The 57,671-nt window shown below is 40.7% G+C and carries 39 protein-coding genes and 3 pseudogenes (1 of these 42 running past the window's edge); 22 read left to right on the top strand and 20 right to left on the bottom strand.

Annotated elements, in window-relative coordinates; translation table 11 throughout:
• Window positions 1-2,121, top strand: partial view of an isoleucine--tRNA ligase gene (gene ileS / locus AC5JL8_RS05030; RefSeq protein WP_495878769.1) — the 3' portion only. The gene continues 744 nt to the left of window position 1, outside the view; 2,121 of the gene's 2,865 nt are visible here — the last part of the coding sequence; its start codon lies beyond the left edge, outside the window; the stop codon is at window positions 2,119-2,121.
• Window positions 2,122-2,175: 54 nt separating this feature from the next.
• Here the strand turns inward: ileS and AC5JL8_RS05025 are convergent, their stop codons facing one another.
• The gene (locus tag AC5JL8_RS05025) at window positions 2,176-3,060 is read right to left on the bottom strand and encodes a ParA family protein (RefSeq protein ID WP_495878679.1); all 885 of its coding nucleotides are present in this window, start codon (window positions 3,058-3,060) and stop codon (window positions 2,176-2,178) included.
• A 346-nt stretch (window positions 3,061-3,406) separates the two neighbouring features.
• On the opposite strand from AC5JL8_RS05025, the gene AC5JL8_RS05020 reads away from it, so the two are divergent.
• Window positions 3,407-4,771, top strand: coding sequence for a ParA family protein (locus AC5JL8_RS05020; protein ID WP_495878678.1), 1,365 nt, complete (start codon window positions 3,407-3,409; stop codon window positions 4,769-4,771).
• Window positions 4,771-5,502: a ParB N-terminal domain-containing protein gene (locus AC5JL8_RS05015; protein ID WP_495878677.1), complete on the top strand. Its 732-nt coding sequence runs from the start codon at window positions 4,771-4,773 to the stop codon at window positions 5,500-5,502. The genes AC5JL8_RS05020 and AC5JL8_RS05015 overlap by 1 nt, the downstream gene beginning before the upstream one ends.
• 166 nt (window positions 5,503-5,668) lie before the next feature.
• Here the strand turns inward: AC5JL8_RS05015 and AC5JL8_RS05010 are convergent, their stop codons facing one another.
• The 3 genes from AC5JL8_RS05010 to AC5JL8_RS05000 all read right to left on the bottom strand — a co-directional run bounded on the left by AC5JL8_RS05010 (window position 5,669) and on the right by AC5JL8_RS05000 (window position 8,681).
• The gene (locus tag AC5JL8_RS05010; protein ID WP_495878676.1) at window positions 5,669-6,616 is read right to left on the bottom strand and encodes a glycosyltransferase family 2 protein; all 948 of its coding nucleotides are present in this window, start codon (window positions 6,614-6,616) and stop codon (window positions 5,669-5,671) included.
• A 58-nt stretch (window positions 6,617-6,674) separates the two neighbouring features.
• Entirely contained in the window at window positions 6,675-7,445 is a 771-nt protein-coding gene (locus AC5JL8_RS05005; RefSeq protein WP_495878675.1) for a glycosyltransferase family 2 protein, read from the bottom strand.
• 216 nt (window positions 7,446-7,661) lie between these two features.
• Complete coding sequence (locus AC5JL8_RS05000; RefSeq protein WP_495878674.1) at window positions 7,662-8,681, bottom strand: Npun_R2821/Npun_R2822 family protein; 1,020 nt, start codon at window positions 8,679-8,681, stop codon at window positions 7,662-7,664.
• Window positions 8,682-9,148: 467 nt separating this feature from the next.
• Here AC5JL8_RS05000 and AC5JL8_RS04995 point away from each other — a divergent pair, with 467 nt between their 5' ends.
• On the top strand, window positions 9,149-10,390 hold the full coding sequence (locus AC5JL8_RS04995; protein ID WP_495878673.1) for a glycosyltransferase family 4 protein: 1,242 nt from the start codon (window positions 9,149-9,151) through the stop codon (window positions 10,388-10,390).
• Window positions 10,391-10,529: 139 nt separating this feature from the next.
• On the opposite strand, the gene AC5JL8_RS04990 is transcribed toward AC5JL8_RS04995, so the two are convergent.
• From AC5JL8_RS04990 to AC5JL8_RS04980, 3 genes are all read right to left on the bottom strand, one after another.
• A complete protein-coding gene (locus tag AC5JL8_RS04990; protein ID WP_495878672.1) occupies window positions 10,530-11,213 on the bottom strand; it encodes a PEP-CTERM sorting domain-containing protein in 684 nt (227 codons plus the stop codon).
• Between the two features lie 1,015 nt (window positions 11,214-12,228).
• The gene (locus AC5JL8_RS04985) at window positions 12,229-13,254 is read right to left on the bottom strand and encodes a hypothetical protein (protein WP_495878671.1); all 1,026 of its coding nucleotides are present in this window, start codon (window positions 13,252-13,254) and stop codon (window positions 12,229-12,231) included.
• 10 nt (window positions 13,255-13,264) lie between these two features.
• Complete coding sequence (locus tag AC5JL8_RS04980; RefSeq protein WP_495878670.1) at window positions 13,265-13,510, bottom strand: hypothetical protein; 246 nt, start codon at window positions 13,508-13,510, stop codon at window positions 13,265-13,267.
• A 486-nt stretch (window positions 13,511-13,996) separates the two neighbouring features.
• Here AC5JL8_RS04980 and AC5JL8_RS04975 point away from each other — a divergent pair, with 486 nt between their 5' ends.
• The 3 genes from AC5JL8_RS04975 to AC5JL8_RS04965 all read left to right on the top strand — a co-directional run bounded on the left by AC5JL8_RS04975 (window position 13,997) and on the right by AC5JL8_RS04965 (window position 14,823).
• Window positions 13,997-14,278 (top strand): helix-turn-helix domain-containing protein, encoded by a 282-nt coding sequence (locus tag AC5JL8_RS04975; RefSeq protein ID WP_495878669.1) that lies wholly within the window; start codon window positions 13,997-13,999, stop codon window positions 14,276-14,278.
• Complete coding sequence (locus AC5JL8_RS04970; protein WP_495878668.1) at window positions 14,271-14,576, top strand: PAS domain-containing protein; 306 nt, start codon at window positions 14,271-14,273, stop codon at window positions 14,574-14,576. Before AC5JL8_RS04975 ends, AC5JL8_RS04970 begins: the two co-directional genes overlap by 8 nt.
• A gap of 115 nt (window positions 14,577-14,691) precedes the next feature.
• Window positions 14,692-14,823, top strand: a complete 132-nt coding sequence (locus tag AC5JL8_RS04965) for a hypothetical protein (protein WP_495878667.1) — start codon at window positions 14,692-14,694, stop codon at window positions 14,821-14,823.
• A gap of 159 nt (window positions 14,824-14,982) precedes the next feature.
• Here AC5JL8_RS04965 and AC5JL8_RS04960 read toward each other — a convergent pair whose 3' ends face one another.
• Together AC5JL8_RS04960 and AC5JL8_RS04955 are read right to left on the bottom strand one after the other, a co-directional pair.
• A complete protein-coding gene (locus AC5JL8_RS04960; protein ID WP_495878666.1) occupies window positions 14,983-15,450 on the bottom strand; it encodes an Hsp20/alpha crystallin family protein in 468 nt (155 codons plus the stop codon).
• A 353-nt stretch (window positions 15,451-15,803) separates the two neighbouring features.
• Window positions 15,804-16,505, bottom strand: coding sequence for a rhomboid family intramembrane serine protease (locus tag AC5JL8_RS04955; RefSeq protein ID WP_495878665.1), 702 nt, complete (start codon window positions 16,503-16,505; stop codon window positions 15,804-15,806).
• A gap of 120 nt (window positions 16,506-16,625) precedes the next feature.
• On the opposite strand from AC5JL8_RS04955, the gene AC5JL8_RS04950 reads away from it, so the two are divergent.
• Window positions 16,626-18,761 (top strand): tetratricopeptide repeat protein, encoded by a 2,136-nt coding sequence (locus AC5JL8_RS04950; protein WP_495878664.1) that lies wholly within the window; start codon window positions 16,626-16,628, stop codon window positions 18,759-18,761.
• A gap of 141 nt (window positions 18,762-18,902) precedes the next feature.
• Here AC5JL8_RS04950 and AC5JL8_RS04945 read toward each other — a convergent pair whose 3' ends face one another.
• On the bottom strand, window positions 18,903-20,699 hold the full coding sequence (locus tag AC5JL8_RS04945) for a protein kinase domain-containing protein (protein WP_495878663.1): 1,797 nt from the start codon (window positions 20,697-20,699) through the stop codon (window positions 18,903-18,905).
• Between the two features lie 1,569 nt (window positions 20,700-22,268).
• On the opposite strand from AC5JL8_RS04945, the pseudogene AC5JL8_RS04940 reads away from it, so the two are divergent.
• The 3 genes and pseudogenes from AC5JL8_RS04940 to AC5JL8_RS04930 all read left to right on the top strand — a co-directional run.
• Window positions 22,269-22,445: pseudogene (locus AC5JL8_RS04940) on the top strand (KGG domain-containing protein); the annotation flags it as partial.
• Window positions 22,446-23,180: 735 nt separating this feature from the next.
• Entirely contained in the window at window positions 23,181-27,458 is a 4,278-nt protein-coding gene (locus AC5JL8_RS04935) for a chemotaxis protein CheB (RefSeq protein WP_495878662.1), read from the top strand.
• 47 nt (window positions 27,459-27,505) lie between these two features.
• A pseudogene (locus AC5JL8_RS04930) lies at window positions 27,506-27,914 on the top strand (four helix bundle protein).
• 717 nt (window positions 27,915-28,631) lie between these two features.
• On the opposite strand, the gene AC5JL8_RS04925 reads toward AC5JL8_RS04930, so the two are convergent.
• On the bottom strand, window positions 28,632-29,780 hold the full coding sequence (locus AC5JL8_RS04925) for an alanine--glyoxylate aminotransferase family protein (RefSeq protein ID WP_495878661.1): 1,149 nt from the start codon (window positions 29,778-29,780) through the stop codon (window positions 28,632-28,634).
• A gap of 355 nt (window positions 29,781-30,135) precedes the next feature.
• Between AC5JL8_RS04925 and AC5JL8_RS04920 the strand changes: the two genes are divergently transcribed.
• The 3 genes from AC5JL8_RS04920 to AC5JL8_RS04910 all read left to right on the top strand — a co-directional run bounded on the left by AC5JL8_RS04920 (window position 30,136) and on the right by AC5JL8_RS04910 (window position 34,232).
• Window positions 30,136-30,930, top strand: coding sequence for an ABC transporter permease (locus AC5JL8_RS04920; protein ID WP_495878660.1), 795 nt, complete (start codon window positions 30,136-30,138; stop codon window positions 30,928-30,930).
• 469 nt (window positions 30,931-31,399) lie between these two features.
• Window positions 31,400-33,238: a bifunctional serine/threonine-protein kinase/formylglycine-generating enzyme family protein gene (locus AC5JL8_RS04915; protein WP_495878659.1), complete on the top strand. Its 1,839-nt coding sequence runs from the start codon at window positions 31,400-31,402 to the stop codon at window positions 33,236-33,238.
• A gap of 355 nt (window positions 33,239-33,593) precedes the next feature.
• Window positions 33,594-34,232 (top strand): Uma2 family endonuclease, encoded by a 639-nt coding sequence (locus AC5JL8_RS04910; protein ID WP_495878658.1) that lies wholly within the window; start codon window positions 33,594-33,596, stop codon window positions 34,230-34,232.
• A gap of 77 nt (window positions 34,233-34,309) precedes the next feature.
• Here AC5JL8_RS04910 and AC5JL8_RS04905 read toward each other — a convergent pair whose 3' ends face one another.
• The gene (locus tag AC5JL8_RS04905; protein WP_495878657.1) at window positions 34,310-35,290 is read right to left on the bottom strand and encodes a DUF1517 domain-containing protein; all 981 of its coding nucleotides are present in this window, start codon (window positions 35,288-35,290) and stop codon (window positions 34,310-34,312) included.
• Window positions 35,291-36,970: 1,680 nt separating this feature from the next.
• Here AC5JL8_RS04905 and AC5JL8_RS04900 point away from each other — a divergent pair.
• Window positions 36,971-38,188 (top strand): glycosyltransferase family 4 protein, encoded by a 1,218-nt coding sequence (locus AC5JL8_RS04900; RefSeq protein ID WP_495878656.1) that lies wholly within the window; start codon window positions 36,971-36,973, stop codon window positions 38,186-38,188.
• Here AC5JL8_RS04900 and thiS read toward each other — a convergent pair.
• Complete coding sequence (thiS, locus tag AC5JL8_RS04895) at window positions 38,185-38,397, bottom strand: sulfur carrier protein ThiS (RefSeq protein WP_495878655.1); 213 nt, start codon at window positions 38,395-38,397, stop codon at window positions 38,185-38,187. The two genes, AC5JL8_RS04900 and thiS, sit on opposite strands and share 4 nt — an antisense overlap.
• Before the next feature lie 114 nt (window positions 38,398-38,511).
• Window positions 38,512-39,630 carry a thiamine phosphate synthase gene (locus AC5JL8_RS04890; RefSeq protein WP_495878654.1) on the bottom strand — a complete coding sequence of 373 codons (1,119 nt, stop codon included), beginning with the start codon at window positions 39,628-39,630 and terminating at the stop codon, window positions 38,512-38,514.
• 236 nt (window positions 39,631-39,866) lie between these two features.
• On the opposite strand from AC5JL8_RS04890, the gene AC5JL8_RS04885 reads away from it, so the two are divergent.
• A complete protein-coding gene (locus tag AC5JL8_RS04885; protein WP_495878653.1) occupies window positions 39,867-41,870 on the top strand; it encodes a DUF1565 domain-containing protein in 2,004 nt (667 codons plus the stop codon).
• A 111-nt stretch (window positions 41,871-41,981) separates the two neighbouring features.
• Here AC5JL8_RS04885 and AC5JL8_RS04880 read toward each other — a convergent pair whose 3' ends face one another.
• Together AC5JL8_RS04880 and AC5JL8_RS04875 are read right to left on the bottom strand one after the other, a co-directional pair.
• Complete coding sequence (locus AC5JL8_RS04880) at window positions 41,982-42,902, bottom strand: 1-aminocyclopropane-1-carboxylate deaminase/D-cysteine desulfhydrase (RefSeq protein ID WP_495878652.1); 921 nt, start codon at window positions 42,900-42,902, stop codon at window positions 41,982-41,984.
• Window positions 42,903-43,013: 111 nt separating this feature from the next.
• The gene (locus AC5JL8_RS04875; RefSeq protein WP_495878651.1) at window positions 43,014-49,049 is read right to left on the bottom strand and encodes an AAA family ATPase; all 6,036 of its coding nucleotides are present in this window, start codon (window positions 49,047-49,049) and stop codon (window positions 43,014-43,016) included.
• Between the two features lie 335 nt (window positions 49,050-49,384).
• On the opposite strand from AC5JL8_RS04875, the gene AC5JL8_RS04870 reads away from it, so the two are divergent.
• From AC5JL8_RS04870 to AC5JL8_RS04855, 4 genes and pseudogenes are all read left to right on the top strand, one after another.
• A complete protein-coding gene (locus AC5JL8_RS04870; RefSeq protein ID WP_495878650.1) occupies window positions 49,385-49,939 on the top strand; it encodes a pyridoxamine 5'-phosphate oxidase family protein in 555 nt (184 codons plus the stop codon).
• Between the two features lie 17 nt (window positions 49,940-49,956).
• Window positions 49,957-50,466, top strand: a complete 510-nt coding sequence (locus AC5JL8_RS04865; protein ID WP_495878649.1) for a GNAT family N-acetyltransferase — start codon at window positions 49,957-49,959, stop codon at window positions 50,464-50,466.
• Window positions 50,467-50,807: 341 nt separating this feature from the next.
• Window positions 50,808-51,020 (top strand): annotated as a pseudogene (locus AC5JL8_RS04860) (DUF3011 domain-containing protein); the annotation flags it as partial.
• A 52-nt stretch (window positions 51,021-51,072) separates the two neighbouring features.
• Complete coding sequence (locus AC5JL8_RS04855; protein ID WP_495878775.1) at window positions 51,073-51,354, top strand: hypothetical protein; 282 nt, start codon at window positions 51,073-51,075, stop codon at window positions 51,352-51,354.
• Between the two features lie 76 nt (window positions 51,355-51,430).
• Here AC5JL8_RS04855 and AC5JL8_RS04850 read toward each other — a convergent pair whose 3' ends face one another.
• Complete coding sequence (locus tag AC5JL8_RS04850) at window positions 51,431-53,581, bottom strand: hypothetical protein (protein ID WP_495878648.1); 2,151 nt, start codon at window positions 53,579-53,581, stop codon at window positions 51,431-51,433.
• 257 nt (window positions 53,582-53,838) lie between these two features.
• Between AC5JL8_RS04850 and AC5JL8_RS04845 the strand changes: the two genes are divergently transcribed.
• Window positions 53,839-55,158 carry an AAA family ATPase gene (locus tag AC5JL8_RS04845; RefSeq protein ID WP_495878647.1) on the top strand — a complete coding sequence of 440 codons (1,320 nt, stop codon included), beginning with the start codon at window positions 53,839-53,841 and terminating at the stop codon, window positions 55,156-55,158.
• Complete coding sequence (locus AC5JL8_RS04840; RefSeq protein ID WP_495878646.1) at window positions 55,155-56,021, top strand: DUF4435 domain-containing protein; 867 nt, start codon at window positions 55,155-55,157, stop codon at window positions 56,019-56,021. The genes AC5JL8_RS04845 and AC5JL8_RS04840 overlap by 4 nt, the downstream gene beginning before the upstream one ends.
• Window positions 56,022-56,369: 348 nt before the next feature.
• On the opposite strand, the gene AC5JL8_RS04835 is transcribed toward AC5JL8_RS04840, so the two are convergent.
• The 3 genes from AC5JL8_RS04835 to AC5JL8_RS04825 all read right to left on the bottom strand — a co-directional run bounded on the left by AC5JL8_RS04835 (window position 56,370) and on the right by AC5JL8_RS04825 (window position 57,559).
• The gene (locus AC5JL8_RS04835) at window positions 56,370-56,783 is read right to left on the bottom strand and encodes a deaminase domain-containing protein (protein ID WP_495878645.1); all 414 of its coding nucleotides are present in this window, start codon (window positions 56,781-56,783) and stop codon (window positions 56,370-56,372) included.
• Window positions 56,784-56,888: 105 nt separating this feature from the next.
• Window positions 56,889-57,266, bottom strand: coding sequence for a DUF6632 domain-containing protein (locus tag AC5JL8_RS04830; RefSeq protein ID WP_495878644.1), 378 nt, complete (start codon window positions 57,264-57,266; stop codon window positions 56,889-56,891).
• 83 nt (window positions 57,267-57,349) lie between these two features.
• A complete protein-coding gene (locus AC5JL8_RS04825; RefSeq protein WP_495878643.1) occupies window positions 57,350-57,559 on the bottom strand; it encodes a hypothetical protein in 210 nt (69 codons plus the stop codon).
• Between the last annotated feature and the right edge of the window lie 112 nt (window positions 57,560-57,671).

The raw sequence follows: 57,671 nt of genomic DNA, 5'->3' as shown, positions 1-57,671 counted from the left end.
ACAATTCCTGGTAACTTGGCTGTGGCGGTGAATGCAGACCTCAACTATGTTGTGGTAGAAGTCGCGCACAGTCATTTCAAATATCTCATCGTTGCAGCTGATTTGGTGGAAGGTTTAGCTTCTACTTTAGAAGTTGAACTAACAGTAAAAGCCACATTCAAAGGGAAAGATTTAGAACATATCACCTACCGTCATCCTTTATTTGACCGCGAAAGCCCGGTTGTTGTAGGTGGCGATTATATTACTACTGAGTCGGGTACGGGGTTGGTACACACTGCCCCTGGTCATGGTCAAGAAGACTACATTGTTGGTCAGCGCTATGGGTTACCTATCCTTGCACCAGTGGATGATAACGGTAATTTTACCGACGAGGCGGGACAATTTGCTGGGTTGAATGTGCTGGGTGATGGAAATCAGGCGGTAATTGATGCGTTAACTGCGGCTGGTTCCTTGCTGAAGGAAGAACCCTATCAACACAAATATCCTTACGACTGGCGGACGAAAAAGCCGACAATTTTCCGCGCTACTGAACAATGGTTCGCTTCGGTGGAAGGATTTAGAGAAGAAGCACTAAAAGCGATCGCCTCGGTAAAATGGATTCCAGCCCAAGGTGAAAATCGCATCACGCCAATGGTGGCGGAACGTTCTGATTGGTGTATCTCCCGTCAGCGGGCTTGGGGTGTGCCAATTCCCGTTTTCTACGATGAAGAAACTGGGGAACCACTGCTGACTGAAGAAACTATCAACCACGTCCAAGCTATTATCGCTGAAAAAAGTTCCGATGCTTGGTGGGAACTGTCGGTAGAGGAGTTGTTACCAGAACAATACCGCAATAATGGTCGGTCTTACCGCAGAGGTACTGACACAATGGATGTCTGGTTTGATTCTGGGTCATCTTGGGCAGCTGTAGCCAAGCAGCGTCCAGAATTGCGCTACCCCGCAGATATGTATCTAGAAGGTTCAGACCAGCATCGCGGTTGGTTCCAGTCAAGTTTGCTCACCAGTGTAGCGGTGAATGGCATCGCACCTTACAAAACTGTGCTGACTCACGGCTTTGTGCTGGATGAACAAGGGCGGAAGATGAGTAAGTCACTGGGGAATGTGGTCGATCCCCAAGTGATGATTGTCGGCGGTAAAGACCAGAAAAAAGAACCCCCCTATGGTGCTGACGTGTTGCGGTTGTGGGTGTCGTCGGTAGATTACACCTCTGATGTGCGTATAGGTAGCAACATCATCAAGCAGCTAAACGATGTTAGAGGTAAGATTCGCAATACAGCACGGTTCTTACTGGGTAGCTTGCATGACTTCGACCCAGAAAAGGATGCAGTACCTTTTGAGGAATTGCCAGAACTCGACAAATATATGCTGCACCGCATCACCGAGGTGTTTGGTGAAGTTACAGAAGCGTTTGAAAGTTTCCAATTCTTCCGCTTTTTCCAAACAGTGCAGAATTTCTGCGTTGTGGATTTATCCAACTTTTATCTCGATACTGCCAAGGATAGACTCTACATCAGTACGCCGAATGGTTTCCGCCGTCGCAGTTGTCAAACAGTGCTGAAGATAGCTTTAGAGAATTTAGCACGAGCGATCGCACCAGTGTTATGCCACACCGCCGAAGACATTTGGCAACATCTCCCTTACAAAACGCCTTACAAATCGGTATTTGAATCCGGTTGGGTGCAGTTAGACCAGAAGTGGCATAATCCGAAGTTGGTAGAATTCTGGCAACAAATCCGGCAAATCCGTACTGAGGTTAATAAAGTGCTAGAGCAAGCTAGGGTAGAAAAATTAATTGGTTCTTCCCTAGAGGCAAAAGTCTTGCTATATATCAATGATGAGCAATTACGCTCTTCTGTAAAAGCACTGAATCCTGCTATTGGTAACGGTATTGATGAACTCCGCTATCTGTTTATTACTTCTCAGGTAGAAGTCTTGGATACCCCAGAAGCACTGCAAGGATTGAAGTACAATTTGCAGTCAGATAGCTGGGGAATTGGTGTAGTGAATGCAGATGGGGAGAAGTGCGATCGCTGTTGGAACTACTCCATCCACGTGGGAGAATCAAAAGAACATCCCCTACTTTGCGAACGGTGTGTTGCAGCCTTAGCAGGAGAGTTTTAAAAATTAGCCGTGAGGAGTGAAGAAAATAACTCTTAACTCCTCACTCAGCACTGACTATAACTTCTGCAACAACTCTTGAGTTAACTGAAGAAATGCTTTTGAACCAGGAGATTGAGGACTCATTAAAACAGCCGGCATAAAACTATCAACAGCCTTAGCCACATTTACATCAACTGGAATTTGGTTCTTACAAATTTTATCTACGCCAAAATCTTCAACAACGCGATGCATGACTTGTTTATAGTATCTGCCAGTGAGGAGATTTGCACTCGACATACTGAATACAATACCCAGCATTTTTATATTGATTTTTGCTTCATGTTCGTGGCTGTCTTTTAATTGCCCAATGCGTCTTTCCAGCAGTTGAATACCTACTACAGATAAAGGTTCTGGTTTGGCAGGAAGTATATAAAAATCACTGCAAGCTAAAGCGCTACGAGTCATGAGATTGTAACCAGGCGCACAATCCAAAAGGATAAAATCATACTCTTGGCGAACTGGTTTTAAGATGTTATTAATTAACACCCTTTCAAAGCGGTTCCAAACAGTTTCAAAATCCTGCTCACCCAACGCAACAGATTGTTGATGCAGCATTTCTGAAACAACAAATTCATCATATAAATCGATATCTCCTGGCAATAAATCCAGCCCTGGCTGGTTACAAACCTGAGACTGAACAATATCCTGAATTGTTTGTGTGGCGTTTGGTTCCGGAGTGATAACTTGGTCTATCAGATATCTAAACGTCTTTCTATTTTTGCGACGCTTGGCAAATTCCAAAGGCGACATTAGACTGAGTGTGGCACTAATTTGGCTGTCTAAGTCCAGAACAAGCACCCGCTTGCCATAATTCTTAGCTAAACAAGTTGCTAAATTGACAGTGAGGGTAGTTTTACCGACACCACCTTTCATATTTGCAGTTGCAATTACATATCCCATTGGTTAATTCCTCCGATGACGCATTCCCATCTAGGTAGCGTACACCTTTGCTAATATAGTGAAACTTTTGCTAAATTTAATATTTTTCCCAACTGGCAAGAGTGATGTAAGCGATATTTCCTCGATTGAAGCAGTCAGATTATAGCAGTCCCGGATGCTTTATTGAGGTATAAGTGTATAAACCTCTGCAAGGTAGCTACTTCATCAGTGAAAATACTATTAAAAATCACATTTATTAACAACAATTTAAGTAATATCTATTACTTAAAATATCTCGACCCATGCCATAATCACGCAGTTATCAGGCTCTATTCAACAAGTGTAATTTTTTAGAGGTAGAAACATATTGTCTTTTAATCCTGAGCTGTGTCGTAACGAAAGCGAAGTTGAAAGTAAACTCATAGTGCAATATTTGCTACCACAGCTAGGATATACTCCTGATACCTGGCATCAAGAAGTTGCCGTTGGTAGCATCCGTTTAGATTTCTTAGCATTTGCGGCACAAGTGGTTCCCTTTGTTTTAGATGCCAACTCACCGCTGAGTGTGGTTATGGAAGCAAAGCACCCTAAACAAAACTTAAATAATCATGTCCCTCGGCTTAGGCATTATTTAACGAGCCTAAATGTGAGATATGGATTATTAACTAATGGTAAGGAAATCCGAATTTATAAAAAATTATCTTATGATGTTCAGCTAGTTTTTCAGTGTTCTGGTAATGAAGTTGAAACGAAAATAGAGGAAATTACAAGGTTAATTGGTAGGGAAATCCTAAAAGCAGAACAATCAAAAGTTAATTCAGAAATGCCAATAATTGAAAAAAATCCCCTTGTTCAAATTAAGAGGCAACATTCAATGAAAATAATCGCAGTTTACCATAACAAAGGTGGAGTAGGTAAAACAACTACTGTAGTTAATCTAGCTGCTGCTATCAGAAAGAAGGGTAAAAGAGTTCTAGTTATTGACCTTGATAGCCAAGCTAACACTACATTTGCCACAGGTTTAGTTAAATTTGATGATGAAGAATTTGATGATATCAAAGATTCTAATATTTTCCATATATTGCAATCAGAGGATTTTTATTCAATTTCAGAGGTAGCAAGGAAGTCTAATTTTAGCGATCCAGAAATTCATGTTGTTCCTGCACACATTGATTTAATGAAAAATGAAACTGATTTGAATGCTCTTGATTATAGTAGGTTGATATTAATTGACAAACTGGAAGAGGTAAATGATAAATATGATGTTGTACTCATTGATACTCCACCTTCTTTAAATCTTTACGCAAGAATTGCATTAATAGCAGCAGATTATCTTATTATCCCTTCTGATCTAAAACCATTTGCCAATCAAGGATTAACCAATGTAAAAGAGTTTATAAAAACTGTAAACGGATTTAGGAAGCAAATCAAAAAACCACCAATTGAAATATTAGGTGTCCTAGCTTGTAAAATATCTACGAATGCTAGATTTGTACAATCAACTTTAAAAAATAGAATAGAAAAAATTTCAAAACGTTACGATATTAACGTTATGGATACTGTGATTTACGAAAGAGATGATCTAGCAAAGTGCGCTGAAAAATTTTTGATTATTGGAGATATGGAAGTTGCCGATCCTGTTTCTGTAATTGATTTTAAACCTGATTCAACTGCCGCACAAGAATTTGAGTTACTAGCAATAGAAGTTTTACAAAAGATAGGGTTGGCTTAATGAAATTATCTACATCACTTGTTGCTGTCAAAAAAATTACCTCTAGTAAGCCTCGTTCAACTTTTGCAGAAGATGATATAGAAAAGGCTGCGAAATTAATCTTAGAGTCTGAAGGAGTTATTAACCCTATAGTGATTCGTAGAACTAGCCTACAATCATACGAGGTAATCAATGGAGACTTTGAATATTATGCTGCAACCAGAGCTAGAGAAATAGACCCTCGTAAAGGCGAGATGATAGGGGTATTTATTATTGAACCTGAAAATGAGGGTATTTTAACGAAGCAAGTTCAAGTATTTAGAAAATCAAAGGATGATAATTCAAAAGAAGTAAGCTTCACCTCAAAAGATTTAGAAAAATTCTTAACCAATTTAGAATCACGTTTTGAAAAGCTCACTAAGCAACTATTGGAAGAATCAACTGCTAAGGTAAAGTTAGAAACTGAAAACAAGGAGCTTAAAAAACGTTTGGCTGATAAAGTTGAACCTTTAGAAGCGTTCAAAAAATTGAATGTAGACAGAATTGTTAAAAAATTACTGAATGCTGGCTTTAATTCAAAAAGAGCTAATCAGATAGCAGCAGCAGTAGTAAATGAACGCCAAAAAGAAGACTTTAAATCTTTAGATGACGTGATAGAGAGAGTTAAAGTTCCACATGGCAAGAATATGCAGAAAGGTATAAGTGTCAAAAAAATGCTTGATATCATAGAAAGTTTAAACGTAGAAGATTAGTTTACTGAATAAGCGATCGCGCTCTTATCCATTAGTTTAACTATTGGTACAATTTTCTTGATGAGTCAGTTAAGGTCTAACTCAAATTACCAGCCTACTCCAACTATTCCAAAAAGTAGGTAATTTATGTAATTCTCGTTTTTCTTTGCGCCTTTGCGTGAAGCATTTATCCCTGCACCCTACGCAACGCATTAAATGCTTTATCTCTCAATCCAATTGGCAAAAACGATAAGCCTAAACCAGTCCACGCTTTAGTATTTGAAAAAGACTTACCCGCCAAAACTAGCTCTCTTCCTGATTGAACTTCACCTTTTTCAATTAGACGCAAACCTAATATTAACTGAGCTTCAGCAAGCCGATTTTTCCTAACAGACTCTAATTTATGTGATTCAAATTTATAACTTTCTAAATACTTAACTTTATCAACTAAATAAGGAATTGCTCGATTAATACCTTGCTGTTCTGCATGGCAGCGATATTCCATCAACAATTCTGGTAAATAATAGCCTTTTTTCCCAGCCAAAGCCAGACGCACAAATAAATCATTATCTTCACAATTTTGCCAATTAGGGAGCATAAATCCCAATTCTTGCAAAGTTTGCCGACGAAATAGAGTTGCCCCTATTTGAAAACTTTGCCGAATAAAAACAACTTCTAGTAAATTATTAACAATACCTGCTGGTAAGTTTTTCCTACCCCATCGAGCAGAATTATCTTGAGTTTTATCCTGCTGCCGGATATTATTAATATCAATTATCCAATGGTCTGTGCCAACGAAATCAATATTAAACTCTTGATCAAGAATAGCAGAAGTACGTGCTAAAAAATCAGGTGTGAGTCTATCGTCATCATCAAATTTAATAAAATATTCACCACTGGCAGCCTCAAAACCAGAGCGCATATTATTGCTTTTACCAATATTTTCTGGATGACGGATATATTTAATGCGGTTGTCTGTATACTGTGACATTAACTCAGATGTACCGTCACTAGAGCCATCATCACAAACAATTAATTCAAAGTCTTGGTAACTCTGATTGAGTACACTTTCAATAGCAAAGTGCAGAATGTTAGCACGATTAAAAGTAGGAATACAAACGCTAACTTTATACATTATTTTAATGCTCTTGTTTTGAGCATTATTATATGAGCTTATTTAATTTTTTGCTAATTTATAATCCAAAATCATCACGTAGTGAGTTAGTTAACCATCGATAATCAAATAAAGATTTGACTCTTAAAAATTTAACTTTAAGAGGAATTTTGCCATTTTTATTCTCAACCCCATAATATATATTTTCACCATGATTTACATAGTAAACAGCACCGATAAAAGGTAGTGTCTCTATTATTAATCCTTTTTTAGACAGTGTATATGCTATTTCTCTGTGATTATAGTAATTGTATATGATATTTGTGTATTGCTCATAGTCTACGTCTTCTAAATATTGGGGTATATCATACAAATCATATTTGACAATATTGCTTGTTCCGCAGTACCTGTCAAATCCTTTTCTCATAATACGTATGAGTCTACTTCCGTCAGAATAAATGTAGCCTTTTTTGATCAACCATCCACAGCTATGAGGATTACAACTTACAAACTCTGCTAAATGTTTACTCACACAATCATCAGCATCAACACACATAATGTGTGAAGGATTGAAATTCCTAGCATAGATTAATCCAGTTAAAATTTTGCGTGTTCTGTCTAATTCTTTACTTTTATAATCCGATCCTGGTAATGAAAAATCATGCTCAATATACGTGATATGAGGATGCTCAAATTCAATATTAGGTTTTTCATTGCAAACAACAATAACTCTAAATTTATTTGTAGTCTGGTTGCAAATTGATTTTACACATCTTTCAAATAAGCCAGATACAGCTTTCCAGGATTTAGAAATGCGTTTGCTTTTGAGTGGAATAATAAAAACAAGCATTTTGATTATCCTAATTTACTAAAATTTTTCAATGTCAAATTTAGCCTTTTTACAAACTTATAGGTAGGAAGCTGTAAAAAGACATAATTATGTAACAGAAGTCAAGCGACTTAAAAGCCTTTTCCTTTCTGGTATCTGCGTTGGCTTAAAAATAAAATTTTACATTTTACTTAATATTTATTGAAACTTGGATTGTACATTATTTACAACAAGAAATCATGATATAACAGTTTTAAATTTCCGGGATATTTTTTGTAGAAAACGATTAGTTTGTGAAGTAATACTAGGCGGTTTTAACTGTTTTGGTCTTTGTTCTGGTTGTCTCAGAAAACGATAATGCAAAAATTCATCTCTGTAGCGTATGTTCACATCTTCGCCTTGGCATAAACGAGAAAAATCGCTAGACGAATAACTCATGTAATGAATCCGATGAATTGGTTTTAATCCATCTTGGTTATAGAGAACATTATTAATATTCACAAAAGAATCCGCATTAGCACAGTTACCAGTTCTATCTTGACCATTAGGGCTGAGTGTAAAGTTAAATATTGGGTGGTTACCATATAAGGTTATATAACTGAATAAACCAGAACTAGACCACCAAGAACTCGCACGAATCCATTCAGACTCGTGCTTTTCAATCCATCGCTCTTTCAAAAAATTTAAATCTTCGCTTCCAAAAAGGAATTGTTTAGAGCCAAAAAAACTATCACAATGAATTTTGGGACGTAAATCAGCTTCTGTGAACTGTGTGACACTCTCAATTGCATCAATATTTAGTTCGGTGTAAGCTCTAGGTTTAGCGTGTTCCCAATCATTAAATACTAGATCATAATTGTCCAGCTTTTCAAATATGTCATCAATTGGCTTCATTGCTAGGCTGTCAGCATCATAAAAGACAAATCTCTTAAAATCGCCATTAAAAGCTGCAAATTTCCTATGTACGAAGCCTTTATACCAACCAGGGCGAGTTAATTTTGAATCATTTGCCCTTGGGTGAGTATCCCAAAGCTGATTTACAAATTTGTCCCAGCATCTAATTGCTTCCCAATTTTCAAAAAGTGTGACATTATTTCTAGATTTCAGTTCCTGCTTAACTAAGTCTAATTGCTCATTATAAGGAATCACACAAACAGGAATATCTCGTCCAACATTCACCTCAATACTATTTAGCAAAGCAACCAATTGGTCATAGACTACATCGTTAGCCAGGGTGTAAATACCGAAATCCTTCATTTTGTTAAGTCCTTTCGTCTCCAATTATTTAGTAACTCAAATAACTAGGTTTATCTTTTATTTACTACTATCGGATTTTTTCAATTTAGTTAACCTTTAAATCTGAGATTCGATATTTTATTTTCTTTTTCACAGGTAAATATTAAATTAAGCTCATCCCATCCTTAATAGCAGTTGCCTTACTACTAAATTTTTCATAGAGTATTTAAGAACATTTAATTAACTTATATACTTTAGCTAAGTTTACATCTTGCCATACAAATTCCCAGAAAAACAATAGTTCTTCTGGGATATACCATAAATTCATGATGTTAGAAGTCAATCAGTATCTAGCTTCTTATTTGCTTTAATTTATGAAAACTTTATAAAACCTATATAAGGGATATTCATGATGACAACAAGCGTTGGCAGAAGCCATTGTATATATATCACCGCTTGATTTCGTATAATTCCTAGAGATAATTTGTATGAATATCTTAATGCTATCTTCTACGTTTCCCTACCCACCAACGCGAGGGGGAACACAAGTGAGGACGTTTAATTTACTTAAGTACTTAAGCCAACGCCATACTGTTACCCTCGTGACTCAACGCGATGGCTACGGAGGGTTGGGCGATCGCAATGTCACGGATGCAGAAATAGCAGGATTGCAAGATTGTGTGGATCGTCTAGTGATTTTTGAACGTCCTTTAGATTCGGGAACTTCCGCAGGAATATTCCAGAAAATGCAGCGCTTTAGTTCATTTTTGCAACAGGGGACACCACCAAGTGTACTCAACCGCTATTCAAGTGAAATGCAAGAATGGATTGATAACGTTGTACAGGCGGGAAAATATGATGTTATTACCTGCGAACATAGCGTTAATGAGATTTATGTGCGCCCTCATTTTCAGCAACAGCTAAAAACCATAGTTAATATTCATAGCTCTGTATACGGTACTTGTCGCAATCAGCTAGCAACTGGTATTTCCGAAAATACCCTGAGAGATAAAATTAGTCTGCCGCTTTTACGCCGTTATGAGCAAAGCTACTGCTCAAAATTTTCTGCAATTGTGGTGACAACACAAGAAGATAAAAATCAGATCCAAGAATTCAACCCCAACAGTGAAATCACTGTCATTCCTAATGGCGTAGATTTAGTTTCTTTTCCCAACCGCACTGCCGATCTGGGGGGACATCGCTTAATTTTTATCGGCGCAATGGATAATTTAGCAAACATTGATGCGGTGTGCTTCTTTAGCAAACAAGTGTTGCCAGCGATTCAGAAATCTTATCCCGATACAACTTTTGAGATTGTTGGTTCTCATCCTGCACCGGAAGTTTTAGCACTTAAACAACAACCAGGTATTACTGTTACTGGGCGTGTACCTTCAATGGTGGAATACTTACACAAATCAACTGTCTGCGTTGTGCCGATGCGGACAGGTTTTGGAATTAAAAATAAAACTCTAGAAGCAATGGCAGCTGGTGTGCCTATAGTTGCCAGCGATCGCGGTTTAGAAGGGCTAGCAGTAGATGGTGCTGGTATACCACTACGAGCATTACGAGCAAATGAACCGGCAGAGTATGTCATTGCTATTAGTCAACTATTTGATCACCCAGAACTACGAGATAAGTTGTCTCGTAATGGTAGGCAATTAGTAGAAACAGAATTTACATGGGATATCGCTGGGCAACATTATGAACAAGTTTGTCTTGGAAGTAGATAGTACAGCTCATATAAAATACGAAGGATGAATTTTTAGACTTTATAATTCATCCTTATTATCAAATAATTATCAGTGCGATATAATAATCATTCAGCACTTGAAAGTTTTCAATTACACTGTGAGTAATTGAAAACTTTGATTAAGCTACTGCTTTTTCTTTATTCTGCTTCTTAGCATATTTCTTTTTCAAGGCAGCTCCTAATCCTAAGGCTGTTGCTGAACCTAAGATAGTCAATGGTTCGGGAACTGCTTCAGCAGTTAGTGAGAATGAACCATTTTGTTTGATTTGGTTCACAGTCAATAGCCCTTCACCTAGCACGGAATCACCTTTTCTAAAGTATCCAGTGAATGATGGAAGCACACCGTAAGCAGATTTTGTAGATGTACTAGTCAAGGATGTTTTTATGACATTTAAGGGATTCTGTATATCAAAAATCAGTCCATCACTAAATTTAATGAATGGATTTGTTGCACTTCCTATGTAATTAGCTATTGATCCTGTTGCTGTTGTAGTAGGTGTTCCATTGAGAGTTAGATCAATATCAGATATGCTTACAATTTGCCCTGTGTAACTAGCAAAAAAGCCTGTTGATGATGCCGTAACTTTAGAGTCTACTATGGGTTTTGTCCCTGGGGTACTAAATTTAATTGTGTCTGTAGCCGCTGGCGTTTTCTCAGGCCCGTTAGCAAAGTAACCACTTCCAGCAACGTTGAGTATTCCATTAATCGATACTGCTTGAGCTGGTGACACATTTAGGGTGCTACTTAAAGCAAATGCACCACAAGTTAAAGCTATTCCACAAGCTATAGTTTTGAAATTCATGTCTTTCTCACAAAATTAAGAATCTTTTGACTTGCACCATCTACAATTTTTCCTAATGGCTTGCAGGCATTAGGAATGACAAATATAAATTCCATTATTTATATTTGCTTTCGCTACTAATAAACATGGACATCTTTGCTTTAATCTTCGTAGATATTCTTTCATTATCTAAGTGTTTATTCTGAAATGGCATAAAGGCTTTATAAAAGCTATACAATAATGTATAAATTTCAGATAAAGTATTTTTTATACGCTTAATTATGTTTGGTGCTTTAAATAGCAGGCTTGTTTTATAAAGTAACTTTTCATAAATAGATGTGAGTTTGATGCATTATAATTTTGACCTCTCTCTAAACCTCTCTCCTACAAGGCTACGGTGTACACACAAGTCTTTGAGAGTTGTCCCACAGGCTTTTGATCCCCCCAACCCCCCTTTCCAAGGGGGGCTAAAATCCCTCAAAGTCCTCCAATTTATCGGAGGATAATGACGGATCTACAATGATTTCGGTTTAGTACAGAGATGTGTGTACACCGTAGCCTGCGAGGAGAGGGAGGTTGGGTGGGAGAGGTTTGTCGAATTCATGTTAAATAAAGTCTTTACAAATGCAGGGTTAGGAATGATATCGTGTTCGGTTAAAGACTTATCATTAAGACCGCAGGGAGCAGGGGAAGAAAGGGTTTTTACGTTTTTGCACAGATGCGGGAATTATAACTAATTATCCGAACTTGATATGACGTGGCCACACGGAGAATTAATCCAAGTAATTTCTCCGTGTCGCCCTTCGGGGTGACGCTCGTTCCTCGCTCTAAGCGAAGCTATGCCGGAGGCTTTACACTGCGCTCAGGTCAGTCGCTCAGGGGGAAACCTTACTAAGAGCGCTGTCTCACCGTGTCCGTCTCTAGCCGTCGATATTGTTGGCAGGCTACTGGTACAAGATATGGAATCTGATGGTTGTCTAAAAGCAAATCATTTTCCGAATCAGATGTAGATGCTTACTGAATAAACACAGATGTTTTAGCCTGGACTTTTCTCCAGCATCAAATTGGTATCCCAAGTATACAGACCGACTTTTTCAGGAACTCTAGAGAATCGCCCTGTTCGATAACCCCTCGATAATTCATTCAGTACCTTGCTTTTAATTTCTCTAACTTCCTCAGAATCTAGTTCACCATAAAGTCCACTGATAACTTCCGCTACTGTAAAAATTTTTCCCGAATTTTGCTTTAAGAGAGAGGAGATGGCATCAATTAAAAATTGACCCTCAAATATTCTAAGCATCGGTACTATTTTTGTCTTAGGAAGTATCAGAGGTTTCTTTTGTTTCTGTTTGAGAGTCTTTGAGCGACTATTACTTGACGTTAACAAACTTAAATCCAGAGTATAACAACCAGGTTCGTCGGGAATAGCAAACCAGCTACTCCTCTCCTTACCCTGTGTCAGTGAGGATTGGACTCTACCTTTAACTACTTTGAAGATAGACGGCTCTAACTCTCCATAAAGCGATCGCACTATAAAATCTATATGACACACGGTGCCACTATGTTCTTGCAATAGCTTTTTGATCGCTTCCATCCGAGTCAGAGTGTTTTGATACTCCGGTAGCATCGGGATGTCTGTACCCTTGATTGAGTTATCTCTGTCTTCAGGGATGGTTTCTATAATAGGGGTTGTAATTACAGGTTCGTACTCGTTTGTATCCGTCGCCGCAGATGAGGAATTATCTATCTCCAAGTTGTCTGAGTCTTGGAGTTCAGACTGACTAGACTCCACTAAATCAATAGCCGAAATGCCATCAGACGATAATGTTTCTTGCGGGGGAGAACTAAGTGTCTCATGAGCCACATCAACTGTTAAAAGCTGGCTGTTATTATCTGATGCTGACCAATGAGACAACAAAGCTTCTACATGATTGAGCTGCGATCGCGCCTGCGTGTATAAGCTTTCGTACTCTTCTACCATGCGAGCATAGTAGTCTCGTAATTCCAACAATGGAGAGAGGAAAGTGCCGGGAGGTGGTTCTAACTGTCCCTTGAGAGTCATAAGGCTTCAATCAATCCAAATCAGTGTTGCTTTTGTAAGACATCGGTCTAGGTTTTGCTTTTCTAGCTTGCTGTTGTGGTTTTTTTGGCGCTTGGGGAGGGCGACATTGCTCACAATATAACGGTCGAGGCCCGAAAGTCTCGCGTTTTGTTGTCTCATTACACTGCTTACAGACAAAGTGAAAAACACGAGTGTGAATCTCTCTTTTATGTGCTCTGACAGTATATTCTCTAACGTCAACTAACTTACTAACCATAATAACGAGTTGTGAATTTCCGTCTTATCAATATAGCTATTCAACCAAATGAAATTACATCAGTGTGTATCAACTTGCCATTTTTGTTGAAATTGTCCCTTTTTTGCCTATAAAGTAGGATGTTTACAACTTTCTACCTCAGAGGTGCTGTTATAACAAAAATTTCATTTAGTTGGTGAACAAAAATTATCTGCCATACAAGCAAGATTTTGGCTCTAAACTGCTTCATATCCTATTTAGGTCTGTTGTATCTTGGTGCAAAATTTCACCTTGAAACATTATTCTTTCATAGCAATGCCGTTTGATGCTAGCCAAATGACCAGCCTACTAGATATTAAAAGCTATGCTCACTAAATGTTTAAGCATAATTTACATTTGGTGTACCTTTGCTCTCTCCACCTCGTATAACTTATGATAGATTTTGCGATAGTTATAGCAGATGCTATAGTCAAATATCTAATTAAAAATTAAAAGTAAAATTGCTTTATGCCTGAAAACGAACAGTTAGAGGTTGCACATTTAATTTTTGAGACTCGGCAGCGCCTCAAACTTTCACAGGTTAAATTGGCAGCAATGCTAGGGGTTTCGTTCCACAGTATCAACCGTTGGGAAAACGGACGGGTGCGACCTTCTCCATTGGCTATGAAACAGATTGAAGAGCTACTACACCAGATGGGCGACCCTGGTGAGGATCTGTTAGCCAAGTATTTTCAACTAAGAGGAGCAGAAACTGTGACTACTGAAGTTAGGCAAACTATGGTTGAATGAGGCCTTAGCCGAGATTAATGGTCTGCCTCAAGAAGCTCATATTGGTAAGACTGTCGCTGAACTGCTACCTGGAGTAGGCGCGGAAATTATGGAAGCTTTTCGTCATGTGGCGATGACAAAAGAATCGATTGTTGCTCAAGAAGCGAGTGATGAAACACCTACAGTACCAGGCCAGCAGCGATATTGGTCAGTTAATTACTACCCGATTCAACAGCGTTTTTTGGCTCGAGCTAGTGGTATTTTAGCTTCATCACGGAACTATCAAACAACATTAACCCCGCATTTCTCACAAGCTTGAGGGGCAGAGGGGCAGAGGGGAAAGTACAGACGCGATTGATCGCTTCTTATACAATAACTCTCCCCTGCACAAGCGCAGGCTTTGAGAGATGTGGTGAGAAATCCGGGTAACTAGTTTGGCGCGGTTGACAGTGCCGGAAATAGCTGATTGGTGTATAATCGATATCATTTGTGGTAATCAATCAGTACACGGGGTTGCAGCAGCCCATGCCGACCCGTCGAAACAGGAATTGGTAGAACAAAGATAATTAGCAACTTACTCCAGTGCAAACATCAAGAATGAAGGATGAAGGGTAAAGCATGAAGTCTCAAGCATTCCTCACGGATTCATCCGTGGACTGGAAAAACCTTGCTGTATCTTTGCGTTCCTCCAGGCATAAAACTTTTACCCTTCATCCTTTCTTTGATTAACCGATGTTAACCTTAACCACTTTTTGTCTTTCTGATTCTGCCTTGGGCAAAATCAATCTGAGGATGCCGTCTTTGTATTCAGCTTTAACTTGGTCGTTTTGAATCCGAGAGGATAAGGGAATCACCCGTTGGAATTTGCCATAGCGGAACTCAGAGCGAGTTACACCATTTTCTTCGGTCTTAGTTTCAGACTTACGTTCACCGCTAATAGAAACTGATTCGGGAGTTACTTCTAAATTGATATCTTTTGCTTCTAGACCAGGTACTTCTAGTCTAAGATGTATTGCGTCATCAGTTTCTTCCATTTCGGCAGCAGGAACGAAGTTGAGTCCAATACTTTCACCATCATGGGTTGGTATCAATCTGTCAAACAAGCGATTCATTTGCCGCTGTAAAGTGTCAATGTCGCGGAATGGTTCTAAGCGTTCAATATCGCGGAATGGATCCCAACGAATCAGTGCCATACTATCACCTCTAAGATGCAATCTTTGGACTTAGGAGGCTCAATCTCAAGCTTTCTAGCTTGCAGAAAACTAGTATGTTTTCTTGACGAACCTTTAACTTCCAAAAGCTTAATCTCAAGCTTCCTAGTTAACACACTAAAACAACGTTAAACTTCAATTGGTTCGGTTTTATAACAAAGAATTATAGCAATAACCGTACCGTCTTGTAAGGTTGAAGATTGGTTATAGCCCCAACAGAGGAGATATAGTAAAAGCGATGTGGGATGGTGTAAGATTTGAGATTTCAATCAGAACACTACCAGATTCAGCTATTAATACTAATTCTTCAAAATAAGGCTACTATGTTCACCTACTTATCGTTTATTAAACCGCATGAATACTGCACCTATAAATAATCCTGCCGCCTGTGCCCAGTAAGCTATGCTAGGTTGATTAATACCAACAGGGGGAATATTTAAACTGCCAATGCCATAAAATAACTGCTGTATAAACCACCAAAATAGATAAAAATAAGCTGGTAGTTCGGCAGGTATATATAGGATTAACAAGGGGATAATAGTGTCGATTTTGGCTTTAGGAAACTTCATAACATATGCCCCTAAAATAGATGCGATCGCACCATTTGCCCCAATCAATGGTACTGTCAAGCTAGGTTCAACTAATATTTGTATTATCCCTGTCAAGATGCCGCTACCCAAGTAAAATCCTAAATAGCGCCTATGTCCGAGAATGTTTTCTACAGTTCTGCCAAAAACCCATAAAAATAGCAAATTTCCTAAGATTTGGCTAAAACTGCCGTGCAGAAACATCCCCACAAGCAAGGAAATCAAACGCCAACATACAACTATCCAAGCTGCTGGGTTAAAAAAGAGGGCATTTGTAATTGCTGTGCTAATCTGCGCTGGTATCACACCCCAACTGTGGATAAAATAGCTTAGTTGATCGCTAAACCCTAGTTGGAGTTCCCATAAGAATAAGGCAATATTAATCCCAATTAGCCAGTAATTAATAATTGGTTGATGCCGAATACGGATATTATCACTAATAGGAATCATTTTGATTGATTATTAGTCATTAGTAGTGTAGTGTTCTTGTCCCTTGATCGCCCCTGAATCCGGTTCCCCTGTGGCAAGATTGAAATCAGATAACATCGCACTCAACTCTAGGCAAACCAGATGCTGGGAAACACACTTGTTGGAAGATACCAAATTATTAGCCACTTGGGAGGTGGGGGATTTGGTGAAACCTTTGTGGCTTGTGATACTCAATTGCCGGGAACGCCTCAATGTGTTGTCAAGAAACTGAAGCCTCAAGCAAATGACCCAGTAACTTTGGAGACAGCTAGACGTTTATTTGATACGGAAGCTAAAGTTTTATATAAATTAGGCACTCATGATTACATTCCTCAACTTTTAGCCTACTTCGAGGAAGATGCAGAATTCTATCTCGTACAAGAATTTATTGAGGGTCATGACCTGAGTAAAGAATTAACACCAGGGAAAACTCTAAGCCAAGATGATGTCATTTCCTTGTTGATAGAAATCCTCAAAATTTTAGAGTTTGTCCATCAACAGAAGGTAATTCACCGCGATGTCAATCCGCGTAATTTACTCAGACGCCAGCAAGATGGCAAATTAATTTTAATTGACTTTGGTGCAGTTAAACAAATTACTACTCAGGTGATTACGCCTCAAGGCCAAACAAAATCTACGGTTGCTATAGGTACTCCTGGATATATTCCTGGAGAACAAGCGCAAGGTAATCCAAAATTTAGCAGTGATATCTATGCAGTGGGGATAATTGCTATCCAAGCTCTTACTGGATTATCTCCTGAACAATTAGATAAAGATGCCGATACTCATGAAATTATTTGGCAAAGCCACACCAAAGTAACGCCAGAATTTGCCAAAATTTTAGACAAAATGGTATGTTATGATTTCCGACAACGCTACGCTTCGGCAACGATCGCCTTACAAGCCCTGAAGGAGTTAACGCAGCCATCCTCTAGCACAGTAGCGTTGGTTTCTGCGTTGACCTTCAATAAGCTCAAAAATCATAAACCTCAAAAAAAGTTAATTTCTAAAGTTTTATCAGCGCTATTTATCATAGGTTTAAGTGGAACAGCTTGTATATATATTCTAGATAGCATCCATACGAGCAATGCTACAGAATTATATAAGCAAGGAAATACACTTTTAGATCTGCAACGCTATCAAGATGCACTAGTAGCATATGAAAAGGCAGTTAATATTAGACCTAGTTATGCTCAAGGATGGAATGGGCAAGGCAAAGCGCTGTCTGAGTTAAAACAATATAAACAAGCACTAGCAGCCTACGATAAAGCAATTCAAATTGAGCCAGATTATTTAGAAGCTTGGAGTGGACGAGGCTTTGTATTAGAAAAATTGCAGCGATATCAAGAAGCGATCGCTTCTTTTGATAAAGCTCTACAATTAGAAAATAATTATCCAGAAGTCTGGAACGCTAAAGGTGAAGCCTTAAGTAATTTAAGACAATACGAAAATGCAATTAAAGCATACGATCAAGCAATTGAATTAAAAGAAGATTATTACGATGCTTGGTACAATAAAGGTTTAGCGCTGCATGATTTAAAACGTTATGAAGATGCGATCGCAGCATATGACAAAGCTATAGAATTAAAACCAGACTATGAAGCAGTATGGTATAATCGCGGCAATGCATTAGTTAATTTACGACGCTACGAAGATGCCTTTGTAGCTTATGATAAAGCAGTACAATACAAATCAAATTATTATCCAGCTTGGTTATCTAGAGGTAATGTACTCATCAATCTACGCCGCTATCCAGAAGCAATCGAATCTTTTAATCAGGTAATTAAATATGATTCTGACAATTACCAAGCATGGTATAGCCGTGGCTGGGCAATGCATCAAAGCCAACGCTATGAAGAAGCAATTGAATCTTATAATAAAGCCATATCATTAAGGCGAAACGATTATCAATTTTGGTACAATTTGGGAAATTCACAGTTTAATTTACAAAAATACCAAGAGGCGATCGCATCCTACAATAGAGCAGTTCGTTACAAGAGCGATCATTACGAAAGCTGGTATAGTAGAGGCAATGCTTTAGTGAATTTGAAACGTTATAGAGATGCGATCGCATCTTATGATCAAGCAATTAAATATAAGCCTGATTACCAACAAGCAATAGACGCTCGCAAGCAAGCGCAGAATCAACTGGACAATCAAATATCAAAGCCTATAGTCGTACCTACCATCCCAATTCTTATTCCTAATTCTGCTACTCCTACTCAGCCACCACAGTAATAAAAAATTAAAATCCAATATGAAAAAAGTTTCAAGCCGAAACACGTGTTTCGGCTTGGGTATCCTTGTTTTAAACCTCTAACTTTCTCAAACTCTGATTCTAAAAATTTTTAATTTTTAATTTTTAACAGCGATGAACCACTAAATATTCACCTTTTTCAATACATTTGCAGGTTGAAAATTTTCAAGATTAATAGTTGAGTAATAGGGTCTATCTATGTTAGGTTTTTTTGCCTGAGAAGTCATACTAGAGCGAGCAACTTTAGTAGTTTGAGAACGCAGACGCTGCTTTTGCTTATACTCATTCAGTTTGATTTGAGCTTGTGCATAAACAGCAGTATTTTTGGGAACCTTTTGCAGAAATTGTACAGCACTATTAAAGTCATTAATAGATGCTTGATTGTAGGCTTTTTGTAAAAAATAAGTAGCTCTAATCTGTTGCTTTTGATTGTACTCAACTAACTTTTTTTGAACTATTGCACCTGCTGAAGTCTCTATCGGAATTTGGCGCAGATATTCTAAGGCAGCCGAAAAATCTTTTGCTTGAGCTTTCTTGTAAGCTTTTGCTAATAAATCTTGCGCTTGTGCTTCTAGATTGGTGTTTGCCTGTTTAACTAGGTTGTCGGTTTTAGATTGCCAATATAAAATATCAGGAACTTTAGGTGCAATACGAAGTACATCTGACCATCTACCCTCCTGTAAAGCTTTTTCAGCTAATAGGTATTGTTCAGCAGCAATCTGCCATTGCTGTTGCCATTCTTCAACTGTGGCTTGAGCTTCTGGATAAACATCGCTGTGGGAAGGAATCGATTTTGCTAGAGCGATCGCCTCTTGTAAATCTCCAGCTTGATACTCTTCTGTGGCTTTATATAAAGTTTCTGTTTCTGAATATGTTGGAGAATTACTAACTAAAGAATACATTCCCAATCCCAATATTATACTATTGGTCGCCAATCCCAGTTTGATTCCTGTCATTGGCGATAATGAATTTGTCGGTTTAAAACTTGGGATTAAATTAGTATTTTGATTATTTTCTTCTAATAGCTGTGAAGGCGTGCTATCCGGCGTTTCTGTTAATTGCGGTAACTGTGTCTCCCATATCATTTGCTTGAGGATATGCAGTACCTCACTCGCAGATTGGAAGCGGTCTTTGTAATTGTAGCGGATCATTTGGCTGAGAATAGCAGCTAAATAATCATTAATTGGGGTTTGATAAGAATACCAGTTAATCTCATTGGTATAGGCATCTACTTTCAATTGTAATGGTGCTAGACCTGTTAAAGCCTGGATAGCAATCATGCCCAAAGAATAAATATCGCTGTTGGGCTGTGTTTGACCAATAAATTGTTCTGGTGGTATGTACCCCAAGGAAGTGACCGGAACTGTATGGATAGGTAATTCTGTATCTATGGCAAAATCAACTGGCTGAATTGAGCCAAAGTCAATCAAAACTAACTTGCCATCAAAAGCACGTCTGATCAAGTTTTCAGGTTTGATATCGCAATGAATGACACCTTGAGAGTGAATAAATTCTAGAATTCCTAAGACATCTTTAAGAAATTCTATAACTTCACTTTCAGTCCAAATATCTCCCCAGTTTTTATTAATTGGTAGTTCCGCCGTCAACGCATGTCCTTCAATAAACTCTTGCACTAAGTAGAATCGTTCATTTTCTTCAAAACAAGCGATGAGTTGAGGAATTTGGTGATGGCGTCCCAGACGCTTGAGGGTTTCGGTTTCCGTAAGAAAACGTAATCTCAAGGTGTCTAAGTAACTAGGTTGGGAACTGCTAACCTTGAGCAGTTTAACAACGCATTTAGGGTTTTCTGGGTAATCTACATCTACAGCAATGTATGTTTGTCCAAATACCCCTGCACCTAAGTTTTGGATAATTTGGTAACGCCCTTGTAATACTTTACCGATCATCTGGTGGCTCATGAGCTGCTTACTGAGTAAGTCCTTATATAGGTCTTCAAAGATTGGCTTTTGGTTCCGGAATTCCTTGGGATTAAATTGATAAAGGATTGTTAACTAAAATTCTACTTTTAGTTTCTAAGTATTTTTTCCTAAAAAGAATAATCCAGTTACCTTTTTGTAACCCTATGAAGCATTGATGCATAGAGTATGAAATAGTGCCACAATTCTCGAATACTGGCAATAGTCTTCACGCATATACTGTGCCAGAATATGTGTTTTTTTATTATAAGTATTATTACTAGGCAGTATACTAAGGGCTTTTGCAATGAAAGAATCTAAATGACACGTAGTAAAAGGGACTGGGGATTAGGGATTGGGGATTGGGGGACTCCTCGCCGCGACCAGTTGAAATAGAATGCCTGCGTCACCTTAAGGGCGTTGGCAACCTCAAGATCCTTCGGGTACTCTTCTTTTGTTAAAGACGTAAAGATCCAATTTGAATGACGATTGGTTTAGTATTTTTTCTCCCCCCAACTTCCCCAGCTTTTGTTAGTGCTATTGGACAAGGGGACAAAGTGAAAGAGGGCTACTTAACAGAGCAAACGTGGTTTATACCATTTCTGTATGAAGAAGCATAGAAATAACCCCACCGCCTACGGTGTACATACAAATCTTGGCGCAGTGTATCTATCCCGCCTCGGAATAAATTCCGAGTCTGATAGTGCAAGTCTTCTCAAGAGGACTCAAAGAAAAATTCCATCCAGTCCAAAGAAGTGGACTTTGACTATTAGCCTGGAACTTTAGTTATAGGCGGGATATGGGTTCAGCGTGAAAATTTTCGACTTGTGTGTACAGGGTAGCCCGAACTCGCGGGGAGGTTGGGAGGGGTCGAAATAATGTGTAGCTTCACAGAGAATTGGTATTAGGCTAAGTTTATGTACTGAGTTTCTGAAAAGGGACAAAAAAATGCCAGAGCCAGAAAAGAACATCTTAAAAATTGAACCAGCCACTCTCGTCTTGATTGTATCTGCCTTAATACTTTTGCCGCTTCTCTTAACTGGTTTTTTATCACAATAAGCGATCGCCTGAATGTGAGATTGCATAGCCTATGATTTACTAAATATTGCAGCGCTGTGCAACTCCTATCATTTCCGGTGGAAGGCTGATTATTAAGATTGACGAGGAAACGAGAAGACGCGGGTACGTGGGGACGTAGAGAGTTTTTATGAGTAATTAGACGGGCTTGATATCATATCCTCTAATAAATTTGAGCAAAAGAATAAATGCTTTCATTTTATAAACTCAAGCAGACTCTACAATAGAAAACTTGCTTTTGTTCAATAATAAATATTTGTAAAATTTATTTATCTAATTCAAGAAATTCTTATCCAAACTATTATTTTACTGCTTCTACTATTCAGTATATATCTGTAGTTAAGGCTAAGTGTTTAATCATTCACCCTATGGGCACATGAATACAACTGTATTAGCTAGCTAACTTATACATGGATTGCTTGAAATAAGAAACCAAAAAAGGTTTTAACTCGCAAAACAAAGCAAAGACTTGAGTTAGTTAAAAGGAGTTATAAAATGTCAGATACAAGCAAACGCGGCTTTGCTTCTATGGATCAAGATAAGCAGCGCGAAATAGCTAGCAAGGGTGGACAAGCAGCTCATGAAAAGGGCACTGCTCACGAATTTACTTCTGAAGAAGCACGGGAAGCTGGACGTAAGGGCGGCGAAACTGTGAGCCGAGATAGAGAACATATGGCTGAGATTGGTAGCAAGGGCGGACATGCAGCTCATGAAAAGGGCACTGCTCACGAATTCACTTCTGAAGAAGCACGGGAAGCTGGACGTAAGGGCGGCGAAACTGTAAGCCAAGATAGAGAACACATGGCTGAAATTGGTAGCAAGGGTGGCAAGAACTCCAAGAGGGGTAGCAGCAATAATGATGACGATGAAGAACATAATGAAGGAAAGGGTAAGGGTACCCAAGGTGGCACATCAGAGCAACATTCTAAAGCCGGAAAGCAAAGCCATAAGAACAAAAAATAGGCTCATTGGATAATCTCATTTCAAAACACTCATAGGTCTAGACCAATACGGTTTAGTTGGAGTTAAAAACCTTAAAATTAGTTAGGTTGGGTAGAGCAGAGCGAAACCAAACAATTAATGTTTGGTGTTGGGTTTCGTTCTTCAACCCAACCTACATCTATGTTTAACTGAAATATTGGGATTGGGGATTGGGGGACAGGGAAGGAAAACTGGAAGTGTACGGAATTTATTCAAAAATCAAATAGGATTTCTATATTAATTCTTACTAAGAATATTTACTTCAAAATAAATACTAAGCTTAGATATTAAAGCTAAGATAGATAAAACGTTATCTTAATTTAAGATTTCAATAATTAAAATTACAAAACGGCACAATGTGTATAGTTTTGTAACTATTTCGAGAGCTAAAAACTGAATATTCTTAACTCTTATTTTTTGGACTTCATGACATCTAGGCGACCTTCCAGGAAATCTCAATCTAGTTCCACTCCATCTGAAATATCTAATCAAGAGGAGAAACAGCAGGATAATGAAAATAAATTATTTCCAATTGTGGGCATGGGAGCCTCTGCGGGTGGATTAGAGGCGTTCACACAATTACTGAGCAATTTGCCAACGGATACTGGCATGGCATTTGTGCTGATTCAGCACTTAGCCCCTCATCAAAAGAGTTTGTTGAGTGAGATTCTTTCTAGGGCAACCGAGATGCCTGTGATTGAAGTGCAGGATGGAATCTCCGTGGAACCGAATCATGTGTATGTGATTCCGCCGAATGCCAAGATGACCATTTGTAAGGGAGTGCTGAAACTGTCGCCACGCGATAAAATTCGTGGGATCAATATGACAGTTGATAGTTTCTTTTGTTCGTTAGCAGAAGAACGGGGAAACAAAGCGATCGCAGTTGTGTTGTCAGGGGGCGATGGCGATGGCGCACGGGGATTAGAATCAATTAAGGCAGCTGGCGGCATTACCTTTGCCCAGTGTGAGGACACAGCAAAAGTTAATAGTATGCCCAACACCGCCGTGGCCTCTGGTAATGTAGACTTTATCCTGCCGCCGGAAGCGATCGCACAGGAGTTGGCAAACATTAGCAATCATCCCTACCTCAGCTGCCCGCTCCCAGTAAAATCGTCTGAGGTGCTGCCTGAAAGCGGCGATGTTCTGTTAAAAATATTCAGTCTGCTGCGGGCTGCCACAGGAGTTGACTTTAACCAATACAAACAGACCACTCTCAAGCGGCGGATACTGCGGCGGATGGTTTTGTACAAACTCGACAATTTAGAAGACTATGCCCGGTATCTTCAGGAACACCCTACAGAAATAAATGCTTTGTATCAGGATGTGCTGATCAATGTCACTGAGTTTTTCCGCGATCCCGAAAGTTTTGAAGCCTTAAAGAACAAAGTATTTCCAATCATTGCCAAGGATCGAACACCAGATTCGCCCATCCGCATCTGGGTAGCGGGATGTTCAACGGGTGAGGAAGCCTACTCAATTGCCATTTGCTTGCTGGAGTTTTTGACAGACCAAATAATCAATACGCCCATCCAGCTTTTTGCCTCAGACGTCAATGAAACAATGATCAACAAAGCAAGGCTGGGTATCTACAAGCCGAGCGATTTAGCAAATGTCTCTCCAGAACGTCTACAGCGCTTCTTTGTCTCTGTAGAGGGCGGTTACCAGATCAGCAAGCCAGTGCGCGAACTGTGTGTTTTTGCCAGACAAAATCTGATCAGCGATCCACCATTTTCCAAGCTGGATCTGATTACTTGTCGAAACGTGCTGATTTACTTGGGAAACCCTGTACAGAAGAAACTCCTGCCGATCTTCCACTATGGTCTCAATTCAACAGGCTTTTTGATGTTAGGTAGCTCGGAGACGGTGGGTGAGTTTACGGATTTGTTTACTTTGGTGGACAGAAAGTCCAAAATTTATTCCAGAAAACTGGTACCTACTCGGCTTGGCATGGATTTGGTTGCGAGCAACTATTCCTTAGGAAAGATGGATCTTCAGCCAACAGAAAGCGAGAATGCTTGGAACGACATGGAAATCCATAAAGTTGCTGACCAGATCGTCTTAAATCAATATGCCCCGGTCGGTGTAATTATCAACAATGATTTGGAGATTCTGCAATTTCGAGGACAGACTAGTGCCTATCTGCAACCTGCACCTGGAAGGGCAAGCCTTAACTTGCTAAAAATGGCAAAAGCAGAGTTGCGGCTAGAGCTACGTACCGCAATCCACCAGGCAAAACAGCAAGATAAGCCAGTGAGAAAGTCAGGCTTGCAGGTCACAGAGGATGATCGCGTCAGGCAGGTTAGGATTGATGTGATTCCGTTCAAACAGTCCGCAGCCGGAGAAAGCTACTTTTTGGTGCTATTTGCGGATATACCCCAGTCAACAACTCCTGTATTAGAGGTAGAAAGCGATTCCGCGGAGCGCACTGCCGTTGGCACAGCGTCTCCGACAGGAGAAGGCAATCGCAGCTTCAAGTTGAGGCGGAAACAAACGCCTTATGAGCAAGAAATTATCCAACTCAGACAAGAACTCGCAACCACTAAAGAATATCTGCAATCGATTATTGAGGAGCAGCAAGCCACTAATCAAGACCTTAGAGCTGCTAACGAGGAGATTTTGTCTAGCAACGAAGAGTTGCAAAGTACCAATGAGGAACTGGAAACCGCCAAAGAAGAAATTCAGGCAACCAATGAAGAACTGAACACAATTAACGAGGAACTGCAACGGCGGAATATCGAATCGACTCAAGTCACCAACGATTTACAGAATCTACTCAGCAATATCAACATTCCGATTCTCATGTTAGGGGCTGACTTGCAGATCAGGCGCTTTACTCCGGCTGCGGGGATAATTTTCAACTTGATTCCGACGGATGTAGGGCGACCATTGAGTGATATCAAGCACAACTTAAATCTCCCCGACTTAGAGCAACAGATTTTAGAGGTGATTGCCACCCTCAACTTTAAAGCTCAAGAAGTTCAAGGCCAGGATGGTCATTGGTATGACCTGAGAATCCGGCCCTATCGGACAGTAGATCACAAAATTGAAGGTGCTGTAGTGGTGTTGGTTGACATCAACAACCTCAAACGCAGCGCAGAGCAGCTCAGACAATCTAAGAATTATGCTGAAGCAATAGTGGATACTGTGCGGGAATCCCTAGTAGTGCTGGATCTAAACTTGCGGGTGATTAGTGCCAATCGATCTTTTTACGAGACATTCCAGGTTCTGCCAACAGAAACAGAACAACGCCTGATCTTTGAAATTGGCAATGGTCAGTGGAATATTCCCCAGTTGCGATCGCTCCTAGAAGAAGTTCTCCCCAGTATGGCTCCGTTTCAGGATCTAGAAGTTGAGCATACCTTCGAGCAAATCGGGCACAAAATCATGCGGCTTAATGCCCGGAGAATGCCTGAGATAGAAGATACGTCGATGATTCTTTTGGTGATTGAAGACATCACGCGGCGGCATCAGTTAGAGGTAGAACGCACTCAACTACTAGTTCAAGAGCAGTTAGCTCGCTCTGCGGCTGAGACAGCCAACCGCGCCAAAGATGAGTTCTTATCTGTTCTCTCGCATGAATTGCGGAACCCACTCAATTCTATGCTGGGGTGGTCGCAGTTGTTGCGGACGCGAAAGCTGAATGCAGATACAAGGAATCAAGCGCTGGAAGCCATTGAACGTAGCGCCAAGATTCAAGCCCAGCTCATTGGGGATCTCTTAGACATCTCACGCATTACTTCAGGTAGGCTGCGGATGGACGCGGAGTTGATTGAGCTGGTTCCGGTAATTGAGGCTGCGATCGAGGTTGTCCATCTCTCAGCAGCAGCAAAAAACATTCAAATTGAAACTAGGCTAGATCCTGACACCAGAAATATATTAGGTGATCCGTCTCGCTTACAGCAGGTCGTTTGGAATTTACTTTCTAACTCGATTAAATTCACCCCAATCGGGGAAAGAATTGAAATCACACTAGAGTACCTTGATTTCCAAGCTCAAATTCAAGTTAGCGATACAGGTTGCGGCATCAAGCCTGAGTTTCTCCCTTATATTTTTGATCGCTTCCGTCAGGCTGATGGCAGCAAAAGGCGATCAAATCCGGGGATGGGATTAGGCCTTTCTATTGTTCGTCATTTGGTAGAACTCCACGGCGGCACAATTGATGCCCACAGCTTAGGTGAAGGACAAGGAGCAACTTTTACCGTCAAGCTACCGCTGCCAACTAACCTGCCAGAGAATGCTGTGCCGGAAGTTGTGGAGCCAGTTGTTTCAACAGATACACCAAAAGTGCCAGTTGAAAACATTCCATCACTGGAAGGTTTGCGGGTACTTGTTGTAGATGACGAAGCAGATATACGTCTGTTATTCGTAACAGTGCTGGAAGCGCGTGGAGTTGAAGTGACGGCAGTTGGATCAGCAAGCGCGGCTCTATCAACACTGCTGGCAAACCCTGGCTGGTACGATGTACTCTTGTCTGATATTGGGATGCCGGGAGAAGACGGTTATATGCTAATTCGTCAAGTCAGGGCGCTAAGTGCCGAGCAAGGAGGACAAATTCCCGCCGCAGCGCTGACAGCCTATGCCAGACCTGAGGAACGAAGAGAGGCTTTAAGCGCAGGTTTCCAAAAGCACATCTCCAAACCCGTTGAGCCAGATCAACTCTTATTTGTCGTCGCTTCCTTATCTGGGCGAATCGCAGATGCTTAAGGGGCAAATTGAGGGAGCAGGGGACAAGGGGACAAGGGGACAAGGGGATGGGAAAAGAATCTATCAAAACTCATGAAGATTTAGAGGTTTATCAACTGGCGTTCTCCGCAGCGATGGAAATCTTTGAAACCTCGAAAAAATTTCCTGTTGAGGAACGATATTCCTTAACTGATCAAATTCGCCGCTCATCTCGCTCCGTGTGTGCTAATTTCGCTGTTCGCGCAGCGTTCCCGAAGGGTAGCTTGGCGCAAGCGAAGATATGAGGCAGCCTTTGTCGCTAAACTGAATGATTGTGAAGCAGAGGCGGCAGAAACTCAAGTCTGGCTCAAGTTTGCAGTTAAATGTAACTATTTAGATTTGGAGCAAGGTCGAGAATTGTATGGACTTTATAACCGAGTCCTTGGAGGAATGGTGAGTATGATTAACAACCCTTCTGTCTGGGTGATTCGGCAGTAAATGTACTTCTCTTGTCTCCCTATCCCCTTGTTCCCTTGTCTCCTTATTCCCTTGTCCCCTTGAGTGAACTTGAACTATCAGCCTTTGAACTTCAGTTCTGGGCAGAATGACAGTTAGCGTAATACGTTAAAGTTACAAAATCGAGTTCGGAGGCTCATTAACGGAGTTCAGAGGCTCATTCACGAGTATTAAAGACTCATTAACGGAGTTCAGAGGCTCGTTCACGAGTATCAAAGACTCATTAACGGAGTTCAAAGACTCATTAACGGAGTTCAAAGGCTCGTTCACGAGTATTAAAGACTCATTAACGGAGTTCAAAGGCTCGTTCACGAGTATCAAAGACTCATTCACGGAGTTCAAAGACTCGTTCACGAGTATTAAAGACTCATTAACGGAGTTCAAAGGCTCATTCACGAGTATTAAAGACTCATTTTTATACAGCAGATTGTCGTCATATCATGTCTGCTTGAAAACTTGTCATTGCGAGCGAAGCGAAGCAATCCCAACACCCTTGCGATTGCTTCACTTCACTTCGTTGCGTACCCTTCTCCTGTCGGAGACGCTACGCGAACGGGAACGCCAGGGGCGATCGCAATGACATATCGTAAGTAATTTACCGGACGTGATATCAATCATAAGGGCACAACAATGTTGTGCCCCTACCTGTGTACTTCATTTACCTGAAAAAGGCTGTATATTGCGATCGCCTGGGATAATCTACTTAGGTAATACCTGCTGTAATGCTGCTAAGAGTTGGTCTACACTTTCTTTACGGCTATTAAAGCCCATGAGTCCAACGCGCCAAACCTGGCCAGCTAATTCGCCCAGTCCACCGCCAATTTCAATGTTATGTTCATTGAGTAACTGCCGTGCAATTGCTTTACCATCAACTCCTTCGGGAATGCGGACAGTGGTAAGAGTTGGTAAACGAAACTCTCGCTCAACGTGCATAGCTAGTCCTAAATCCTCCAACCCATCCCAGAGATACTCTACATTCTTTTGGTGACGCTGCCAGCAATTTGCTAACCCTTCTTCTGCAATTAAACGCAGTGCTTCCCGTAGGGCATAGTACATATTAATTGGGGCTGTATGATGATAGGTGCGTTCATTACCCCAATATTTGCCCAGCAAGTTCATATCCAAATACCAGTTAGCAACCTTACTCCGGCGTTGTTGCAATTTCTCAACTGCACGTGGACTCATGGTAAACGGTGAAGCACCGGGAGGACAACCCAACCCTTTTTGGCTACAGCTGTAAGCGAGGTCAACTCCCCAAGCATCTAAAAATATGGGGACACCGCCAAGGCTTGTGACTGTATCCACCAGTAGCAGAGTGCCAAATTCACGACATAAATCAGCAACGCCTTCCAAAGGTTGACGTGCGCCAGTCGAGGTTTCAGCATGAACTAGAGCCAAAATTGCCGGACGATGGGTTTCTATGGCGGTGCGGAGTTCATCTAGACTAAAAACTTGTCCCCAAGGTTTTGTAATACTCCGCACATCTGCACCATATCGTCCAGCCATATCAACAAGACGATTGCCAAAGTATCCAGCTACACCAACCAAAACCACATCACCGGGTTCTGTAACATTAGCAATGGTTGCTTCCATTGCGGCTGTTCCCGTACCACTGACTGCGATGGTTAAGGGGTTTTCTGTCTGCCATACATAGCGCAACAGCGATTGAATCTCGTCCATAATTGCGAGAAAATCTGGGTCGAGATGCCCCAGTGGTGAAGTATTCATCGCCTGGAGTACAGCAGGATGAGCATTAGAAGGCCCTGGCCCCAGTAGCAGACGGGATGGTACTTTTAAAGGTGCAAGTTGCAACCTCTGATTATCGTTGATTGAGACTGTTTGCGTCATGATCTGTTCAAGGCTAGACGGTACTTACCGCATCATAAAGCGATCACATCACCGTTGTTTTAATGTGTCTCAGGATTCTTGAGTGAGGATTGGGGACTGGGGATTGGGGATTGGGGATTGGGGATTGGGGACTGGGGATTGGGGATTAGGGATTGGGGACTGGAGATTGGGGACTGGAAGGGGACAAGTTATTCATAGTTCTTTCCCCCTACTCCCTGCCCTCTGCTCCCTTCTCCCTGCCCCCTGCTCCCTGCACCCTGCCCCCTGCACCCTGCACCCTGCTCCCTGCCTCTTCGTTGACTTATAGGGTTAAATATGATATTTTCAATCGTCAAGCCTATTTTTAAATTTAACTGTGAATATTTCTACTTCTCACAGAAAACCGCGTGTCGTTTGGCAGGCGGTTTTCTCACTAATTATATTTGGGTTTATGTACCTGCCTATAGTGGTACTTGCCTTTTATAGCTTCAACCAGTCTCCTTACAGTGCAACATGGCAAGGATTTACCCTTGATTGGTATCGCCAATTGTTCAGCGATGAGCGAATTGTATCGGCTTTAAATAACAGTTTGATAGTCGCCTTTTGTGCAGTCGGTGTTTCAGCAGTGCTAGGAACACTTATGGCTGTGGGGTTAGCGCGTTATCGGTTTCCGGGAAAGAAATTATATCTCGGCATTTCTTACCTACCGTTGATTATTCCTGATATTGCGATCGCAGTAGCTACTCTAGTTTTTTTAGCAGCATTTGCCATACCCTTGAGTTTATGGACAATTGTTGCAGCTCATGTAGTATTTTGTCTTGCCTACGTCGGACTTGTGGTTTCTTCACGACTCACCCACTTAAATCCGCACCTAGAAGAAGCAGCCTTAGATTTAGGAGCAACCCCAGTACAAGCCTTCATCAAAGTATTATTACCACAGTTAATGCCTGCTATTGTCGCTGGCTGCTTGCTAGCCTTCGTTCTGAGCTTAGACGACTTTCTCATTGCTAGTTTCACGGCTGGTAGTGGTTTTAACACCCTACCAATGGAGATTTTTAGCCGCATCAGAACAGGAGTCAAACCTGATATTAATGCTCTCAGCGTTATTTTAATTTTAGTATCTGCGATCGTTGCCTTTGTCGCAGAATTGATTCGCGTATCCGGAGAATAAACTTAAAAGTTTCACTAAATTTTATAGTTAAGGCTCGGATTTAAATGAACTTAGTTTAAAACTTTAAAATATATTAAATACTTGTGATTTTCGATTCATTTTAATTGATTAAGTAGGGTGACAACGCCCACCCTACATTACTATACTTATTCTTAGTATAAAATAACTAGATAAATGAAATATTATTATACTACACTTATGAATGTTTCTACGAACACTACAATAACACTCTTGACAAACCCAATTGCTTAATCTTATTATTTTTTGTAAGGAAATTACTTCTTTATATATACTCATATTTAAAAAGTTATAAACAGGTATCAATCAATAAATAAAATCTCTTCGTCTGTATTCCCTGACACAGCAATGTCCACAGATGAAGGATGTCTATATTTATTTGTTTATATCTCTGTTTTCAATTTGATAATATTGGGGCTAACTTTGGACAAGATGCTACTTCCCCATCATTATGCAAATCTGCCAAAATCCCAATTGCTCAAATCCATTCAATTCTGACGGCAATAGATTTTGCATAAGTTGCGGACAAAGCAACTTCGGCAAACTTCTCAGAAACCGCTATCGTGTGTTAAGGCTATTAGGTGAAGGCGGATTTAGTAGAACTTATGCCGCAGAAGATGTAGACAGGCTAGATGCGCCTTGCGTCATCAAGCAATTTTTCCCCCAAGTTCAAGGAACCGGACAACGCACTAAAGCAGCCGAATTCTTTAAAGAAGAAGCATTCCGCTTGTATGAACTCGGAGAAAATCATACCCAAATTCCTAGATTACTAGCTTACTTTGAACAAGGTTCAAGCTTGTATCTTGTGCAAGAATTTATTCAAGGTAAAACTCTTTTACAAGAAGTTCAACAAAAACCATTTAGCGAAGAACAAATTCGGCAACTTTTAGCTGATTTATTGCCAGTTTTGCACTTTATTCATTCTCGTAACGTTATTCATCGAGATATCAAACCAGAAAATATTATCCGCCGCGATAGTGATGGCAAACCTGTATTAATTGACTTTGGTGGTGCTAAACAAGTCACACAAACGAGTTTAGCCAGACAAGCTACAGTAATTTATACAATTGGTTATGCACCAACAGAACAAATGGCTGGATTTGCTTGTCATGCGAGTGATTTATACGCTTTAGGTGTAACTTGTGTGCGTCTTTTAACACGATGTTTACCCTTACAAAATACTGATGGACAAATTGAAGATAATCTTTACGACGCGATGAACGCTAAGTGGTTATGGCCAGAGCGTTTGCAGGAAAATGGTATTACTATTAGCGACGGTTTAGGGAAAATTCTTGATAAGTTACTCAAACATCTACCAAATGATCGATATCAATCAGCAGTAGAAGTTTTAGATGACTTGAAGTCTACAACCACATCGGATTTAGAAGCAGAAATTTTAGCAATTTCTCAACTAATATTAACGCCTGTACCACAATCAACAACACAACAAAATTTTAGGATACCATTACCACCCTTAGAAACTTTTGAATTTGATGTGGTAACAGTAGATACAGCTGGTAGAGAAGTTAGCCGCGATCGCGGTACTAATAAATTCTTTGCAGAAGAATTAAGTAAAAATATAATAATAGAAATGGTGTCGATTCCTGGCGGTACATTTATGATGGGTTCGCCAGATTTTGAAGGAGATGCTGACGAACGCCCCCAACACAAAGTTACCGTTGAACCTTTTTTCATGGGTAAATTTCCCGTAACTCAAGCACAGTGGAGAGTTGTAGCTGGTTTACCTAAAGTCAAACAATCTTTAAATCCCAACCCATCTAAATACAGAAACCCAAATCGCCCAGTAGAAAATGTATCTTGGCATGAAGCTGTAGAATTTTGTCTCAGGCTGTCAGAAAAAACCGGACGTGAGTATCGTTTACCCAGCGAAGCCGAATGGGAATATGCTTGTCGCGCTGGAACCAAGACATCATTCCACTTTGGCGAAACGATTACTCCAGACTTAGTAAGCTGTAGTAGTAGCGATACTAAATACCGCAAAGAAACTACAAATGTGGGTAGTTTCGAGGTTGCAAACGCCTTTGGCTTATACGATATGCACGGGTTAGTTTGGGAATGGTGCGCTGACGCTTGGCATAACAATTATAATGGCGCACCCTCAGATGGCAGCGCGTGGGAAGTTGGTGGTGATGTTCACCGTCGGGTACTACGTGGTGGTTCTTGGAGTTTTGGTGCAGAACTCTGTCGTAGCGCCAGCCGCAGCTGGAATGAGTCAGACGGTGGGTTGAGGATATGTGGATTTCGAGTAGTGTTTTCTGCTGTAGTGTAGATGAGGGGATTGTCTCACGCAGAAGCGCAAAGGCGCAGAGAGAAAGACTTTGCATTACTCTGCGCTGACTCTGTGTTCCTCTGTGTTTAAAAACTCTAGAAGAGACTTATTGCATATTAACTTTGGGAACTATAAACCAGAAAACCTGAATCATTAGTGCTGTCCGCGATTTCTACTCCCCGGACTATTACGACAGCCATATCGGGTTTCGTGTTGTCTTTAGCGCGTAATAAATTCGTTTTAAACATTCTGCCTATAATTAAAGAAACTTTGAAAATTTCTGAGTTACAAGTTTGATAAATTGGCATTTTAACTGTTAGTTCAGCATCCTAATTCATGAATAACCTTAATTGTTATGACCCAAGCCTTACCAAAAATAGTCACCTTTGATGAATTTATCGCCTGGTATCCAGAAAATGCTGGGGTACGCTACGAACTGCACAATGGGGAAATTGTCGAAATGTCACAACCCACAGGTAAACATGAAAGACTAAAAGGATTTTTGGCTGCTGAATTAACCTTAGAATTTAGAAGATTAAAACTCCCCTACTTTATCCCCAATCAAGCAATCGTAAAACCACCAGAAAGAGAATCAGGTTATTTCCCAGACGTATTGATATTAAATGACGCGGCTTTAGCTGATGAACCTCTTTGGGAAAAATCTTCTACTATTATTAATGGTGCATCAATTCCTTTAGTAATTGAAGTTGTCAGTACTAACTGGCGCGATGATTACTATCTGAAACTTGCCGACTATGAACAAATGGGCATTCCTGAATATTGGATTGCTGACTATGCAGCATTAGGGGCTAAGAAGTTTATCGGTAATCCCAAACAACCCACTATTTCAGTTTATCAACTAATCGAAGATGAATATCAAGTTAATCAATTTCGTGGTAATGACCGGATAATATCGCCAACATTCCCACAGTTGAATTTGACTGCACAACAAATATTTGATCCAATACCACATACAAGGGAAGAACTACGCTAAATATGCTTGCCTTAAAACAAAAAAACCGCTTGCCATTAAGGAAGCGGTTTGTATGCTGCTGTAGCAGCTTGATTTAATTAAACGAGTTTCAAATCGGGATACTCAGCTAACAAATCATCAGAGGTTAGGGTATCGCCTTCAGCTTGAGGAGTCCAAAGCACTTCAATTGCTAAGAGTTGCTCACCAGGGATACCACCAAGTTGACGTAAAGCTTGGCGCAAATCATCAGCGCTGTTAATTTGGGGAATTTCAAATCTGCCTAGAGTTGCTGCTAGTAAGGTGACAATAATGTATTCTCCAGGGCCAGAGGTAATGAGGTCGGTGGGATTTTCGATATTGTCAGCAGCAGGTAAAGCTTCTTTAGCGAGGGCTGCTTTTAGTTGATTGTTGACGTTAGACAGAGTTTCTTCGCTAAACTTGCTGCGTTCTGCAAGTGATAAACGGTTGAATTGAGCTTCAGCTGAATTTAACTTAGCTTGTTGTGTACCACCACCGGCGTATACCCAGTATTCAGGATGGCGGAGCAAAGCTAGGCTAGCTTCTTGTAAAATTTCTGCTCTTCCCTCAGGGGAGTTGGTATCAGCAGTTTCAGCAATGTGGTTGAGTTCAGTTTGTAAACCACGAGCCTGAGCTAATAAGCCCACTTGCAAGCGAGTTACAGACACAGAAGGGTTGCTGCTATAGTCTACGTCGTTTGCGGTATCACCACTAGTGACGCGGCGGAAGCTTTGCACTAGGAAGTTGGCGATCGCAATAAAAATTAAGATGGTAAATAAACCACCAAATCCTCCACCAATACCCCAGAAGGGAATTAGGAAAGGAAATCCAAAACCACCACCAGGATAAGGAGCATAGTAGCTTCCCCCTCCAGGAGGTGCGTAAGTGCGAGGTGTATAAGTGCGGCTAGAAGGCGCTCTAAAGGAACCACCGCCGATCCTACCACCACTACGGGCGGCTAATGCTCCATCGGCGTGACCAAGTGCCAAAGCTAACACCAGGCTCAGAACAAAGAAAGTTTTTAACAGTGGTTTGAAGGCTAGTTGTATTTTTTTACGCATAACACAATTGCTTGAAAAACGGTTTTGGTGATGATTTCTCCCAACGCTGCTGGGAGAGTTTTGCTTGGTCACTGACGCCAGCCCGTAGCAAGCAAGCGAGTTTTTGATCGGCAGTAGCCCTCTGTAAATTTCATCTTGGTCGGCTACATATTCAATCTAACGCGTCTAATCTTGCCTAGACAGCAAGCCTAGGGGGGATTTCTTGAGTAGATAACCGTACCTCAAGATTTCTGCCTATAGTAAAATTTTTAGGTTCAATTAATTATTTGCCTTTCACCATCTCATCGTAGTTCACCAAATTATCAAGCCAATACATCAATACTGAGCGTGGATACGGCAATTTAAACCTACGGTTTTGAAAGGTAGCATAAATTTTCAAATAACAATTGTTTTATGAATAAGTATTTAAGATTATTCCAATAGTCTTAGCTCAATAGTTGTAATTAGTTTTAGTACGCTTTGATTCTAATAGTTATTTTTTATTGAAAATTGTGTTTTACCAATCATTACAATACTATAGGATTGATATCTGATTTTTAGAATCCAATTTAGGTAGAAAATGACCAAGCTACGCTTAAGCTTAAAGTGTACGTAATATTTCAAAATTCAAACCGAGTTATTATATATTAGGGTACAAAAGCTTAATATTATATATCAATAAGTTTTACAATTATTTTATATTACGATAAATAGTAAACTTAGTTACAATAATTCAAATTAATAATTTGTAAAATTAAATTACCAAACAAATAATCTTGGTATGTCGTTTTGAAACTCATTTACCTATCTCAATTAGTTGGTAGAATTTGAGGAACTGCCCTATAAGGTGTGGATGTTTCCAGAATTCATCGTATCTATTAATACCAAGTAACCACTTGATTTGAAGCTCATAAGGCAACTAAAAACTTTTTGGCATTTTGGCATAATTTCATATTTATTTAAGTTAGCCTATTGATAAAAGCTATATTTAACAACTAGCACAACAGTCTATAATTACTTTTTTTCTACTAGAGCAAACTTTCGTAATTGTCAATTAGTTAGACAAAATCTCCAGTTATTAGAAATTAAGATTAAATTAAAATAACAAAATTAAAAATCAAATACTTTTAGCTACTGTTTTAAAATACTGCTGAATTTTTTGTACAGCGATCGCTTAAATAAGGATTGAGAAGTATGTTTCTACAAGCCATGAAAGGCAGAAAGATAATCATTCCTAAAAACTGTTGCGATCCTTAAATTAATTACAGGTAACGAAAATTAGTGTTAAAAAGGATGGATTCTCCAGGTTTTTACGACGTAGCCATTGGCTACAACGGCAAAACAGAAGAAAATTAGATATAGAGCTAATAAGTTGCCAATTAGTTTTACAAAAATTTACAAAAGGAAAATTTGCTCAATATTTAGTGGAGACAGCATGATGGGTAAACTACTTAAGCTACTGATACCACTGAGGAAGATGGCCTTTTATACTGTTGTCCCTAACGAAGGAGCCACTTTTTCACTCTTTGAGAGTTGAGGAGAGTGACGTGGAATTGGCGTCAAGTAAAACAGCGTCCTACTTTGTCCTTAATTGGACTCCCAAGTTACCAAAGGGTAGTAGCAAATCAGCGCTAATTTCCTCGCCCTGGTTGACAGTATAAACAATTTTCAATTGTTTGAAGTATAGTTATCGAATTGATTATGGAACATATTTCACAACTGGCGGCACAAGTTAGAGACGAAACTGCACTTCCAGATATTCTCGTAATATCCCGTAGCTTCCTACCGCAAGAGCCTGTAATTGGGGAATATATTTATAATCGCTGTCTCCAAGATCCAGAGCGAGTAATTGTTTTAGCTGCTAGTTGCTCAGGTGATAAAGTATTTGACCAAGCTCAAAAATTTCCTATATATCGCTGGCCAGTTCCTAAATTCTGGAGTTTTCTGAATCCTCTGCTCAATCTGATCTGTTCATTTGTACTAGCAATCAAACTTTATTTTCGCTATCACTACCGTTATATTGAGTGGGGTCACTGCTACGAGTTTCCGTCACTGTTGCTATTGAGCTATTTCTTACCTATTCGCTTTTTTATATATCTTCACGGTAATGATATTCGTTGTGCTTTACGCAATGCTGTATGGCGATCGCTATTTAAATTAACTCTTAAACGAGCTGAAGGAATTGTTTGTAACAGTTCCTATACACAAGATTACCTCAGAGCTACTTTTCGATTGAGTACCCCTACTCATGTAATTAACCCGATGGTTAGACCGGAAAAATTTAGCTTAGTAGCGAGTCAAGGTAATCTTATCGATTTACGCGCTGGTGTGCGTCAGCAGTACAACATTCCCGAAACAGCAGTAGTTATTCTTTCAGTGGGACAACTTGTAAAACATAAAAGCTTTAACCGCGTAATTGATAACTTACCATTACTGCTGACTGTTGGAGTGGATGTCCACTATATACTCTGCGGCCAAGGGCCTTGTGAAGCGGAACTTAGATCTCTAGCCCAACGCTTGCGGGTGGAACAAAGAGTACACTTTGCTGGATATGTACCCGATCGCGAATTAGCTGGCTATTATGCAGCCTGTGATATATTCGCAATGCTGAATTTATTGGAAACTAAAGCTAACAATGTAGAAGGTTTTGGCATCGTTTACTTAGAAGCGAGTTACTTTGGTAAACCCGTGATTGCTTCTCGTTTAGGTAGTGTTATCGATGCAATTCACCATGAAGAGAACGGTATCTTGGTTAATCCCAATTCTGGCTATGAAGTTTTTCAAGCTTTTAATCGCTTGTGTAAAGACCAGCAGTTACGTGAACAACTCGGTCACAAAGGTAGAGAATTAGCTAAACGTAAAACCCTTCACCGTTTGCTATACAAGCCTGAGTCTTATCCCAATATTTTATTAAATTAACCACCACCAACAATGGTGACAACTTCTAAGCGATCGCCTTGTTGTATTGTGGTTTGATCCCAAAATTGACGATGTAAAATTTCGCCATTATATTCTACTGCCACCAAGCGGGGATTAAAACCAAGCTGCTGAAGTAATTCGGGTAAAGGCGTTGGGGATAAACAGCTATGAATTTCCCCATTGACATGAAGCGTAATTTGATTAGACATAATCTGTCATAAACTTGTTAAAAACAATTGGCAATTTTGAGAAAATTCTGAGTAGTAAAAGTTTCTACCCAGAACTTCATAAATGTTAAATTTTAGCTTTTGATTTTTAAATTTTCAATTTTGAATTCGGGAAGGTTCTGGCTTAATCCGATTCAGTTGGGAGAGGAAATATTGTGTAACTAAAGTAGGTTGTTCCGCTTGCATGAGCGATCGCACCACCGCCACACGTTCTGCTCCAGCATCGAGTACGTCATTGATATTATTTGCATCTATTCCCCCAATCGCAAACCAGGGAATTGGGCAATTTTTGGCAGCATAGCTGACATATTCTAAGCCTGCTGCTGCCTTACCTACTTTGGTAGGAGTTTCATAAACTGGCCCAACACCGATATAATCTGCACCTTCGGCAATCGCTGCTTGCATTTCTTCCGAATTTGTGGTAGAACGGCCTATCAAGCGCTGCGAACCGAGTAATTGTCGAGCAATAGCAATAGGCATATCTTGCTGTCCTAGATGTACTCCATCTGCATCTACCGCTAAAGCCAAATCTACACGGTCATTCATGATGAAAAGAGCGCCATAGGTGTGGCAGATCTGCCGTAATTTTTTAGCTTGTTCTAGACGTAAAGCGTCATCGGCAGTTTTTTCACGGTACTGCAACAGAGTTAATCCGCCTTTGAGAGCAGCTTCAACCGTTGTAAACAAAGTTTCTGACGGGGAGGTGACAAGATATAGACGCGATCGCCACAGCTGTTGATGGCGCTGATAACCCATCAAATTGCTTTCTAGAGTATAAACCTGATATCGCATCTGCTTAAATGCTTTTCCCATATTGGGGTGAGAAAGCTTGCCGTATTCTTCTAACACCCGCAGTGCTTCTTGTACACGACAAAAGTTAGCTTGCAATAAGGATTTAATGCTAGCGCGTTTTTCCTCTTGAGAATGAGTTAAATCTGTACCAGGATCGCCCGGTGTATCTCGCGCCGCTCTGATTTCAGCGGTATGCCAGTTAGCTATCTCTTGGCGTAAGTGCTTGCATTCCCCAGAGAACTGGGCATTATTCAAGCCAAAGCGACACCATTCTTCGATAATTCGCAAGCCCTCACGGGCGCGATCCAAGTTGGCGTCTAAAATGCGGTAAACAACTTGCTGTGTCTGTTCTACTTGGCTGTATGGCTCGACCATTACAACAACCCCATTATTGCCTTCATCGTACCAGCCAGCCTCTCTCATATTCGCAATGTTTTTCGCATCGTTGATAATTTACAAGGTACAAGATATTGGGTACTAGGTTTCAGGTATTTAATGTTGGTAAAATTTTTCCTAGTTTTCAACCCCTATTTTCTATTCCGTATACCCCATAGCCAGTTGGTCAATATGTTGAGTAACATTATTGACATACTTATGTCTCAGAGTATGAAATATCTCAGAGTATGAAAATTTATTATTTTTTTTAGGAGTGTTGTAAGTTGATACCCCCTGTTGTGTTTCCTAAGTACCGTAAAACAGAAATATTGCCAACAAAGTTGATTGCCAAGGTTGAGCAACCATATTCTTTTTTGGAATTAGCCCTGTTTTCAGTTTCTCATTCCCCCGTGTTGTGTTTTAGCGTTGGCGTAGGTGTAGCCGGGATGACGTTACTAGGCTCAAGCCTTGGCAGCGCCGTTGCTCAGATGCCACCCGCTCCTGGGCAAACGCCCTTGGGTGAAAGAACAATGTCTCAGGTTAACGTCCTGTTTGTCAACCCAAGTATTGGAAATGACATTGCGGGCAATGGTGGTGAAAGCACCCCTTTAAAAACAATTACCCAAGCTTTGCAAAAAGCCACTCCCAATACTGTCATTACGCTCTCTACAGGCACTTACAGTGCTGAGACTGGAGAGGTATTTCCCTTGATACTGCGGCCAGGTGTATCAATTCAAGGAGATGCTAAAACTCAAGGCAAAGATATTACTATTCAGGGAGGTGGTAGCTACCTCAGCCGTAGTTTTGGTGGTCAAAATGTGACCATTGTAGGGGCAAACCAAGCAGGTGTGACTGGCGTAACAGTAACAAACTCCAATCCTCGTGGTTATGGTTTGTGGCTTGAATCCGGCAAGATGGTAATTTCACAAAATACATTTACTGGCAGTACCCAAGATGGGGTTTTTGTCACTGGCAATGCAGCACCGACTATTAGCCAGAATAACTTTAATCGCAATCGAGCCAATGGAATCACACTTGCTGGGAATTCTCAAGCCCAGGTGCGAGAAAATGTTTTTTACCAAACTGGTTTTGGGATTAATATTGCCCAAAATGCTGCACCAGTGATTACAAGCAATCAAATTCAGCAAAATAGATCGGGAATTTTAGTGCAAGCCAATGCTCACCCAGTTTTGCGGAATAATGCCATCGAGGGCAGTCAAGAAGATGGTGTAGTAGCGATCGCTCAAGCAATGCCAGATTTAGGCAATGCTTTTGAACCAGGCAATAATCAATTTCGTAACAATGCACGCTACGACATTAACGCCAACGCTGCCAAACAAATGATTAGCGCCTCTGGTAACACCCTTGCCAGCAATCGCGTCACTGGTAAGGTTGATATCAAGGCTCAATCAACCCTCGTAACCCAAAGATTTTCACCAACCTCTGTACGTAGCGGTGGCCCAGAGGAAATGCCTGTAAATGGGGAAATTGTCTTCTCTGCGCCTGGATTATCTGAAACTCCTAACGGTCTGAGTCCATCATTTCCCGGCAACAACAATTCCCCACATAACATCACCACTGGCAAATTGAACACTCAATTAATGCCACTGCACCCAGCTAATACATCACGTTTGGCTCCCAGGTTGAATCCACCGCCACCACCCACCTCTACACCTACCTCTAGCGTTGCTGGATTTCCTGTCCCTAGCAGCTTACCAGGTAGAGCAATACGAGTGGGCAATCCTGTTCCCCCACAGCCGAGACTTGCTCCAGCGCCAGGAAATCTGCCTGATCTACCACAATTGAATTACGTGCAGGTTGAAACTCGTACAATTGAGTTTGCCTCACCCCAGCCTCCATTCAACTCTGTACCAAAGCCCCCTGCAAGCAGTGCTAGGGGTAAACGGCAGCCATCATCAAGGCGACAAGCTGCTCCCGTGGCGAACTCAAATCTTTTGCCCGTTCCCAATACCATCATTCCTATGGGCAATACTCGCAATATGCGAAAAGTGCCAGTAGCTCAAAGTTATTCTACTAGAGCCTATGGCGGTTCATCGCCTTATGCTGGTGCAACTCCGATGGGTGTACGTTACCGCGTACTAATAGAAGTAGTATCTCCAAGGGATCAAGAGTTAGTGCGATACCTTGTCCCTGGTTCTTTTTCCACAGTTGCGCGGGGACGAAGCTTCATGCAAGCGGGAGTTTTTAACAGTCGTGATAACGCTGATGCTATGTTGAGAACACTCAATAGCAACGGTTTTAGAGGCATAGTTGAGCCGTTGAATTGATTTGGGGATTGGATAAAGAAGACAAGGAGCATGGGGGATGGGGGGACAAGGAGCAAGAGTTAATCATGGTTCTTTCCCCTTGTCCCCTTGTCCCCTTATCCCCTTGTCGCCTTATCCCCCAATCCCCAGCCCCCGATTCCCCTGCAAACCACCAGTGTGTACCAAGAGCAGGCGATCGCCTTTACGAAAAAATCCCTGTTTGAGCAAATCCATCACGCCGTAAAACATTTTGGCAGTGTATACGTAATCCAGAGGTATACCGTGTTCTTGTGTGAACTGCTGGCTAAACATTAATAGTTCATCGTTTACCTTGGCATAACCACCAGCGTGGTAATCACACATCAGTTCCCAGGATGCGCTCGCGCGATCGGGAGCGGGTAAATCAGAGGCTAAATAATTCGTCAGTAAACTATCTATTTCCTCTGCCAGAAATTCTCCCTTTTTCAGGACAGGAAAACCAATAGCTCGCTGCCCTGGGTGCAATGAAAGGACAATTCCGGCTAGGGTAGTACCTGTACCACAAGCCACGCAGATAATATCAAATTCCGTCCAATTGCTAACTATTTCCATACAGCCGCGCACACCGTTGAGGTTGCTGCCACCTTCAGGAATAATGAACACTTCACCGAAGCGTTGCTGTAAGTCTGCTTGTAATTCTGTTGTGTGCCGTTGGCGATAGGTTTGGCGATCAAGATAAATCAACTGCATACCCTGCTGTACAGCGAAACTCAGTGTGGGGTTTAGTGGTAACCTCTCCTCCCCACGGATAACTCCGATGGCATGAAATCCGAAAAGATTGCCGGCTGCTGCGGTAGCAAAGATGTGGTTAGAATAAGCACCGCCAAAGGTCAACAGGGTTGTCAAGTTTTTCTGTTTAGCCTCTAAGAGGTTGTACTTTAGCTTGAACCATTTATTGCCGTTAACCCACGGGTGCATACAATCAAGACGCAACACATACAAATCAACTCCTGCACGACAGGTAATTTCGCTGTGGATCTGTTGTATGGGAGAGTCAAAAGAAAAATCAAGCATTTCAAAATTCAAAATTCGCTCATTAAGAAAGCCAGATTACACAACGGTTTCTGAGTTTGGTTCTGTTACTAAATTTTGGAGAATTAATATTATGAAAGCAAGAATAATTAATCATTGTTCCCTATTCCCCAATGCCCCATGCCCAATCTCCATCCCAGCACGATCTTGAGACACAAGAGTGGCGATCGCTTCTATGGCTGCTTCAGGGTCTACAGGCTTAGAGAGGTGCATTTTAAATCCTGCTTTTAGTGCCTGTTGCTTGTCTATTTCGGCGGCGTAGGCGGTCAGCGCGATCGCTGGTATTTGTCCTATAGGTTCTGATGACATCATCCTGATTTGACGGATTAGAGCATAACCATCTTCTTCTGGCATAGCAATATCGCTAACTATGATGTTTGGTTGAACGCAATTGAGTATTTCTAGGGCTGCTTTAACTGAGTTGGCCGTCACAACTTCTGCTCCGCACTGTTTCAGCACTGTTTGGAGTAATTCTCGCCCATCTGCCTCATCATCTACGACTAATACCGTTACTCCACTTAGTATTGCCGATTGCTCAGATATGAGCGTATGCGGATGCTCTACTTTTACTACAGTCAAATCAGGGGCGGATAACAGAGGAAGTGTCACCGTAAAGGTTGCTCCTTGCCCTTTGCCTTGACTATGAGCTGTAACGTTGCCACCATGTAGTTCGATCAGATAACGAACAATGGCTAACCCCAACCCCAAACCACTATGAGAGCGAGTTGTACTGCTTTCAGCTTGTCTGAAGCGATCAAAAATATAGGGCAAAAAATCAGGCTCAATTCCTTGACCGTTATCACTAACGGTAATTACTGCTTTGTCCTGAATACGCTCTAGCCGCAGGTCAATTCTGCCGCCGTTAGGGGTGAACTTAATCGCATTGGAAAGCAAGTTCCAAAATACCTGTTGTAAGCGATTTGGGTCTCCGAAGACGGGGCTAACAGTCGTGTCAACAACAGAGTGTAGCTGAATGCCTTTATCTTGAGCAGCCGAATGTACAGTATCTAAAGCTGCTGTAATTACACAATGCAGTGGGATGGGATGAGCATCCAAGCGGACTTTGCCAGTGATAATGCGCGATACATCTAATAAGTCTTCAATCAGTTGTGCCTGTAACTTACCGTTGCGTGCGATCGCTTGCAAAGCTTTGGTTGCACTTTCTCCCTTGAGTTTACCTTTTAATAGCAAATCGCTAAAGCCAATGATCGAATTGAGGGGTGTGCGTAATTCATGCCCTAAGACTGCTAAAAACTCATCTTTGGCTCGGTTGGCTTGTTCTGCTTCTGCCCGTGCTGTTTGCTCTCGCAACAATTGTAACTGCTGTACGTTCGCTTGTTTGCGCTCAGTAATATCAAGCACAATACCACTCATCCGAGTTGCTGCACCCTCCTCATCAAAAAAGGCTCGACCCCGAGAAGCAATGTGACGGATACTGCCATCGTTCCAAATTATCCGATACTCCATATCATGCTCGACGCCTTCGTTAATCGCTCGGCTCAATGATTGCACGAGCAATTCGCGATCGTCGGGATGCAAGCGTGCCAAAACTGCTGCTGATGTGCCACTAAAAGTTCCGGGTGTAACTCCAAACAGTTGATAAATTTGCTCATCCCAGTAAAATTTGTCGTTGATAATATCCCAACTCCAGACACCGATTTGAGCAGATTTTAATGCTAAGTTCAGTCGTTCTTGACTTTCTTTCAGCCCCTGATACAGTCGAGCATTTTCTAAAGAAATCGCAATTTGTGCCGCTAAAATTTCTAGAACTGCCAGCTTTTCGTGGGTAAAAGCGCCTGTAATTAAGTTATTTTCTAAGTAGATAATTCCCAAAAATTGGGATTGACGGGTAATCGGCAAGCAAAGTACTGATTTCGGCTGCTTTTGGATTACATACTCATCTTCACAAAATAAATTGTCCTCAGCAGCATTATTTAAAATCACAGCTTCTTGAGTGCGCTGAACATAATTCAAAATTGATTGCGGCATCAGCTGTGAAAGTTCACTATTAGAGAACGGCTGAGAAATATTAAGTATGTTCTCTTTCTTATTGACCTTGGCTTTTAAAGCTGTGGTCAAATTCTGTTGGTGATATAGCAGCAAATAGCCAATCTCTGAGACTGCTTGTTCAATTACAATGTGCATCAATGTCTTCAATAATTTAGAGAAGACAATTTCACTGGATATCGTTTGAGAAGCCTTAACAATGGATAAAAAATCTAGTTGTTCAGTAGTACTTAAAAATGTCCCGTTATCGGCTTGCTGCTGTCGTGGTAAGAAAATTGGATAATGCTCTTCTAACTGGGTTACTTTGGCGATCGCTCCCCAACGAAGATAAGCATTTTTCGCTTCTTGGAAATAGGTTTTGGCAATTTTATCAAACTCTCTAGCTAAATAAAACTTAGCGGCTAACTCATAAGCTAGAGCTTCGTTTTGGACAAAGCTATGTTCGTGGGCTGAGGAAATCGCCTGCTCATATAAACGCATCGCCACCAAATCTTGCCCTTCAATTCTAGCTATTTCCGCAGCTATCAATTGAGATTTGTGTAAGAAGTTAGCCGGACAGTGTTCCGCCCAATACTGTAGGCGAGATTGATGATTTTTCAGCTTTTCTAAAAACTGTTTTTGTTCTTGGGAAGATACTTTTGGGTAAAGTGCTGCTAAAATTAGCGAGTAATACAACACATAGTCTGTTTCAATTGGTAAAGCTAATGTTGTAACTGGCAAGGTGGAAATTTTTAAGGCAGACTGCAATGCTTCTGCCTCTTTACCATAAGTGAAAAGCACTATTAATTTGATAATGTGATAAAAGATAATTCCACTGACAAATCCAGCTTCAGTAATGATATTAAAGGCGATCGCTTCATCAAAGTTATCATCGCTGAGAGTTAGAGGATGATGAGTTAGTCCGCGCAGATTCATCAGCAATTGCTGTTGCAGCCTAATCGTTTGGTAGACAGCTTCGTGCTTGGATTGGTAAGCAAAACTAGCGTATTTATCGATTGAGTTATAAGTTTCTGCAAGTGGATTTCCTAGCATTATCAACTGCCAAGAGCCTTGAAAGCCATTGTAGTTAGCCATCGTCACATCTCCGGCTTCCACACAACCAATAAATCCTTGTTCTAGAAACGGGATATTGCTGGAAATATGGTTATACCAAACGTTGATATGACTGCCATGAATGTGTAATACTGTGCCTTTAAATTTCGGATCATTCAGTTTTTGATTTAACTGAATAGACATTTGGGAAAATGCATAACCAGCGGGAATATCGTCATAAATAGAGACTAACAGCATGGCATACATACTGTAAGCAAAACATGAATCTTCTGTATTCCCCAACTTTAAAGAATAGTTAATTGCTTTGAGAACGACAAATGGAAATAAGCTAGGTTTGCCGAGATAGCAAGGTGGGCCTAATGTGGTGAGTAGGCTGATTATGATTTTAAGAGTTGGGTCTTGAAGAACAGGGGCGTTGAGGATATCTGAAATTTGTCTTTTGCCTAAATTGATTGTTATTTGGCTTTTTTCAATTTCTGTGGCTACTTGTACTTGTTCGTCTGAATCTGGATCGGGAAGAATTATTTGGAATATTTTTAAAGCTTCTATTCCTAATGCCAGCGCTTCTTCATATCTGCCGAAAATTTGGTAGAGCCTAAGTTGTAGAATATAAATGTTGGCTTGCTCAACATGAGATTGAGCTTTACCTAATAAAATTTTAAATAACTCTTCTGCTTGCTCTAAATTTCCTGCTAGGTATTCGCACTCTGCCCGTTCTTGAAAGAGAGAAAATGTTTGTTCATACTGTAAATCCCACGCATCATCGGGTAGGAGTTGGGTAGCAAAATTGAAGTATTTTAAAGCGGGTACATAAGCGATCGCAGCTTTTGCTTTTTTTCCAGCAGTAAAGTTTAGTTTTACCAATTGAGCCTTTTCATCGGTATTGGTAATCTGTTCAATTCCCATATTGAGTTGGTTGACAATATCAAATAGTGAATCTTCTAAATTCTCTGGCTGCGTATTCTGAAGCATCATCTGTCCAATTCTTAGATGAATCGCTTTTCTCTGTGCTTCAGGAATTAAGGAGTAGGCAGCTTGCTGAATTCGGTCATGCTGAAATCGGTAAGTTTTCTTCACCACGTCGCTATTATCAACGCTCGCAATCAAGCCTTCTAAAATCGCTTCCCAAATATCTGCTATCGTTTCATTTGGTGATTTTTCGTTAATAACTGATAATGTAGTTAAATCAAATCGATTGCCAAAACAGGATGCTAATCTTAGTAGATGCTGGGTTGGTTGTGGCAGTTTTTGCATTCGTGCAATCATCAAACTAACCACATTATCTGTGATACCTTGAGCTTCAATTTGAGCTTGATCCCAATGCCAGCATCGATTTGTGCGATCAAATTTTAATAGGTTCTCTTTATATAATGTCTTAATAAACTCATTGGTAAAAAAAGGATTACCATTGGTTTTTCTGATAACTAATCGGGCAAGGCTAGCAGATTGTTCCCTCGAACAATGCAAAGTATCAGCAATCAATTGATTAATGTCAGCTAGCTTGAGCGGAGCAAGTAAAATTTCAGTCATCTTAGCTTTGCTTTGACGCAGCTTACTCAGCATTAAGCTGAAGGGATGCGCTGGGTCAACTTCGTTATCTCGAAAGGCAAATATCAAGCAGAGGAATCGTAGACTTGATCCGGTAATAATCGTTTGGAGCAAATTCAGAGTGCCGCTATCTGCCCATTGCATATCATCGAGAAATATTGTCAGGGGGTGTTGCTTGTGAGCAAATACACTCATGAAGCTTTGAAAAACCATGTTGAAACGGTTTTGGGATTCCGCTGGCCCTAATTCAGCAACAGAGGGCTGCTTTCCCACAATCAGTTCAACTTCTGGGATCACATCGGTAATCAGTTTGCCGCTGTTTCCTAATGCTGCCTGGATTCGCGTTTTCCAGGTAGTTAATTTGTCTTCGCTCTCTGTTAAAATCTGGCGCACGAGCGTTTGAAATGCTTGAACCAGGGTGAAGTAGGGAATATCCCGTTTATATTGATCAAACTTACCTGTAATAAAAATGCCCTTTGCTTTTACAATCGGCTTCTGTAGCTCATTAACTAATGAAGATTTTCCTACCCCAGAATAACCAGAAACGAGCATGATTTCCGGTGTTCCTTGAGCAACGACTCGCTCAAATGCTTCTAGTAGCTTGCTAATTTTTAACTCTCGACCATAGAGCTTTTGTGGAATCTGTAACCGCTCGGAAAAATCCTGCTGACCTAAAGCAAAAAAATCAATTTTCCCCTGACTTTGTAATTTTTCTAAGCAATATTCCAGGTCAAACCGCAATCCTAAAGCACTCTCATAACGCTGTTCTGCTACCTTCGCTAAAAGCTTCATGACGATATCAGAAAGTGGTTGGGGAATTTCTGGTATTACTTCTATTGGTGGTGGGGGAAATTTAGCAATGTGACAATGCACCCATTCTAGGGGATCGTTGCCCTGAAATGGTAATTGACCCGTCAGCATTTCGTAGAAAGTGACTCCCAAGGAATACAAATCGCTGCGGTAATCAATCCCTCGATTCATCCGCCCAGTTTGCTCTGGCGACATATAAGGTAGACTACCGACAATGAGATGGGAATTATTTGCTACTTGAGGTTCGTAAGGGATTGAGGATGCAATGCCAAAATCACCGACTTTCACCTGATTGCTTTCGAGGTTAACAATAATATTTTGAGGCTTAATATCTTTGTGGACTAAATTACACTTGTGAATTTGGGCGATCGCCTCTACTATTTGGATGGCAATCTTGAGAAACGAACTAGGCTCACGAAAGTTGCTCAAAAGTTGATCGAGCGATCGCCCCTCAAAATCTTCCAAAATCAAGTAAGGTATTCCCTGATGTAGCTCTAAGGAGTAGGCTTTGACAACTGCTGGCGTATTTAAGCGTTGAGCAATTACATACTCGTGTTTTAATTGTTCAATATTTCTCAAATTACAAGCTTCTGGACGCAAACCCTTGATAATTACCAAAGTTTGATCTTTATCTCTGATCCCACGGTAGAGAACTGCTTTTGATCCTTCTTTTAGTAAAGATGTAATGGTAAATCCAGCTAGTGTGAACATCGTGCGCCAAGCTCCTAAAGCCGTTGGTCAGATAGCACTGCGTGTAGATTATGTTTTATAAACACAGCCTCCACCCTAAAACCAGATATGTTGTGGAGTTGTGGATTCATCTTGAATGACTTATACTCCAGACTTTTAGGGGCTAATTAACAATCTAATAACAACAATTATTAATTATGCATGAGAATTTATCACTACTTCGTATTTTCGTGCAGTATTCAAATACTTCCGCATATACCTATATCAGACCAAAAGTCAAGGTCTGCTCTATTGCTAGGTAAGAAATAGGCTGATAACATGGAAAATTTGTAAATTTAATCATAATTAGGAATTTTATGGCTAAAGTTTTTGACTCTATAACTGAAGAATTGCAACAATTTATTGCAGCCCAGCACATTTTTTTCGTTGGTAGCGCACCTTTGAGTCCAACAGGGCACATTAACCTGTCTCCTAAAGGACTAGAAAGTTTTCGCGTCCTCTCTCCGAATCGGGTATGTTATTTAGATGTGACAGGTAGTGGTAACGAAACCTCAGCTCATCTCCAAGAAAATGGGCGGATTACGATTATGTTTTGTGCCTTTCAAGAACCTGCCAGCATCTTGCGTCTGTACGGTCGAGGATACACGCTTTTACCCAATTCCCCAGATTGGGACTCTATATACTCTGTGTTTCCTCATCTTCCTGGAACTCGTCAAATTATCGTAGCTGATATTGAACGAGTGCAAAGTTCTTGTGGCTTTGGTGTACCACTCTATGAATATCAAGGCCAGCGCCAAACTTTACTCAATTGGGCTGCTAAAAAAGGCGAACAAGGAATTCGAGAGTATCAACAGAAAAAAAATCTTGTCAGCATTGACGGTTTATTAAGTCCACTCAGCAATTTACCCTAACTTTGATCATAGCTAATATGGAGTATTCAATTCATCCACTTACACAAGAAGATGAGCCTTTTCTCTGGCAAATGCTGTATGAAGCGGCGCACATGGCAGAGGAAGGAAACCTGACAGTGCAAGATGCGATGAATCATCCTGATTTGGCTAAGTATGTCAAAAACTGGGGAAGTAAAAATGATATAGGCTTTGTTGCTACCTTGGTAAGCAGTAATCAGCCAGTAGGGGCTGCATGGCTGCGTTTACTGACAGATGAAAATCAGGGGTATGGTTATGTTGATAATCAAACCCCTGAACTAGCGATCGCTGTTCTACCCGAATATAGAAATCAAGGTATAGGAACACAATTACTCACTCATTTGTTGGCAGCAGCAAAAGCCTCTTACCCATCAGTATCACTCAGTATTAGAAGCTCAAATCCAGCCTGGCATTTATATAAACGATTTGGCTGGGAAGTAATTAATAATAGTGAGACAATCAACCGAGTTGGTGGTACATCTTTCACAATGAAACTTAATCTTAATTAATTGACAGCCATATTTGTAGGAATTTATAAACAGTGAAAATTACCGATTCATAAGTGTCCGAACAATATCAAAACATTAACGTTGGGATACTATGTGTTGAGTATTTTAATGAAGAATGTCTCTGTGCTTGTTCTTCGTAAGCACGATGAACTTTGCTTTTAGCACTAATTTGTTTCAACTTAAGTTTATTAAAACAAAAATAACTTTACTACTTTTATTTTTTTTTGAATTTTTGAGAGAAAATAAAGAAATATTGCATCCTCAAGTAATTTTAATATTGCAGAATACGAGTTAAGTTAAAATTAACTTATGAGACTTTGTAAACAGCTAAACATTTAATTATGGTTATTCGCTGTCCAGCAATCGCTACCACGTTTATAGTTGCAAGCCTTAGTATAGGTACGTTTTTTACTATGGCTCCCCCAGCTTCAGCTCAGCAGGTAATAACTTGTGAAAGCTACGATAATCGGGGCAGTAGTTGTTCGATACCTTCAACAGGCAGAGTGCGACTTGTCAGGCAATTATCCAACGCCAGTTGTCAAGATAATTGGGGCTATAGCAGAAATCGTATTTGGGTGCGAAATGGTTGCCGAGCTCAGTTTATAGTTGGCGATCGCACAAACAACAGAAACGACAGATACGAAAGAAACCGTAGATACGACAGATACGAAAGAAACGACAGATACGACCGAAACGACAGAAACCGTAGATACGACAGATACGAAAGAAACGATAGATACAACAGAAACCGTAGAGACGACAGATACGAAAGAAACGACAGATACGATAGAGACGACAGATACGAAAGAAACGACAGATACGATAGAGACGACAGATACGATAGAGACGGCAGATACGAAAGATAGGAGACTAAAGGGTAGCATCTGACGTTGGGCAATGTTCACCATATCCGGGTTTTGGTGGGCAATGCCCACCCTACGTAGAAACATTGCCGGACATGATGTTAACAATGAATCCAGGCTTGCAGGTAATCCCGCAGTGTTGTTGACTGGATTCTCTCAATTACTTGTTGGACTTTATCCGGTCGTTCCAAGGCGACATACAGCTTAACCAAGCGGGTGTATTGGTGAGCGCGATCGCTCTCATCAGGTACTTCCGTATACTCGCTGACTTGAATCATGCGGCTTTCTGGATCGGCAATTTGTTGAGCCACCTTAAAAGCACGATCAAGTAATACGAGCGCATCTTCATTGCGTTGGAGTTGAGCGTAGGTTTTGGCGATCGCTAGCAGTTTTGCTGCTTGTCTATCTGGTAACGATTCTAATTCCATTACTTGCAACGCGACATAAAAGCCGTAGGATAGGAGTGCTTGTTGGAAAATCAAATCGTAGCTGGATTCCCGCAAGTAGGAGACTGAATTAGCTTGCGCTATTGTTAGAGCAGCAGTATATTGTCTCTGTTGAATTAAATAATCGGTGATCTGCGTAAATAGACGACCGAGACTTTCCTCATCTTCTACTTGCTGCACCGTTTGGATGGCTTGCTGGAGAAAAGATTGTGTCTGTTCTTCATTCCCGGAACGCAGATATGCTTGAGCGATCGCAGCAAATGCCAAGGCTTTCTGGGCAATCGGTTCTAAAGCTTGTGCCTGTTCAATTGCAGGTTGAATCAGGGTAATGAATTGTTCTGGTGTCGGTGCGATTGCCGCGAGTTCCGCCCGTGCTAATACTTGATATGGGGTGAAAGTAGTATTTTCAATTTGTGTCAGCACTTCATTGGCTCGACTCCATTGTTGAGCATTGGCATAGGCGATCGCAACTTCTTGCAGGTGGGTGTTACGTTCCTCGGGCCAAAAATCATTGGGAATCTGTTTTGCCAGTTGCAGTGCTTTGTCGAAATTCTGCGAACGCAGCGGTGCTTGGACAATTTGTCGATACCAACCCGGTTTTGAGAGAAAATCTGCGTTATTTTGCACCGTATTTAAAACCATCATTGCAAAACTATACTGTTCTGCATTCACAGCAGCTTGCAGTATATTGTTTACGTAACCAACCGGATTCACGGCGGCTTCCGATTGAATTAAACCCGTGAGTTGGGCAAGAACCTGTTGCAGCTGCTGGAATTGATTGGCTTTTGCATAGCCAAGGGCAATTGCACCCAAAGCCAGCGCCTTTGGTTCATCCAGGGTGATTCGTTGGGCTGCATTCAGGGCAATGGTGAGTTGACCTGATGTTTGGTAAGTTTGAATCAGTGTTGATTGTATAGCTTCGGCGTGATCGTCTTTCGCAACGCGTTTCAAGGCTTGGGCAAACAGGCGATTACCACGTCGAACTTGATTATGAGTTGCCCAATAAACTGCCATTTCCACCAAAGCATTAGCTTGGTATTCGGCTATCTGAATTTTAGCAGTGACAGTTTGCGCTAACTGCAAATCTCCTCTTTTGACAGCATCGCGCACGACTTCTTGACGAATTGAGTTAGGGGAATAGTCATTGGCAATTTTTTCCGCTAATGCCAAGGCGCGTTGTGGTTCACTCGCTTGAATATACAGCAATGCAATAGAAAACAGATAATTCCACTGAGAGTAGGGATCGTCACTCTGAATTTGCTCAACAGCTGCCAAAGCTTGGGTGAGTGCTTGTTCCGCTTCCGCTTTATTTTGGAATTGCAGCCTCATAGTTGCCAGTTGAATGAATTCATTGGCACGATTGATGGGTTCAGAAATTTGCTGCGCTGCTTGGGTGGCTTGTTGAAGTGCGATCGCCGCGAGATCGGTTCTTCCCAGAGTTTGATAGCCTTTTGCAACTAGTTCTAAATGTTGTGCAATGGACAGACTTGCATCTTCACCCAAATTCAGCGCATACTCCTGCACCTTCCCCAGCCACTCAACCCACTTATCTTGTTCCTGGCGCGGGAGTTGAGTTAAGGGTTGAAAAGCAAAGCGTTCATCTCGGATGAGATTGACAATTACATATCCCTGTTGTTCAGCGTTGCTGAGGAGTGCAGCATTGTTGAGGATTTGATGGTATGTTTTCAGGGCTTGGTCATACAGCTGGGAATTCATTAATTGCTGTACATCAATGGCAGCATCATTAATTTTATCGTAGAGAACAGCTTCGCAAAGTTCAGGGGAAATTTGAACGCTGGATGTCATAGTTTAAAGTATTTGTGCGACTACTAGAAGAATTACTACAAGTAGCTCACAAGCTTTTCCTCAAAAGCTCATCTGTCTAATTTGCTGTGTTTAATGATACGCAACTTGTTATGCTGCGATCGCTGGTAGCTTAGAATTTGTTTCGGCTTACACTAAACAGATACAAAAAATCTGCCTTTGTGTTTCCTCTGCTTTGCAAAAGAAGATAGAGGTTACAATCAAGGTCATGAAGCCAATGGCTATAGGACTTAATGACCATGCGAATTCAGCAAATTTCCGTCAGTGGCTTATTTGGAATTTTTGACCATGTGATTCCATTGAATATGGATGAACGAATCACCATCATTCATGGCCCAAATGGTTTTGGTAAAACAGCAATATTAAGAATTTTAAATAGTTTATTCAACTCTCAATACTCAGAATTGATAGCTATCCCTTTTAGCAAGTTTCGAGTTGAATTTGATGATAACAGTAGTTTTGAAATAATAAAAGATGCCGATGATGTAGAAGAGTTGGAAAATCATGCTATTATTTTTACTTTTTATCAGCTTGATTCGGAGCCAGTTTCTTTTGATTTGCAACAAAGAAAGATTCGTGATGATAGACAACCTGCAATTAGTTATTCTGGTGATGTAATAGTAGAAAGAGAACGAACATTACCTAGGTTTTTCTCTGAAGAATTTATAGCGGTTTTAAAAACGTATACAAATGTCCAGTCAAAAGAAGAGCCTGAGTGGCTAGACAAGTTGAAGAGCAATATTCATATTCGCCTCATTGAATCACAACGTTTGCTTAACTTGGTTACTAACACTTCTTCCAGATCAGAGCGTGAAACACCATCAATATTGTCAACTGTGTCTGCTTACTCTAATGAACTTGCTAAACTGATGCAAGATAAATTTAAGGAATACGGTACAATATCTCAATCTCTTGACAGAACTTTTCCAGTTAGAGTGGTAAAGCAACAGCCATCCGCAGATTTAACAGATGAACAACTTCGTCATCAATTAAACGAACTTGAAGCGACACGTTCTCGTCTTATAGAAGTAGGTCTTTTAGATAAAGATGAGGATACAGAATTTCAAATCCAGCCTCAAGATATAGATGAAAGCACTAAAAATGCTTTGTCTGTATATGTTGAGGATGTGGAAAAGAAGCTGAGTGTTTTTGCTGAAATAGCAAGCAAAATCGAATTATTAAGAAAGATAATTAATAATAAGTTTGCCTACTCATATAAACAAATAAACTTCAGCAAAGATAAAGGATTTGTTATCACAACACGTTATAGCTTTCAACTATCTAATTCAAAAACTCTTTCACCAACAGATTTATCATCTGGCGAGCAACATGAATTAGTGCTTCTATATGAACTATTGTTTAAAGTTCAGCCTAACTCTCTCGTCTTAATTGATGAGCCTGAACTATCTCTTCATGTAGGATGGCAAATTCAATTTTTAAAGGACTTGCAAGAAATTACAAAGCTTGCAGACTTAGATGTTTTAATGGCGACTCATTCACCAGATATCATTCAAGACCGCTGGGATTTAACGGTTGAACTGAAAGGAATAGAAAAGTGAGAGATTTGCTTTCAGTTGACCGTGTTGCCAACTCCATTCGACTACAAAGAAGCACTTATTCAGGAACTTTTTTATTAGTAGAAGGTGGTTCAGATAAAACTTTCTACGAGCGCTTTGTTGATACATTAGCTTGTAAATTAATCACCGTTTCGGGAAAACCATCCAGTAAACTGCGTGTTATTGCTGTGCTGGAAATTTTAGAGAAATCAAGTTTTCAAGGCATTTTAGCGATTGTTGATGCAGATTTTGATCGCCTTGCAACTGTGTCATACAGTAGCCCTAATCTACTTCGCACTGACACCCATGACCTTGAAACTATGCTGATTAAATCACCAGCGTTTAACAAAGTAGTCGCTGAGTTTGGTTCTGAAGAGAAAATTAGCCAGTTTAATCGAGATATAAGATTAACATTACTTGAAACCGGGATGTCGTTGGGTTATTTTCTTTGGATATCTCAGAGTGACGGATTAAACCTGACTTTTGATGGTATTACATTCAGCAAATTCATTGACGAGCAAACTCTGCAAATTGATGAACTTAAACTGATTCGAGAAATAAAAAATAAATCACAAGCCTTCTCGTTAAGAGATGAAGACCTGCAACAACGGCTAATTAGCCGAAAGAATAATAGCCACGATCCTTGGCAAGTCTGTTGCGGTCATGACCTAGTAGAACTCTTGTCATTCAGCTTACGCAAAACAATCGGCTCAAATAAACCTTCTGATGTTGAACCAATCAGCCTTGAGCGTAATTTGCGGCTTGCTTATGAAGCAGTTTATTTTCGTGAAACACTTCTCTATTCAGAAATTCGTGTATGGGAAAGTAACAATCAGCCGTTTAAGGTTTTGCGAAATGACATATAGCTCTCGCATTATATCTTTCCTATCATCTTGCAATTATTTTGAAAAGCGATCGCTCTTACTACCGCCTGTTCCAGCACAATGCTAACCTGCTTTAGGCTGAGAGGGATATTATGCAGTCTGCAAACACCATGAGCGATCGCAATATTATTATCATTGAGCCAGATAAGCGAGGCGGTAAGCCGTGTATTCTACAATAATGATGAGAGTCCACGGACTTAGACAGAGAAAATTGTTGATATGTCCTACCCTAAAGTTAGTGATGAAGAAATTACCCAACGTGGCAAAGAACTTTATGAGAACAGTATCCGCACTCAAGTAGAAACACCAGAGAATATTGGCAAAATAATCTCAATAAATGTTGAGACAGGTGAATATGAGATTGGTGATGATTTTCTCCTCAAACTGTTTCACAACACTATTACAACTTTCACATGGCTGGAACTCAGTATAAAGATAGAGCTTACCCTCTACTTGAAGATCGTAAAACATCTCAAGGGTATCAGCAATTTCAGACAAAACTTTGTACTCAGCATCAGTGTCCATCAGGCGTTGAGTACGAGAGTCAGTCGCTGGTTCAAACTGCCCTCCTGCCGACTTGGGTTTGGGTATCTGAGGAATCGGGCTTTTGCTACCACCTCTAGAAGTTGCTCCTGCACAAAATGCTACATTCTCACTGAGGTACAGCACACCAATCGCAACATTGCTTTTACCAATGGGTTTTTTAAGGTATTGCTCTCGAATTAAAGCAGCACTGGTTTGCAAGTCCTCCTTTCTCAGAATTTAGTCTCCTCAATATAACTTCTCTGATTTTGCTGCAATAGCTACTGCTTATTCATTTTTGGAAATACAAAGACATTCCACGCTTATTTATGTACTAGACACCACTTTGCGCGGCGTTAGGAAGGCAAGGACAATTGCCACCAATAATAATGCTGGAACATCACCAAAGAGGTGTCCACGTTCAGCAGGATCAATTACTGCTTGTACCCCCATAATTAGCCCATGGGCTAAACTTGACCAGACAGTGAACCAGATTAAACTGAGGTTAGCTTCTGGTTGTCGAGAAGCTAATAGTAAAAAGACACCAAGCGTTGCATAAACACCAATGATCATTTGTTCATATTCGTACTGACCTGGTTGCCATAACCAGCCTGATGCCCAAATCTTCGTCAGTGGATAGATAAGTAGAAAGGCAATTCCGACAATAATCAGAGCGATTTGTAAGTAACGATGACGCTCATCCATTGCTCTAACCTCTGCTATTTTCTGTTGCAGCCTCTATCAAAAAAAACTGCATATTTTCTAATAGTATCCCCGCTAGTGACACTTCAGTTTTGAGGTGTTAGAAATTTTAATGCTTTATTCACTGCTTTAGCAAAGAACTCTAGCTCTATTAGGCAATAAATGCGTAGACGCAAAGCGGTGAGCCAGTCCGGTGGACGGGTTCCCCGGCATAAAGGAACTGGCGTTCGCGCAGCGTATCCGTAGGATTTACCCGTAGGGCTTGTCTCCGACATCGCCTTTTGTCGCGATCGCATTTATGTTTCTCTGCTTAGATTTTGAAGCACGTTGTTACTCCCCATTAAAAAGTGCATTTATGCCATTGCATCGGGTTGTTATGCCATTGCATCGAGTTGTTATGCCATTGCA

Source organism: Mojavia sp. (assembly GCF_059505145.1).
This window is presented reverse-complemented; position numbering and strand designations above follow the sequence as displayed.

Bases quoted from the DNA above. Each gene is read 5' to 3' on its own strand.
- AC5JL8_RS05000 (WP_495878674.1), bottom strand. From the start codon at position 8,681: ATGAAGGATTTCGGTATTTACACCCTGGCTAACGATGTAGTCTATGAC.
- AC5JL8_RS04900 (WP_495878656.1), top strand. From the start codon at position 36,971: ATGGAACATATTTCACAACTGGCGGCACAAGTTAGAGACGAAACTGCA.
- AC5JL8_RS04850 (WP_495878648.1), bottom strand. From the start codon at position 53,581: ATGACATCCAGCGTTCAAATTTCCCCTGAACTTTGCGAAGCTGTTCTC.
- AC5JL8_RS04950 (WP_495878664.1), top strand. From the start codon at position 16,626: ATGCTGGGAAACACACTTGTTGGAAGATACCAAATTATTAGCCACTTG.
- thiS (WP_495878655.1), bottom strand. From the start codon at position 38,397: ATGTCTAATCAAATTACGCTTCATGTCAATGGGGAAATTCATAGCTGT.
- AC5JL8_RS04880 (WP_495878652.1), bottom strand. From the start codon at position 42,902: ATGCTTGATTTTTCTTTTGACTCTCCCATACAACAGATCCACAGCGAA.
- AC5JL8_RS05025 (WP_495878679.1), bottom strand. From the start codon at position 3,060: ATGGGATATGTAATTGCAACTGCAAATATGAAAGGTGGTGTCGGTAAA.
- AC5JL8_RS04985 (WP_495878671.1), bottom strand. From the start codon at position 13,254: ATGACTCTCAAGGGACAGTTAGAACCACCTCCCGGCACTTTCCTCTCT.
- AC5JL8_RS04945 (WP_495878663.1), bottom strand. From the start codon at position 20,699: ATGAGCCACCAGATGATCGGTAAAGTATTACAAGGGCGTTACCAAATT.
- AC5JL8_RS04905 (WP_495878657.1), bottom strand. From the start codon at position 35,290: ATGCGTAAAAAAATACAACTAGCCTTCAAACCACTGTTAAAAACTTTC.
- AC5JL8_RS05010 (WP_495878676.1), bottom strand. From the start codon at position 6,616: ATGTATAAAGTTAGCGTTTGTATTCCTACTTTTAATCGTGCTAACATT.
- AC5JL8_RS04980 (WP_495878670.1), bottom strand. From the start codon at position 13,510: ATGGTTAGTAAGTTAGTTGACGTTAGAGAATATACTGTCAGAGCACAT.
- AC5JL8_RS04875 (WP_495878651.1), bottom strand. From the start codon at position 49,049: ATGTTCACACTAGCTGGATTTACCATTACATCTTTACTAAAAGAAGGA.
- AC5JL8_RS04865 (WP_495878649.1), top strand. From the start codon at position 49,957: ATGGAGTATTCAATTCATCCACTTACACAAGAAGATGAGCCTTTTCTC.
- AC5JL8_RS04925 (WP_495878661.1), bottom strand. From the start codon at position 29,780: ATGACGCAAACAGTCTCAATCAACGATAATCAGAGGTTGCAACTTGCA.
- AC5JL8_RS05015 (WP_495878677.1), top strand. From the start codon at position 4,771: ATGAAATTATCTACATCACTTGTTGCTGTCAAAAAAATTACCTCTAGT.
- AC5JL8_RS04990 (WP_495878672.1), bottom strand. From the start codon at position 11,213: ATGAATTTCAAAACTATAGCTTGTGGAATAGCTTTAACTTGTGGTGCA.
- AC5JL8_RS04995 (WP_495878673.1), top strand. From the start codon at position 9,149: ATGAATATCTTAATGCTATCTTCTACGTTTCCCTACCCACCAACGCGA.
- AC5JL8_RS04935 (WP_495878662.1), top strand. From the start codon at position 23,181: ATGACATCTAGGCGACCTTCCAGGAAATCTCAATCTAGTTCCACTCCA.
- AC5JL8_RS05005 (WP_495878675.1), bottom strand. From the start codon at position 7,445: ATGCTTGTTTTTATTATTCCACTCAAAAGCAAACGCATTTCTAAATCC.
- AC5JL8_RS04870 (WP_495878650.1), top strand. From the start codon at position 49,385: ATGGCTAAAGTTTTTGACTCTATAACTGAAGAATTGCAACAATTTATT.
- AC5JL8_RS04890 (WP_495878654.1), bottom strand. From the start codon at position 39,630: ATGAGAGAGGCTGGCTGGTACGATGAAGGCAATAATGGGGTTGTTGTA.
- AC5JL8_RS04825 (WP_495878643.1), bottom strand. From the start codon at position 57,559: ATGCGATCGCGACAAAAGGCGATGTCGGAGACAAGCCCTACGGGTAAA.
- AC5JL8_RS04955 (WP_495878665.1), bottom strand. From the start codon at position 16,505: ATGATTCCTATTAGTGATAATATCCGTATTCGGCATCAACCAATTATT.
- AC5JL8_RS04915 (WP_495878659.1), top strand. From the start codon at position 31,400: ATGCAAATCTGCCAAAATCCCAATTGCTCAAATCCATTCAATTCTGAC.
- AC5JL8_RS04910 (WP_495878658.1), top strand. From the start codon at position 33,594: ATGACCCAAGCCTTACCAAAAATAGTCACCTTTGATGAATTTATCGCC.
- AC5JL8_RS04830 (WP_495878644.1), bottom strand. From the start codon at position 57,266: ATGGATGAGCGTCATCGTTACTTACAAATCGCTCTGATTATTGTCGGA.
- AC5JL8_RS04960 (WP_495878666.1), bottom strand. From the start codon at position 15,450: ATGGCACTGATTCGTTGGGATCCATTCCGCGATATTGAACGCTTAGAA.
- AC5JL8_RS04975 (WP_495878669.1), top strand. From the start codon at position 13,997: ATGCCTGAAAACGAACAGTTAGAGGTTGCACATTTAATTTTTGAGACT.
- AC5JL8_RS04845 (WP_495878647.1), top strand. From the start codon at position 53,839: ATGCGAATTCAGCAAATTTCCGTCAGTGGCTTATTTGGAATTTTTGAC.